The organism is Rhodococcus sp. IEGM 1306, assembly GCF_036541985.1.
In the GTDB taxonomy this organism is placed as follows: Bacteria; Actinomycetota; Actinomycetes; order Mycobacteriales; family Mycobacteriaceae; genus Rhodococcus_F; species Rhodococcus_F qingshengii.
Window position 1 is genome coordinate 172,049 of the sequence record NZ_JAZHFF010000008.1, and the last position, 57,671, is coordinate 229,719.

Genomic DNA, 57,671 nt, shown 5'->3' on the forward strand with positions numbered 1-57,671 from the left:
ATCGCCAGAACAACCGCGATGATCGCCGTCCAACGCCAAGCGCCGGCGATCTCGACCTGATCGAGTCCCGACCACAGGTTCGCCGGTTTGATCGCTTCGGCAAACGGCTGACCCGACGTGTCAGAGAGCGTCAGAGGCACCATCATGAACGAACAGATCGCCCACACGATCGCGGCGTGCGATGCAGTTCGGACTGCCCGATAGCCGTCGACGTCGAGGACACCCGACTTCTGCGGCGGCACGAAGAACGCGGCCAGCAGCAGTGACCCGATCGCAATAACCGCGGCGATCTCCCCCAGTGCCCGCATCGCGGGCAGGCCGTACGTGGTGATCGGGCCTGGATCCGGGATACCCAGAAGAGTCAGTGCCTGCGACGCGGAGAATCCCACCACGATGGCTGCGGTGAGCCCTGCGATGAGTCCACTGACCACGAATATCGCGGTCGAAGAAGCGGGTGCACCGCTGTGCTGTGTGGACTCCGGTGGGGAATCTGTCGGCGCGAGGTCGGGTGTAGCCATACCTCAAGGGTAGGACCTTCGCGAACCGACTACGACAACGCGTCGGAGTTGGGCGGCGCGCGTCACATCCCGAACCCTCGAGTATGATGTTCCACGCGCCTCCGTAGCTCAGGGGATAGAGCAAGAGCCTTCTAATCTCTTGGTCGCAGGTTCGAATCCTGCCGGGGGCACTTTTGTATCGTTTTCCCAGGAACGAATACCCTCTACACCTGCACGTACGAAGCCATGACCGACGCGGCATTCCTGCGTTATCCCACTCAATCCCGGCCAAAGTGTTGAGTAAGTGTTGTTGTGCGGTTCTCAGGTGAGTCCAGTGGATACACCATAAGTTGGGCGCCGAATCCCGGCTTGTCATCGACAATCTTGCTGTCCAGCGGCGGAGCGAATTGGTACGGAAGACGAGTTCTGGAAAGCCCTGCAATGCTTCTGTCACACCCGGAACTCCAAAGGGAACCAGGCTATTTGGGCCCACATCAGTAATGGGCCTCTCAGATTCAAGCTCGGGCGCCAGCACGTCTGGCGCAAGAGTGTCGTACTCGCGTGGGCGCCGAACAGGAACCCCCGTGGTGTCAAGCGCGGCACCCGACCCTCCCCTGAAGTTTGGGCGCAGCGTTCGTTCGAATGGTGGAACTCTGTACGATCCGCACGCTAATCGGTAGATCGCGAATTACTTTCGTTGAGTCGGACGCTGCGGTGGCCGATCAAACGCACGTCGCGATTCGTCATTTCGCCCTGCATTGATCCACCGGCCTCGACCTGGCCGGTCGCCCAGTGGGTCATCCTGGGTGCACGTGTTCCCGACAGCTCAGGTGCGCCGACCTGCCGGTGTGCACGCGGGGGCCACCCCGGCAGGCGACCCCACTACAAGGGGCAGCCACAAGGCAGCTCGTTCTCACTCGCTGAGAAATCACAAGTGCCGATTCACACAAACCTTGATCGTAATTCGCGCGGGAAACCGAAATACGTTACTTGCCAGCCTTTTTCCTTGGACAACCTTGGGCAATCGTTCCCCATCCTCAACATTCACAAACCGAACAGTCTGTGCTAATTTTTACAGACCTTCACCCCCGTTTTACCCTCCGAGAGGTTCATCACGCATGTCTAAAGCCACCCGCCGCGCCGGAATCGTTGCCGCACTTGTCGGCTCCGCTGCATTGATTGCACCGGCTTTCGCGGGCGCAGCACCCACTGGTTCACTCGGTTCCGCAGAGCCGGAAGCGGGCTTCACCTGCTCCACAACGTCTACCGAAACCACCGCGAACGGCTGGGGAATCCCGTTCACCGACGAGAAGGACCAGATCGCCTCCTACGCGGCCGATAATGTCTTCGACAAGGACGGCTCACTCAAACTCGAAGTCACCGACGTCAACGACCGCTCGGTGTCGTACCACGCGGCTGGAAGCATCAAGCTCGCCGACGCGGCTGCCAAGGAAATCGGGTTCTCCGAGCGCGCCGTAACCACCAGCGCCGCGTTCCAGCTGCGTTTGACCGGTACCACGAATCCGAAAGACAACGGTTTCACCACTCTGGTGTGGGTGCCGAGCCAGAACGACGCACCTGTCACGGACATTGCGGTCAAGCACGAGAACATCCAGGACGGACTCTGGTGGAGCACCCGTACCATCGGCGGTGCAGTAAAGGGCGAGCCCACCTCACTCGATGCCATCGTGGCAGCCAACCCCGGCGCGAAGGTCGAGCACTACGGTGTGAGCGTCGGCACCGGCTCGGCGGCCTCGAGCGTCTTCGTCGACGCGGTGAAGTTCAACGGCTGCACCACCAACTTCGCCAAGAAGGATCCGAAGCCCGAGACAGGCACCGGTTCACTCGGTTCACTCGGCGACATCTTCGGCAGCTAGCAGCAACAGTTCTACTGCGGATGACGAAAGCCCCCCACCCTCATTGCGAGGTTGGGGGGCTTCCCTATCGAGACATCGCAAGGAAAGACAGGACTTTCGTCGCACAATCCGCGCACCAAAATCCATAGGCCAACACACCGGTTTACCGGACAATGAAACGATGGCTCACCTTGCGCAGGACCGTGTCGATGCTTGAACCTGAAACAGTAGACACCGCGATCCTCGCCATCTTCATCGGAACGGCCATTTCGGCAGTCACTGCGAGCGTCATGCCATGGGCATTCGGAAGGGTGCCACGAACCAAGTCGACGACATATGACAATTACCGACGAGTTTTCGGATTGCTTGCCGCCGTGCCTATGCCGTGGTTTCGCTCCGCGTTCTGCGCAGCATCAGTACCTGGAATATTTCTGATTCCGATAAAGCCCCTGAATGGATGGCCCCGATGGAGTAAGGCGCTCATTGGGGCGGCCATCGGGGCTGCATCTATGATCGCCGTCAGCGCTTTCCTTCAAGGAGTGCCGCTTCCCGTGACAGCGGTCGTATCGCTTCTCGCTGCGGCACTGTTCGCATCATCGGCGGTTAAGTTGACGGCCGGCGAACGAGATGCAGGGCAATTGATCGCTTGGACCGCTGCTGGCCATGCCTTGTTTTTCATCTTGATCGGCACTAGCAATACATCAGACTCATTTGAACACTTGTGGAAGTATGGGATCGCCACACCCGTGACGATAATTCTGATTTACATGGCCGTGTCGACTGGTAAAACATGGGTGTCAGTTGTACTGCTCGCAACCCTGGGCGTCACCAGCATGTCTCTAGGGTTCCGGTCCCACGCACTCGTCTGCCTGATTTCTGTGGTCATGCTGATAGCGAAGGGTCCATCAAGCCGTCCCAGATGGGCTAAGATTGGGGTCGCACTAGTCGGCATCTATGCTTTGGCGGTGCTCCTGCCGAATGCTATTTCGTCTGGCACTTTCGGAGCTGACGTACAGGCTCGGACCATTGCTCAGGAACAAGTTTCCGACGCGCCATCCTTTCTCGCAGGCCGGGTCGAGCCCCCATTCTCAATCGCGGCCATCTCAGAGAAGCCGCTAATAGGGTGGGGCAATCTGAACAAGATTGACCGCGCCACCGAAGCGTCGGGCGTCCAAATCGCCAAAGACCTCGGAATGGCAAACCCCGACTCGTACCGAAAGATCTGGATTCGAGACGGGGGGCACGTCTCCCTGCATTCGGTATTCTTCGAATCGTGGGCCGCTGGTGGAATCTTGGCCGCCGGATTCCCTGCCTTGCTAATCTTCCTATTTTCCGCTGCAGCCATCCGAGCGCGAGGGCAATACGCCGCGTTGGTGATCCTCGTGTCGATACAAGGCCTTTGGGATGTAGTATTTTCACCCTGGGGCTACAACCGCCCAATCCTTTTCGCGACCTCGGCAGTGCTCGCGTGTTGGTCCATCGCGGAGCACCGCCGAGTGAAGAGTAAGCCTCAGCCATATCCTTCGTCGGACGCGGGCCCTAGCCATTTGGTTGGGGATTTCGCACAGAATCCCACGTAGGAGAATCTTGCGTCACCGCGACTCTCCGACATGTCGCCAGTCATGGCACACTGCACGGTCGAAATCGGTCTAGATTGCGGCGCCCGCTGCACCACAGCCCGCCAGTTCGCGAGAGGTGTCTTGTCGGTGCTGTGGTGCACTTAGTTGTGTGGCCGCAGGTTCGAATCCTGCCGGGGGCACCAGGTCAGAGTACGTTTCGAGGGGCAGCGTTCCCTTATCGTTCCCTAGACCACCAGCACAGACACCACCGCCCCGGCCTCACGTGAGGACCGGGGCGGTGGTTGTTTGACGGACTATGCGGCCAGGGCCAACTTGACGATGCCCTGCGGCTGGTACACGTCGAGACCGAAACGGCCCTCGTTACGTGCGCGCACCTGGTTGCGGGCGAAGTCGTCGGCAACGCTGTTTGACCACTGCATACGTACTGCGCCGTCGGTGGTGACCGCCAGTGCCCCGAGGTCGAACAGTAGGCCGGATTTCTCCGGTACCGCCGTACTCACCGCAATGCGCAGGCCCCACAGGAGTTGTGCCGCACGGGCCACCGGCAGCGAGGAACCGAGGTCCGGGGTGCCGTCCTGGCGGCGGGACAATTCGATTGCTTCCCAATCCAGCGGGTTCAGAATGATGCCCCCGCCCTCGTACCCGATCATTTCCAGCTTCGTCAGACCCTTACGCACGGTCGTGGTGGCGTCCGCAGAAAACGCCTGCAACTGCACGCCCGACGTGTTGAGCAATCCTGTGAGGTTCGGGCCAACGCCGTCGCCATTGAGCACCTGCGCCTCGACGGCGCGGTCGAGGCCGTACATCATCTCGTCTTGAACGAACGAACCGAGACTCTGCAAGTCTTCGAGCCAGTATTCGGGGGTCGGTTCGGCAACGTGCGCGATGACTTCGAGCTTGCCCTCGACACTGGTGATGCCGTACTCACTCGTCGGCTTGAGGTCACCGAGGGCAACCGGGGCCGCCTTGTTGTCCCGCTTGGTCTGGCGCAGGTACGTGTACGTCGGCGGGCGGTTCTTGACCGGCAGAATCGCCAGTGCCGAGGTCGACACCTTGCCCTGTTCGTAGACCGCCGAGTCGATCGGCGTGCCGGTGAGAACGTCACCACTCGATGCCAGGGCCTTGCTGCCACTCGGGTCTGCCATCTTGGTCACCAGACCGACGGTGGCGGCCTTGGCGCGGAAGTTCAGCCTGGAACCCTCGGGAATCTCACCGGTCGGGGTAGGGCCGCCATGGCCGCCCGTACCGCCGCCGAGGACCGACGCCTTGGCCGACGGAACCATGGTCGAGAACCGCGCCATGACCGCCGCCGATGCCTTGATCTGCACCGCCTTGGCGTCGAGCTTGTCGATAGCCCCCGCCGCCGCCTTGAGTGCCGCCTGTTCCTCGTCGTCGAGTTCGCGGCCCTCATCCTGCGCCACGGCCACAAGATCGCTACCGAGGGTCAACAGACGGGCCTTGGCCTCGTCGACGTGGCCCTGTGTGCCTGCCTCGGCCTTGGCCGCCAGGTCGAGTAGTTCCTTGATTTTCATATGGATCGGTCCCCTTTCGCGGGACTCACTGCGCCAACGAAACACGTTGGTGCACAACGGATACTGTGAGCCTCACGACGGGGTGTTCCCGGTCGGCGGGCGGTAATCCGCTGGCCTTTCCGGCGTCCACACTCGTTGGCGAGGATGACCCGGACGGCGGGGCGGTTGCCTGGCCGTTTCGACGTCATACAAAGGACAATACAGACCGAGAGCCGTTGCATGGCAACGGCTCTCGGGGTAACGCTACCCTAAAGGGGAGCAGGTACCGACCCGAACCGGGCGGCGGTGAAATAGGCGTCCCACGCCTTGACCGACGGCCCCGTGGGTGCCGCCTTGACCGCCAGTACCGAAGTCTCACGGTTGGCCCCCACCGGCACGAGAGACACCTCGTGTAGGTGCAGTTCTTCCAGGGACTTGTAATTGCCAAGGCGTGGGTCGCCCTTAACCGGGCGCGTGCGCACCTCGTCGTAGGCGAACGACAGTTGCGATAGCCGCCGCCCCTTGACGAGGCGGTACACCTGGTCACCGGTCGGCGTGTCGAGGTCCAACCTTCCGTGAATCTTGAGGCCCCGTTCGTCCTCGACCATCGACACCACCCCGCCGACGTTCATGTGTGGGTTCTTGGCGTCGTGGCCGTACAGGATCGGCAACGTGTTGCCCGACTTGGCCCACGCCGCAATCGACTTGGTGAACGCCCCCCGCTGCACTACGTCGCCGTAGCTGTCGAGTACGTCGAACACCGAGGCATAGGCGGTGAATTCACCCTCACCGAGGCCGTCGTCACCGCCTGCCTTGATCTTGCCGACCGTGATTCCCTTGTGTTTCATCGGTAGTTCCCCCACAACCTTTCGTCCCAATGCGCCGCCGCTATCGGGTCGCTCGTGTACGTCGTCGGCTCGTGTACCGCCGCGTAGTCCCCCGAGGCGTACACCGGCAGGATCGGGTACCTCGTCGGCCTTGCCTCGACCGTTGCGGCCTCGTCCCCTGCGGGCGTCTCGCTCACGTTCTCGGCGGGTTCGGGTGTCGGGCTTGGGTTCATCTGGTTCATCCTCGGTGTCGTCCTCGTCGGCGGGTTCCGGCGGTGTGGGTTCCTCGTTTGCCGGGGCCTCGTCGGATTCCTGCGGCATTGCGTCCTCGGGTGAGTCGGCGTCGAAATCCCACTCGGCGGGTAGGTCCGGTTTCGCGGCCACGACGGACTCACGAGGGGCCTCACCGAACAGGTCGATGTGATAGGCCGCGCATATCCGCTTGGCTCTGTCCTCCCCCACGTGTTTACCCAACGCGATGGTGCACCGTTCGTGGTCACCCTTGAATCCCCACGCCACTTTCGCGGCCCCTTTACCGAGGGTCCAATACAGCCGCAGGTCGAACGCATCGGGGTCGCGGGGGCCGGTGCGCGGGGCCTTGGTGAGGCCGAGGGGGTCGAACCGCGCCACCAGGGCGTCGAGTTCGGCGGCGTTCATCGCGCACCACCGCCCGCAAACGGGTTGTTCACGTCACCGGGTGGCACATCGGAGGCCGTGGCCCGCGCCGCTGCCGTCTCACTCGTGGGCGTGATACCGAAGGCCGTGGCCTGTAGACGATGCTCGACGAGGAACGCCTTGTAGAGCTTGACCTCGGGCCGCTCGACGTACTTGGTCGTGGTCGCCCCGGCGGCGTCACGCACCGTTGTGCGTTGCTTGAAACCGTTCTTACGCAGATACTTTCGGAGGCGCACCAGTTCCGACCACGTTTCGCACAGGTTGACCAGTGCGGCGCGGTCGGCGGGCTTGAGCCACGTTCTGATACCACTACCGTCCACGAGGCGGTCCCATTCCTGCGCCGCCTCGGCGGTGAGGTCGGTGGGCTTGTCGGGCACTCCACGTTCGACACCGGACTGAATCACCTTGCGCCCGCCGGAATCTCGGCCAGGGGAACGCCCGCTAATCAGTTTGAGGTTTGCGGGCTTCGGTGCGGGCATCGGTGACACCTCTCGTGGAATGGAACGCCGGGGCCGCGTCTCCACAAACACGGCCCCGGCGCAGGGCCGAACTCTCAAGGGAAAGCAACCACCACCCTACCCTCCCCCATACATGGCCGTGCATAGTCATGCACTCGTGGCACTCGGTGCCCCAGTTAGGGTGCCCTACTAATGAGGTCTCGACCACCATTGCCCTGATAAGGCCGCCGCCACCGGCCCGAGGGGGTGGGCACCCCGCCTCACGGGGCCATTCCCGGCTCTGAGAGCCACGCTCACAGCCGTTCGGCCAGGTTGAGCGCGTGAATGCGGTCGGAGGGAGGGGGGTCGTCATCCTTTGTACCAACCCCAAATTATGACCCCCCACCCCACCGGTTGCGGGAATGGCCCCGATAGCGGCAGCGACACCGCGTGTCACGCTCAAGTCTGGCACGCGGTGCCATGAAGAATCTGTGCATAAATGGTTGTTTTATGCACTGCCCTCGGTGGCCGATGCCTCGTCGGCCAGGGCCTCGGTTGCGCCGTCGGCACTGTACCGCTCAAGGATCGCCGCCCGCGCTACCTCCCGCCTTGCCTCCCGCCGTGCCACCGCAGTGTGCTTTGTCCGACAGTCCTCGTCGATGTAGGCCGATCCTCGCAACCGTGCGCGTCGGCGGCGGTCCTGTAGCGCCTCATCGACCAATTGAAACCAGGGATCGGCCATTGTGGCCTTCCGTGCTTCGGCAATGCGCCGTTGCCGCTCTGTCCTAGCCGCCATGCGCCACCGCCTTCGCCAGGTTGCGGCGCAACAGCGCATCTGTGCCCTCACCGTGTTGCATCTCAAAGTAGACGCTGGCCATGCTGGCCAAGGCCATGAGGGCGTTCACCATTGCCCTACCGTCGAGGTCGTCGACCACGGCCATGAGTTGTGCGGTGTCACCGTCCTGCATTGCCCTTAGGCCAAGCATCATGCGCAGTGCTGCCACATCGCCGTTCATCGGTTGCCGTCCTTATCGGCCAGGGCCTCGGCCTGCACCTGTTCGACGTACTCGACGAGCATGTCGAGGTTGCCCGTCGCGGTGAACATGTTGGCCAGCTCAAACGACAGTGCCAACGTGAGGTCTGAGAACCCGTACCGACCGGCGGCGCGCACCTGTTCCATGAGCAACGTCATGGCCGGTTGGTCGTTGCGGGCGGCGGCCAGGGCGGCACGTGCGGCCCATGCCCTGTGTTGTGCGGGTGGCGTTTTCATTGGCTGTGCCTTTCGGTTGGTTGGTATCGAGGTCGGTGCCGAACACGTCGACGGGCGGTGCCCTCACCGGTCGCCCAAGCCCGTTGGGCGTGAACCGTGGACCCGTGGACCCGTGGACCCCCGGTGCGCGTTGATTTCGGGTCACTCGGGAACCAAGGCCTGCCAAACGCATTTCCGCAGGTAAAACTATAAAAATATTGAGAATTGTCATTTCACAGGTGAGGCGTTTTGAGGTCCACAGACGCGCAGGGGTCCACGGGTCCACGGGTCCACGGTTCGTCACGACTCGACCCACCGGTCGGCGTTCCACTCGTAGGTGTCGTTGCCGCCGCGTGCGGGTGGGCCTTGGCGTACGGCCCCCTCATCGACGAGAACGGCCAACGCCTCGGCGCAGTAGATCCGGCGGGGTTGCCCCGGCTTGCCCGATCGCCCGATAGCGGCGGCGGTGAACGCCTGCCCCTTGCGCTTGGACAACCACGAGTGAATCGAGGCCGCACCCGTCTCGACGCCTTGGTCTCGGGTCTTGCGTGCACCTTCGTCGCGGTAGGCGTCCGACGCCCCACGTGACTCATGGGCGTCACGCATGGACTTGGCCAACACTCGTTGCACCTCGGCCCGTACGCGGTCACTGTGGGTCAACAGGAGGCCCGCCAGGTGCCAGTCCTCGGCGGTCACGTCGGCGCGACTGTGCAACACCGCTACCGCCCCCGCCAACTTGAGCCGAACCAGGTTGCGGTGCGCGTCGATACCGGTGAGTGCGTCCTTGCTGCGCACCAACACGTGTTCGCGGTCGGTGATGATCTGTTCGGCCACCGAGTCGGCCACACCCATGAACACGGTCTCGTCACCCGTACGGCCCCACGCCGGTGCCGCAATGGCCATGGTTGCGCGTTCCCCGCGGTGCCCGCCAATGGTGCGGCCATAGTCGGCGGTGTCGGCCCACACTAGGCGTTGCGGTAGTCCACCGCCCTCACCGGCCAGCATTTCACCGGCACGTTCGGGTTGGACACCGAGTGTGACCACGGCGCGGTACGTGAACGGGTCCAACTCGGAACGACGCTCGACGGACTTGGTGTGCACGCCAAGTTGTTTGCCGTCCCACAACCGGCGTAGTTCGGAACTCAACTGCAACGAGTCGCTTTTCATCATCGAACTAGCGGTGTCAATCTCGGCAAAATCAATCCACGCCGTGCGCCGAATCAGCTTGTGCACCAACTTTTCGCGTTGTTTCTTACCGTCCTTGTCGACGGGCGTTACCTTGCGCCAGTCCCGGAACAACGTCGCGAACGCCTGCCCCGAACCGACGGTGATTGCCGTGAGGGCACTCTCGACCGTCTGCCCCGCCTCGATAAGGCCGTGGTCCTCGGTAGGGTCACGGTCCCAAACCAGCATCCCGCCGTCGGAACCAGCACCCTTACCGGCACCGGAACCGCCCACGAGTGCGGTGATCGAGTTGAGGGACGCGCCGGAACTACCGACCACGGCGGGCAACCGCACCCACCACGGCGTCAACAGGGCGGCGTGGGCCAACGCCAGGAACAACGCCGCCCACGGCCCCACGAGCCGAATACGGGCCTGTTCGAGGACGTGCGCGGTGACTGCTGAGAACCCGAATACCTCGGCCATGAGTGCGGCGTCGTGCGGGTCGGTCGAGGCGGTAGCCACTTCCAGGGGTTCGCCGGTACCTAACACCTCGATCCCCTCGGGGATACCGAGGGCCGTGGCAGCTGCCCCGAGGTCACCGCCGTAGTGCCGGTTGGCGACGAATTGGATACGGGAATAGGTGCCCCCGCCCCGCAGGCCCTCAGGCGGGTTGTCCGTCCAAACATGTAGTGGTGCATGACCGTTCGATGCGTCGTAACTACCCTCGGTGCACGTGACCTCGTGGGCGGTGGCCGACTTGTGAGAGTCGTGCGGCCCCGGCGCGGTCCACTCGGGGCAACCACAGTTCGAGACCCGACCCGAGTCCGACCAACCGTCGGCGGTCAACACCTGCGCCCACGGCACCGACGCCGACCACACGTCGATGTTCGAGGAGTCCCCACCCGCCGAGGCCCGTGGTTCTGGCCGTTCGATGATCTTGGCGTACAACCACTCGGGTAGCTCACGAACACCGCCACGCCAGACGTACGGCCCCTCGGGACGCACACTCGGCGGTATCAGTATTTGCCGGTCAGCGTAGTAGGCGGTCCACCCGTCGACACTGTACGAACCACTCTCGGGAACGGTGACGCCCTCGGGAACGGTGAACCAGAAATGCCCACCATCCTTGTGCACCCACGGGTCGAACGGCACTGCCACGGTGGCATCGAACCGGCCCGGTGAGTCCACCGTCGGCGCAATCTCACCACCTCCGTTGTCGGCGTACGCCTTGCGGAATGCATCGACGGCGAACGCGGTATCGGCGTCGATGACAACCAACCTCGACCGGTCAACCTCGACGCCGAGGTTGACCGCCCCGGCCCCGTACCGTTTCTCGGCGGTCGCCACATACTTCGCCAGGCGTACGGCGTCGGTGGTGGCCAGGTGGACGCCTGCGGGTTGCTTGGCACGTGCCCACTCGGCGTTACCGGCGGCCTTGGCGGTTGCCTGTGCGGCCACGTTGTCAGTGCGTTTGTCGGCGGCAGACCGTAGGTCGAGGGGCGGCTTACCCATGGGTTCGACCATGACGACGGCCAGACCGGCGGCGGCCAGTCCTTGCACGTACTCGGTGAGGTCGGTCTTGTCGCCAATGCCACGGCCCCCGAGGACGGCCTCGACGGCGTTGGCCCTCACTTGGTGCCACCGTTCCGGCGTGCCGCACGGCGGGCCGCACGGTTGCACCCTGCGCCGTAGAACGGGCACGTAGGCGCATGGACGACGCGCACCACGGCCCGCTTGCCGGTCATTGACACAAGGTCGAACGACGCGTTGCAATCGGGGCACGCCGACGCCGGTATGTCACCGGGCTCGAACACGGTTACATACCCTGAACTGGTACTATTGGTCTCGTTCATGAAATGGTCCGATCTGTGCAGTGCGAAAACCTCGGCTTGGCGGGCCGGGGTTTTTCGCTGTCAGTAGGAATGGCCGGTGTGCGTGCTGCGGCGTGCCATGGCGGGGTTGGCGTCCTAGTGATTTCTGCGGGCATTGCGTGCAAGTTCGGTCAAGTAGCCGAACATGGTGCCGTACAAGGCGATAACGGCGGCGGTCATTTCGCCGTGCCAATTGGGGTGAGTAGTGCGTCGACTGCGGTCACGTCGATACGCACCTGACGACCGGCCAGACGGAACGCGGGCAACCTGCCGTCACGTATCCAACGACGGATAGTCGAATCCTCGACACCGAGGGCGTCGGCGGCTTGGGCGATGGTAATGAGTTTGCGGGCCATGGTCTCTACTTCCAACAGGTGACGGAATGGACTCGTGACCGGTTGGGGGCCTGGTTACCCGACTCGTCGATATGTGCACGGGGCGTCAACCGCGCTGCCTCAACAGTTCTACACGAACGTACCCACAGAACGCAACAACCCCACAACCAAAGTGGTTGCGGGGCAGTTGATTACGCATGATGAAAGTAACGGGTTAAGTAACGCGCCAGTATCACCGCAGTAACACCGATTACGGGGTCACCATTGCCGACAACTTGGCCGCAATATCGGCGTCACGGCCCGCCGCTACATGCTGGTATCGCATGGCCATGTTCGGCGTGGCGTGCCCGAGGCGTCCCATGAGTTCGGCGGTGGTTGCCCCCACCTGCGCCGCCAACACGGCACCGACGTGGCGTAGGTCGTGCACCGTGAGTTCTGGTTTGCCGATAGCCGAGGCCGCCGCCTTGAATGGGCGGCGGTAATCCCAATCCCCAATGTGGTCACCGTCTTTCGAGGGGAACAACAGGGCGGTCTTGGCACGGCCTACGTGGGTGGCCAGGTGGGCAACCACCGCCGCCTGTACGTGCGGTGGCACGCTCACGTCTCGACGGCCCGCCTTGGTCTTGGGTGTGTCGACCCGATACTCACGGTCCCGGTACGTCACGGCGCGGCGTACGCGGATGATCGACCCGTCGGCCTCCACATCACCCCGGCGTAGTTCCTTGAACTCACCCGAGCGCAACCCGCACCAACCGGCCAGCAATACCGACAACGAGAGCGGGGCGGGCATCGCGTCGGCCAGGGCCGCCAGCTCGGCGGGGGTCAACAGGTTGATAGCCCTCGACCGTTCGGCACCCATGGCCTTGCGGATCACGCACGGGTTGGCGTCCAACACCTCGTCGTGCACGGCGGTGGCGCAAATGGCGTGCAATAGGGCGTAGGCATGAGCCTTACGGGTGTCCCCCGTCGTCAATCCCGCGTGCCAGGTGCGGACGGTGGCGGGCCGCAAGGAACCCATTTCGAGGCCGCCGAGGCCGGGGCCGATATGCAGACGCAACAGGTCGTCGTACAACGACCGGGTGCGCGGCTTGAGGGTGCGTTCGGCCAACCATTTCTCGGCGTACTCGGTGAGGGTGAGACCCCGTTCGACCTCCGCCCCCGGTGGCCGCCACGTCCCGAGGTCGATTTTCTTGCGTTCGGCGGCAACCCACGCCTCGGCCTCCCACTTGAACGGGTACGTCACCGGTGCCGCATACCGCACACCGTCGGCGGGGGCAATGTACGACGCACGCCACCGCCCCGAGGGCAGTTCCTTGACCGTTCCGAATGACCTACGTTGCCGTGCCGTCATGGCGTGCCCCTGCGTTCCCTTATCGTTCCCTTGCAATACCTACAAAAGAGTATCGGTGCACACTTCTACCCGTTACGGCCACACCGAAAACGTGCACGTAGAACGGCATATGCGCAGGTATCGGGACCAAGGCCCCCGCCCTCATAAACAGGTTCGAATCCTGCCGGGGCACCACAAGATTTGCATCACGAATAGTCACGCTGCGTGGATAAAGCGATCTCTCTTCAGACCGATCCGATCCGGACCGAAACCTAGCCCACAAATTGCGTACCGTCCGCAGTAATCTGCCTCGCATGAAGAAGGCGCTTCCGAAGACCCTGAAGTCACTCGCCCGGACCGTTGGAATCCTGGCACTCGCGATCGTCGTTGTATCCGTCGTCGAGCGGTTCACCGGCGCACACCAACCGACTACCGGTCCCGCCTCGTTGACCGGACCCGACCAATCGTTGTAGCCCTTCCCTGCGACTCGTTGTAGCCCTTCCCTGCGACAAGGTCGTCTCACGAAGTTCTACGACGACGAGTCGGTAGGCAAGAGTCCACCAATGGCGGCTGAGTCGCATGCAACACACTGTGCGGAGCGGCCCGCGAGTGTCACAGAATCTCTGGGCTCCGGATCCCAGGGCGTAACAGCAACCGGGGCAGTCAAACCTTGCGGGCAGCCGTGGGTGTAGCGCCATTGACACAAGCTGCGTCAGAATGGTTGCGCGAGAACTTGATTCGAAGGTCCGATTTCGCGAAGTGTCCAGAGAGCTGCGAAAAGTACCGTCTGTGGGACCTCGCGGCCACTCGGTACGGTTGCTCGGATGTGGCGACTGCGCACCGATCGAACCGGCCGCATCCGCCGTCAGCGACTACGCAACGACCGTCACCATTTGACTCCGGGCATCGAAAGCGCTTGAAAAGTCAGCCATTTCATCGTGCCGAGATGCGCGAGAACGACCTGAACTTGCGAGGTCTCGAGATCTTCGAAGAAGCCTCCGACATGGCATTTTCCGAGATCCACTCACATTCCAGGCTGTGCCTCATCCGTGCGCACAAGAGCGTCGCCAAAAGTCGCTGCGGCGCGTGATCAGCTGGACTGACGTAACCGTACCGAAGGCTTTCTACGAAAAGCTGGGCGATTCTTCGTCTCGAAATGCCATGTCGGCCCCCGAAGCATTAGCGACGGTTAACTCAGGCCGAAATCTAATCTGCTAAGAAAAACGAATCTAATGTGACCCCTATCTCTGGATCCTTTCAGAACAGGGGTTTCGATGACGCGCGACTGAATTCACCCCCTAATTCACCCTCCTCCTATGCACAGAAAAATGATTTGCATTTATGTCGAGCGTGTGTGCACAGATAATTCGCTCCACGCCTTGTCGTTCCGACAGCAAATAAGGGGCGGTGAACTGCATAAAGGCCCATTCGGTACAGCAGCGCGGACTCGGCTCGGCCGCTCACCGATTGTCGACAGGAGCCAGGGCAGGTATACAACTGATGGTCGAGATCGAATTGTGATGAACCAGCCAGTTAACTTGGAAAAAATCAACGGAAGATAGATATGGCCAGTTAAGCGCAGTTTTTCTTGCATGGACGCACGTCCATGGCGTGTCCAGCTATGCGATTTGCTCGTGTTAGATTCCTGATTGCGCATCGCCCGGTTTGCGCCTTCTGCGTTGTTTGCGCGGAATTTGCATCTTCTCGCGAACGGCCCCGCGCACATTTCCTTACGTTGTGCCAAAGAAAGGAATTTCATGAAAACCGTCACGGCAGCGAAGCACGCAGCACGAAGACTCCCCCTCGGAGCCATCGCACTGTTGCTATTGCTATCCGGGATAGTACTCATGCCCGAACTGCAATGAATCGCGCAGGAAAGATCCTCGGCCGCAGCCTTTAGTACCTCGTAGGTCGTCGCGTTAGGTAACACCGGCGATCGATCTTTCTTGGAATTTCCTGGCCTACCCAGAGCCGGCCGTCGGTCTGCGCTGGCGCCAACCAGGTCCGATTACCAACTGTTCGGCTCCGCAATAGGACGCCTGAGAATCACCAACGCTCGCATCCAGGCTCCAGAGCTGCTCAAAGGTCCCGTTTCGCTATTCGACGGCCCCGGAAACGGGGCCCAAATCATGTGTTCTGAACGAAAGGTGTTCGTCATGCGTAACCGTGTCTTCCCACGCCGTGCCGGGGAGGGGGTGGTGTCTCGGTGGGCAGCTTTGGGGATGATCGTTGCGGTCCTGGCGCTGGTCGTATCGTCGTTCTCATTCGTCCAAGTTGCCTCAGCAGATGACATCGGGACCTCGACCACCACAGGTCCGACCACCACAGTTCCGACCACAACGAAGCCGCCCGCGACTACGACGGAGGCGCCACTGAAAACGACGGCGCCGCCTACTTCCACGTCGGAGTCACCCACTTCTGCGAAACCGCCGATCACAACCACAGCGCCCCCGTCTACGACTTCTGTGGCGGCGCAGCGACTGGCCGCACGCGGAGTCAATCCCGGCATCGATGTGAATATCACCAACGTCCAGGTCGAGGGAAAGAACGACCAGCAGATAACGGTCGGGGACTCCGTCACGGTGAAGGGCACCTGGGACGCGTCAAGCGCGAGCCCGCAACCGGGCGACCAGTTCACCATCGGATTCCCTGACGAGTTGAAGCTCCAGTCCAACCCGACGATCGCGCTCGCGGGCGACGACGGGACGGTTTGGGGCACATGCGATCTGGTTGCTTCCACCAATCTGATGACGTGTGTTCTCTCCGATGCCGTGGCGGATCGCCCAGACGAGGTGAAGGGCGATTTCTTCGTCTACACGAAGGCAGTCGAGTACACCACGTCAGAGACTGTGGATTTCACGATCAACAACAAGGTCACGCCGGTCGAACTGCCCGGCACGGGCGGCATCACCGACGGCCGCGTAATCGGCGAGTCGACGAAGTCCGGCAAACTCCAGGACAACAAGCAGTCAGTGCGGTGGACCATCGACATCCCCGGCGCCGATCTGGCCAAGTTGGACGCAGGCAACACCGGTTCGGTGACCCTGAGCGACGAGCTCTCCGACAACATGAAGGTGTGTGCGGGCAGCCTGCTCAACGCGAAGCTGTGGTCCGGTCGCCCGGGCGATCTCAAAGAGACCCCCGGCGGCGTCACCGTCACCCAACCCGACGCGGGTGATCAGGTCACCATCAAGATCAACAACGGCGCGCCCTTCGAGGGCAACAAGCTCTACCGCATCGAGTACACCTCATGCACGACCAGCGGCGTGGTGGATCTCAAGGGGACTCAGTACACCAACTCCGTGACGATCGGTGACAACACGGTCGCTTCGGATGGCGTGGGACAGGACTATGCGCCGCAGACCGAGCCTTGGAAGGGTGGCTACCTCGACGGCGGCAAGCGCAATATGGAAGCCGTCTGGACGATTGTGGTCCCGGGCACCGACATTGCCGCCAACAACCACAAGATCGACATCACCGACACCTTCGGCGGCCCCCATGCGGTCTGTGCCTCGGGCGTGCAGGTAGTCATCGAGAAGTCTGACTACCTCCCAGGGCGGGAGAACGAACCCAACTACCGCACTCCTGCCGCAGGATTCACCATTGCTCCCATCGGCGCAGTAGCCGGCGCGAGTACCTTCACCGCGGCGATCACTGTGGATAACCCGGCCACGTTTAACGAAGAGCAGTATTACTATCTCACGTACCGGACCTGCCTGACCACCACAGAGGTGCCGGACTCCGAGGACCATCTCACCAACTCGGCGGTCGTCAACAAGACGTCGATCACGGGAAAGACTGAGGGGCCTGGGTTCACGAGCGGCAAGAACGGCGCGATCAACACCACGTCGCAGCCTGTCGGCGGTGTGGAGCAGCCGGCAGGCACCACCCTCAATTGGACCGTGGAAATCTCAGGACACGATCTCGAGGGCCTTACGGAACCGGCGGTCATCAACGACAGGTTCTCACCGAACATGACGGTGTGTGAAATCGGCGGCGATCTCAAGAGCAACCTCAATCTCAAGGTCGTCGCGCAAGACTTCTTCGACGGCAACAAGAAACGCGATATAACCGACGCCACCTCGGTGGCGCGCGCCGACGGCGGTTTCGATCTCACCCTCCCTCGGGACGCGGACGGTTACAGCCGTCAGACGAAGTACCTCGTCAGCTACACCCTGTGCACCAGCAGCGGCGGACTGGACCAGCGCGACACGGAATACTCCAACACCCTCACCTATGCCGGCAAGCAGACGCTGTCGAAGAGCGTCAAGCAGGAATGGGGCGGCGGCGGCACAGGTCAAGGTGTGTCGCGGGGCTCGTTCTCGCTGCTGAAGGAGATCGCTCCCTTCTCCGAGAAATTCCCGGAGGACACCGAGTTCACTGTGAAAGTCGAGGAGTTCGCCCCCGGGCAAGATCCAGCGACCGACGCCCCGGTGAGCTCCTACGAGATCAAGGTGAAGGCTGACGGGACACCGGTCAGTGGGATCAACCCCCGCGGAACCGGCTGGCAGATCCGACTGTCCGAGATCAACCTCCCAACCGTTGACGGCGTGTACTTCGAGAGAGGGACGTTCCGCCCGTCGGAGGGTGTGACGCTCAACGGGGACCGCACCGAGGCACTGGTGACCATCACGCCTAAAAGCAATGTCGGTGTCACACTGCTCAACAAAGCGAGTCTGGGATCGGCGCGGATCACCAAGTCCGTCATCGGTGACGGAGCGCGCACGGGACTCGAGGCTTTCGTTGTCAACGCAGAGATCGCCTTCGGTGACGACGCCGCCGGCAACGAGTTGCGTCAATTCACTCTGAAGGACGGCCAGCACTACGACCTGGGCAAATTGCCCATCGGAGCGAAAGTCACCTTCACCGAGGTCCAACCGATGAACACCGACCTCGTGACGTGGTCGCTGCCGGTGATCAGCCCGAAAATGCTCACCATCGGCACCGATGCGTCGGCGAACACGGTCTCCGTCACCAACGAGGCCACGATCACGCAAGGCACCTTCGAAGTGAGCAAGAAGCTCACGGGCCCGAAGGCGTTCGACAAGGCCGTACCGGCCAGCTTCGACGTGATTGCCACCTGGCTCGACACGGACGACAACCCGCAGAGCAAGACGCTGTCTCTTCCGTCCGACGGCACGGCGGTTTCGTTCGGCGAGAACCTGCCGGGCGGCACCGAAGTCACACTGACAGAGCTGGTTCCGGCAAACGGTGACGGTCTCGCTTATGGCGTGCCCGCATACTCCGGGAATGTCAGGATCAGTCCGGACAACGCAGCCGTGGTGACCATCGGCAAGGATCTGCGCAAGATCGAGGTGTCGAACTTCGTCGACGTCAACGACGGCACTCTGCGCATCGCAAAGCAGGTCGGCGGTGAGGCCGCCGAGGCCGTCGGCGACGACGTGGAGTTCACGGTCGAAGCGCGTTGGCGCGACGGTGTGGAGTACCGCACCCAGGTGCTGAGCGTCAAGCAGGGACAGACCACACCGCTCGGCGTCGACCTCCCTGTCGGCACCGAGGTGACCTTCACCGAGACCGGCCGTCCCGATGTCGACGGAGTCGAGTGGGGCACGATCTCCTGGGGCACCAGCCCGGAAGGCGAATCGTGGCTGCACTCGAACCTCGACGGCACCGCGACGGGCATAGTCTCCGACGACCCGACCGACGGTCGACTGATCACGCTGTCGAACGAGGCGCTGTGGAAATTCGGATTGGTCGAATTCACGAAGTTCATCCTCGACGCTGACGGCAACCCCGTCCGCGCACCCGAGGCCGACCTGCCTGACAGCGCGACGTTCGAGGTCCGCATCGACGGAATCGATCCGGCACTCCCCGCTGGAACTGATTTCCCGGCAGTGGGCCAGACCATCACCCTCGATGCCGGAAACGACTGGAGCTGGACGTCCGACGAGGTTGTGCCGCGGAACACCGTGATCACCTTCTCCGAGGTCGACCCCAAGCCACTGGCCGGTATCGACTGGGCGCGGCCGTACTACTACGTCTCCGCGGATGCCGGTGACGCCGATTACCGCGACACCGTCAAGGCGGTGGCCGGTGAGAAGGCTGTGGTGGAGATCCACAACCGCCCGATCCCGACCACCGAGGTGGATATCGACAAGATCGTGACCGGCCCCAAGGGCAGCCAGGTGGCCAAGGACGGATCCACGATCTTCCAGGTCACGGCTACGTGGACGGACATCGACAATGAGGCGCGGTCTTGTGTTCTCGATGTCAAGCCGGGCGCTTCGGTCACTCCGACCGCCCAGTGCGACGCAGCCGTCATCGACGGCCGGGTCCAGTTCCCGCTGAACACCGACATCACTTTCACAGAAACCGGTGCTCACACCGACGTCACCAACGTCAAGTGGGGTGAAGTGATCTGGGGCGTCAAGGAAGGCAAGGCGGATGTCTCGAAGATCGACGGCGAACCGACCGCAACTTCCGTCAAGCTCACCGGCGAAGCAAACAAGTCGGTGGTCCTGGGACTCGAGAACAAAACCAGCAGCAATGGGCTGATCATCATCCCGATCCCGATCCCGCTGCCGCCGTGGGAAATCCCGACATGGCCGGGCTCTGAAGTACCCGGAGGACCAGGCACTGACGTGTCGACTCCCGGCAACAACGCTCCCGGCAACAACGGTGGTGGACACAACGGTGCTCCGGGCACACCTGCTCCGGGAAATCCTGCTCAGGCCAAACCGGACCAGTCATCGTCCCTGCCGGTAACCGGCGCGAACGTCATCTGGCTCGCCGGTCTGGCGCTGGCACTGATCGGCGGTGGAGCATGGCTCACCCTGCGTAACCGCAAGCGTGCACCCGGCCAGGAGTAACTCCCAACCAGGAATACCGAAACAGGGCGGGTGCGACATACGCCTGGTCGCACCCGCCCTGTTTCACCGTCACGACGTATTTATCTCGCGGCCGCCCCCGTGGCCCACCCCTCGAAGGAGAAACACCATGTCATTCCTCCCGTTCCCGATCGTCATCGAAGGCATCGAGACCACTGGTTCTGCCGCGATCGACGGCCTCGGTCGCCTGTCCGTACTCCTTTACGATCTCCTCGGCGGTACCGGAAGCGCCACGATCGACGCGGGCAGCTAGTTCGATGCGGCACCAATTCGACACATCAGCTAGCTCTGTAGATCTGTGAAGAGGAGACCCCGGTCCGTGAGCGATACCGAAGTTCCAGGGCGTCGGCGGCCGGGCGCAGGCCAGGTAATCGGCGAACTGCTCCTCACGGCCGGGGTCGTCATCCTGCTGTTCGTCATCTATGAGGCGTTCTGGACCAATATCGTCTCAGGGCGGCTGCAGGACGAGCTCAACAACAGTCTGGAGGAATCCTGGGCCGAAGTCCCCGAATCCTCAGGAGCGATCGATGGTCAGCCGGTGTCCCCGCTGATCCCTGTGCTCGGCGAGGGATTCGCGCGCGTGCATTTCCCCACACTCGGCGCCGCGTACGCAATCGTCGAGGGCACACGCAACGAGGACCTGCGGGCCGGCCCCGGCCACTACCCGGACTCGCAGATGCCCGGCGAAGCCGGAAACTTCGCGCTCGCCGGGCACCGCAATGGTTCCGGCGCAGTCTTCCAACACCTGGATCGACTCGATGCATGCGATGCCGTCGTCGTGGAGACCGAGTTCCAATGGATGACGTACCGGTTGCTCCCACTCGACCAGGCCTCGCCCGAACGTCGCGCTGCGGCGAAAGCCTGCTTGAATCCCGAGCAAGCCGATCGTGTTTCCGAAGGCGACTACGTCCATCTCCTCGGGCGGCGCATCACCGTGCCCGGGGATGTTGCGGTCGTCAACCCGCTGCCCGGAAGCCCTTGGGCCGAGCCCGACGCCACGCTGGAAAGTATGTTGACACTGACCACGTGCCATCCGCTCTACTCGAACAGCGAACGCTTGATCGTCCACGCGGTTCTCGTCGAAACAATCTCGAAGACTTCGGGCACCATTCCCGCGGCATTCCAGGAGCAATGAATGTACGGATACCTCTGGGGAGCGCTCCCCGGCCCCCGACCAGTGAAGGCCCTGCTGGCGATCGTTCTCGTGGTCGCGGTGGTGCTGCTACTCATGGAATTCGTATTTCCTTGGGTGTCAGAGCATATGCCCTACTCCGACGTCACCGTATAGAGCGCCCGTGCAGGTCGGCCGACACCGGCACGAGGCCCGGCTGGAGCCCGAAGGTGCTGTCCTACATCGGACTCGACGGATCTACGATGATTCTGGCGTGTCGATGCAAACCAGTTTCCGCGTGTGTCGGAGCGGGTCGCCTAGTTGACACTCGAGGCTCTCCGGAATGTTCGTTCGACGCCTGAGCGAGCACTGAGACCTGACTCCGCCGCTACAGAACCTTCGTGAAGATCTGCGCCGGCGCTGCCGTCTCGAGCTTGGCCAGCGCCTCAACCAACCTGACGAAGTGCTCGGTATGGGTGTGGGCGTCGAGGTGCTCCTGAGATTCCCATTCCTCCACCAACACGAGCTCGCAGGGATTGTCGGTGCGCTGCAGTAACTCGTAGTTGATGCAGCCGTCCTCTTTTCGGGTCTCGGTGACAAGTTCGTCGTACAACCGAAGCACTTCCGCGAGATCGCCCTGCTCCACTGTGGTTGGCACCAAAACCCTGATCACAAAGACTCTCCGATTCGTCTGACCCGTGTTGACCCCTCCGCTCGAAGTCTGCCGTAGACCTCCGACAGGTCGACATTTCCGTTGTGACTCGAAGTTTGCGGACAGGCGCAATATCTACGAAACACCCCCGATACCGGAGGTTCGTAGGGTTTGCCGAAGTCGGGCTCGCAATCAGCAGCGCAGCCCTGGGCCCGGGCGAGGGGTAAGCACATGAGTGGAAATGCAGTTCGCTTGCAAGCGATCAAGGACGTCGAGGCCTACACACCTCCGGTGGTCAGTTTCACGACCGACGAGACACCCGGAGAGGTGTTCGGAGCCAACGTCTTCAACAAGGTGGTCATGCAGAAGCGACTGCCCAAGCTTGTCTACAAATCGGTGATGGCGACGATCGAGCAAGGCAAACCGCTCGATCCCATGGTCGCCGACGCGGTCGCATCCGCGATGAAGGACTGGGCGTTGGAGAAAGGCGCAACCCACTACGCCCACGTCTTCTATCCGCTTACCGGGTTGACCGCCGAGAAGCACGACAGCTTCCTCGAGCCGGTCGGCGACGGCAGTGCACTGGCGGAGTTCGCCGGCAAGACCTTGATCCAAGGTGAACCCGACGCGTCGAGTTTCCCGAACGGCGGGCTGCGCAACACGTTCGAGGCTCGCGGATACACCGGCTGGGATGTCACGAGCCCGGCCTACGTTCTCGAAAACCCCAACGGCAACACACTGTGTATCCCGACCGTGTTCGTTTCGATGACCGGCGAAGCGCTCGACCACAAGACTCCCCTGCTGCGTTCACAACAGGCAATGGGTTTCCACGCCGAACGAATCCTTAAGTTGTTCGGCCATACCGATCCCGAGCACATCGTGTCGTTCTGCGGACCCGAGCAGGAGTACTTCCTGATCGATCGACACTTCTTCCTCGCCCGCCCCGACCTCCTCAACGCCGGCCGAACACTCTTCGGCGCAAAGCCGCCCAAGGGCCAGGAGTTCGACGACCACTACTTCGGGGCGATCCCGGAACGTGTGCTCGGATTCATGATGGACACCGAGCGGGAACTTTTCAAACTCGGTATCCCCGCCAAGACGCGGCACAACGAGGTTGCGCCCGGCCAGTTCGAAATCGCCCCGATGTTCGAGCGAGGCAACATCGCCGCGGACCACCAGCAGTTGCTGATGACCACTTTCAAGACAATCGCCAAGAAGCACGGCATGGAATGTCTGTTCCACGAGAAGCCGTTCGACGGTGTCAACGGCTCCGGCAAGCACGTCAACTTCTCGCTGGGCAACTCCGAACTCGGCAGTTTGCTTGTCCCCGGCGACAATCCGCATGACAATGCCCAGTTCCTCGTATTCTGCGCCGCAGTCATCCGGGCCGTCCACAAATACGCGGGCCTCCTGCGCGCGTCGGTCGCATCGGCAACCAACGATCACCGCCTCGGCGCCAACGAGGCTCCCCCGGCCATCATTTCGATCTTCCTCGGCGATCAACTGGCCGACGTCTTCGAGCAGATCGCCAAGGGCGCCGCGACATCGTCGAAGGACAAGGGCACCATGATGATCGGCGCCGATACCCTTCCCGTCCTACCGACCGACCCGGGCGATCGCAACCGTACGAGCCCATTTGCCTTCACCGGCAACCGTTTCGAGTTCCGCGCGCCAGGATCGCTGCAAACAGTCAACGGCCCGATGGTCACCATCAACACGATCATGGCCGAGGCCTTGGACTACATGGCCACCGAACTTGAGGCCGCGGTCGCCGACGGCGCCGATTTCGACACCGCCGTCCAGAATCTGCTCACCGAGATCATCACCAACCACGGTGCGGTTGTCTTCAACGGCGACGGTTACTCGGAGAACTGGCAGATCGAGGCCGAGTCTCGCGGCCTGCCGAACCTTCGCACGACGCTGGACGCCCTTCCTGAACTGATCACCGAATCCTCGATGGAACTCTTCGAGAAGTACAAGGTCTTCAACCACCGGGAGATGCACAGCCGCTACGAGGTCGGACTCGAACAGTACGCACTGAGCATCGGCGTCGAGGCACGCCTGGCCGCCGAAATCGGTACGACGCTGATTCTTCCGGCTGCAGTGCGCCACCAGACGGAAGTTGCGCAGAACTTCGTCGCACTGAAGTCTGCCGGCCTCGAACCGGATTCAGCACCGCTCGAAGAAGTGTCGGCGCCCGTTGCGGCTCTGCGCACAGCGCTCGCGGCCCTGCGCGCAGCAATCGACACCGACGCCGGCGAGTCGCCATTCGATCAGGCCAAGCACGCACAGGACGCACTCCTGCCCGCCATGGCAGAGGTACGTGCAGCGGCCGACTTCCTCGAAACCATCGTCGCCGACGATCACTGGCCACTCCCGACGTATCAGGAAATGCTCTTCATTCTCTGAGTATCACCCGAATATCACTACCCACAGAACTATGGCCTGCAACTCGATCGAGTTGCAGGCCATAGTTGTCGAATCTTGCTCGGCTAGCGGTCTTCCGGCATCGTGACTTCGAGTACGCGAGCCTCACCGGTGGTCGCGGGGTCAGGACGATCGCGCGAATCCGACGACGCCATCTGGAGTCCGTTCAAATCGGTCCGCATGTAGATGACGTTGTAACGGTCCCACGTGGTGGCGACGAATTCGAGGAACTGTCCGCTCGCCCACGGGTGCATGAATCCGCCGTACAACGCGGGCAACGTGATTCCACTCAACAGGGTCTGCGTACCACTCCACGGGCCTTGCGGTTGGCCGGCCTGACGGATCACCAGGTTGCCCTCGGCACTGGTGTACATGGCAACGTACTTGTTCAGGTAGTCGTTCCACTGCACTGCGAGTTCACTGACCGGTGCCTTGATGACCTGAACGGCATCGGTATCTCGCGGACTCCAACCGGAGCCGTCCCAGTATTCGTAGGCGCCGAGATTTCTGATGTCGGCGCCGGCCACTCGCGCCAGGATCGCCTTACCGAAACGACCTGAGGGAGTTCCGTATTCGTAAATGTAGCCGTCCCGACCGTCGAGGAAGGCGCTCTGCTGGAAGTTGGAATTGATCGGCGATACTGCCGGAATCCCCGGAATGCCAAGTCCTTCGGTATTGGCGCGAACTGTCGCCGGATCGAGTTCCCAGTTCTCACCGTTGTCCGTGGAGAAAGCCAGAGCCGAGTAGTTGGTGGTCCAGGCTCCAGGTTCGTCCCACGACCGAACGGACATGAATCTGATGTACTGCACACCACCGTAAGAGATTCCAGCGGTCGGGATGGTGGTGAACTCACCCGGAATGCCGAATCCCGGAATGATCTCCTTGGAATGATTGGGGCCGTCCAAAGGAGAACTGTCGATCTTCATCCCGTCGGCAATGGCGGTGTCGTTGCTGCGGAACAATACGTTGCTGCGCCAGTCGTCACCCGGGGTGTCGCAGTCGCCCACCGTGTCGCCGAATGCCATCAGCACGTCGTGATCCGGCCCCGAAAGACCGTTGTCCCACATGATTCCGAGGTCGGTACCCGACACGTTGAACCGCTCGATGGTGTTGTTGGGACTGCCTGGGCCAGTGACCATTTCGATCGCCTTGGTCCGGCCGGTCAGCACCGGCAGAGCACCGTTGGGGGCGCCGGTGATCCAAGGCAGCGCGTTGGCGAGGGAGCCGGTACCGGCGGATCCACTGCCGAGCGATCCGGTCAGCGAGCCGAGCGAACCCGTCATCGATCCGGCGGAACCACTTCCTCCCGAACCGCACGGTCCACCGATCGCCGACGCAGACGGTGCTGCGGCAATCGTCGCGGCAATCGTGACGACGCCTATCGACAACATCGCCGACATGGAGTGTTTATTACGCACGTGCAGCCCCTCTGATCATTTCGACTCGTTCGGACCACAGGCACAGTGATCCCCGACCGCAGAAGCAAACCATTTGGACTGTGTTAAGAGAGTGAAAGCTGAGCAAATTGTTATAAATCGCCCGTTCAACTGACACAAGTGACAGCTGTGTCCGATTTCACCTTCACAGGACAGTTGTCCGATACAGCAATAAAGGCGCCTAGTATGTAACGGAAATGTAAAAGAGTTCTCACAACGAGGTAGGTGAGCGGTGTCCGTACGTGACCGCGTAGCGCAGATTTACGATCAGGTTTTGGTTCGCAATGCAGGAGAGCCCGAGTTCCATCAGGCCGCCGCAGAGGTCTTCGAGTCTCTTCACGTAGTGCTCGAACGCCACCCCCGCTACGCCGACGCCGGACTCATCGAGCGGCTCTGCGAGCCGGAACGCCAGATCATCTTCCGCGTGCCGTGGACCGACGACCAGGGCAACGTTCACGTCAACCGCGGCTTCCGCGTGCAGTACAACAGTGCACTCGGCCCCTACAAGGGCGGCCTGCGCTTCCACCCCAGCGTCAACCTGGGCATCGTGAAGTTCCTCGGCTTCGAGCAGATCTTCAAGAACTCACTCACCGGCCTGCCCATCGGCGGCGGCAAGGGTGGCTCGGACTTCGATCCCAAGGGCCGCTCCGACGCAGAGGTCATGCGCTTCTGTCAGTCCTTCATGACCGAACTGCAGCGTCACATCGGTGAATACACCGACGTTCCGGCCGGCGACATCGGCGTCGGCGGTCGCGAGATCGGCTACCTGTTCGGTCAGTACAAGCGGCTGACCAACACGTACGAGTCGGGCGTCCTCACCGGCAAGGGCATCACCTGGGGCGGATCGCAGGTTCGCACCGAGGCCACCGGCTACGGCGTCGCGTACTTCGTCGCCGAAATGCTCAAGGCAAAGGGTGAAGGCCTCGAAGGCAAGAACGTCGTGATCTCCGGATCCGGCAATGTCGCCATCTACGCAATCCAGAAGATCCACCAGCTCGGCGGCGTCGCGATCGCCTGCTCGGATTCCTCGGGATACATCGTGGACAAGAAGGGCATCGATCTCGACCTCCTCAAGGAGATCAAGGAAGTTCGCCGCGGCCGCATCAGCGAGTACGCCGACGCAGTTCCGCATGCCGAGTTCATCGCCGACGGTTCCATCTGGGACGTGCCGTGCGACGTCGCACTCCCCTGCGCGACTCAGAACGAGCTCGACGAAGATGCCGCAAAGACCTTGATCACCAACGGCGTTCAGGCCGTTGCCGAAGGCGCGAACATGCCCACCACCCCCGGTGGCATCCAGCTCTTCCGTGACGCGAACGTAGCCTTCGCACCCGGCAAGGCGGCCAACGCCGGTGGCGTTGCAACCTCCGCTCTCGAAATGCAGCAGAATGCTTCGCGTGATTCCTGGAGCTTCGAGTACACCGACGAGCGTCTCGCCGGAATCATGCGCGGCATCCACAAGCGCACCATCAACACCGCTGCCGAGTACGGAAAGCCCGGCGACTACGTGCACGGCGCGAACATTGCCGGCTTCGTGAAGGTGGCCGACGCCATGATTTCACTGGGCGTCATCTAGAGATTTCCGCACCACAGACAGCAGTACAAAAAGGGTGATTTCACCCTGAACCGGTTCCCGTACATCGGACTGGTCGAATCAATACCTAGGCCTCGAGGGCCCTGGGTCCGCGAGGACCCAGGGCCCTCGAGCTTGCTCCGAGCAAATCGCCCGCGACGAGCACCGTAGGCGCGGCAATGATCCCAGACGGAACTCGTGGTGTCCTCCGAAACCGTTTTCCGCTCTGACGTCGAAAAACACCGTAAGTGGACGATTGTTTAGGTCCCCAGCGCGTGGGGCATATGGACTTATCTTCACATTTGTCCATTTCACAGTTGGACGATCGTTCATGTGGTAGAAATCACAACGCCTGGCGCAATTCGATCCGCAAATTTCAGCGGCGAGTATGCCCCCGAACAAGGCCTCAGCGTGTACCCCGCTTCGTAACGCGCCGAGCCTCCGGGTGCCTGTGCCAGGCGACGCACCTGTCTAGAGGAGGCCACCCATGTCCCCAGCGCTGCTGAACAACCCGGGACCGCTCATGTTGGGAGGCAAGCCCGCCTCCACAGCGGTCAACGACGTCATCCCACTGGCAAGCGATCTCGTAGATCACCTGTCCCGTGCCAACCCGACGTTGACTTCCCTCCAAACGGAGGCAGTACGTCGGGAACTGATTGCGGTGATCGTGCAGGGGCTCCAAGTGGGGATCCAGCTATTGGATCACCGCAAACTTCCCACCGACCAAGAGTTGGACGGCATTCACACGATGACCGTCCAACAAGCATTGAAAGGCGTGCCACTCAGCGCGATCCTCAACTTGACCAACGAGGGCATCAGCACTTTTCGCACCCTCATCCTCAGCCGGGCCGACGCCGAGGACTCCGCCAATCTCGGGGATCTCAACGAGTTCTTGTTCGCACTTGCGCAGCGGCTTCACTCGTTCATCTCGATCAGCTATCTCTCGGCTCTTCCAGCCGGTTCCCAACTCGGGGAGTACTCCGCCGGCGCCCTCGTGAAGGCCATGCTGGACGGCGACGATCCCACCCAGCTTGCGTTGCAGATGGGCGTTGAACTCGCACCCCGCTATCTCGTCCTGCGGCTCCTGGTGAACCTGCCGCCCATCCGCCCGGGAGCACGCAACGGCAACCACCAGCGCATACAGGCCTACCGTGACCTCTCCGTCGCTCAATCGAAAATCGCGGCCCACTTCGGGTCGGCACTGCTCGAAGCTCCTGCACCGCAACGTGGTCTGGTGCTGATCGAGGGCACGCCCGACTGGGGAACAGTGTGCGAGGTCATCCAACGCGCACGCGCGACGGTCGGGGTGGAGATCACAGCAATCGCCGAGAACGCAGCGGTACGAGATATCGCCGCCGCCCAAGCAACCACTCACGAATTGGCGCAACTCGTGCGGCGCCTGAGACTGCCGGCGCGGTCCTACCGAATGGAAGACCTCGCGCTCGAGTATCAACTCACTCGGGGTGGCGCAGGCCGCGACAGCTTGATCAATCTTCTCAAGCCACTCGACGGCAATCCGGAACTGCTGCAGACATTGTCCATACATCTCGCCAACGGCCAGCATCGTCAGCGCACCGCGTCGGCGCTCGGCCTGCACACCAACACCGTCGACAATCGAATCAAGCGCATCGCAACCCTGACCGGATTGGATCCGGCCCTGCCCTCTGAACTGCTCAAACTGCGCGCTGCCATGATCTCGCTGACCTTCGCAAGCACTGATGTGGACAATCGTCCAGCGAAAATGTGAACACTCACATCCTCGCTATTAGCTGTCCACGTGTGGCGCCTGGACCCCACTTTTCCGCTCCGAACCGGGCTATAAAAGTGTGGTGCGAATCACCGCGCAAACCAGTAACAATTAAGGGGAAACACATGATCAACGGCCAGGATAACGCTCTCCTCGGTGCCTTCTTCGACACCATCCTGCAGCTCTTCAACGCGGGCAGCACCGGCACGGGCTCGACGGATGGCGGCGGCGTCTCCTAGGACGAATCTCGGGCCCTGTGCGAGAGAATCTCTCGCACAGGGCCCGCTCCAAGCCGCCTGACACTGTGATGGCGGTGACCACGGTGACCACCACGTCGCCACCGCTGAAACCAGGAGCAAGCACATGATCGCCGCACCAACCACAGGCGCTTTGGCCGTCGTTTTGAACACCGTCCTACAGATGTTCAACGCCGGCAGCAGTTTCCTCTACACCGACAACTCTCCGATTGGCGGCGGCGGCGAAACTCCCACGACGCCTGCTCCCTGATCGACTTACCCGCTCGCATCACACAGTCGCGGCACAGACAGGAACCACCGTGATAAACCAGCACACCCTGGGCAGCCTGGTCATCGACTTCGGCTCACTCTCCCGAGCACTCGGCTTCGGCAACGGCTCCATCGTGTCGCTCGGCAGCACCGGAAGTGGCTGAAACAGCCCGCCTGACCACGTCGACGATCCCGTCGCCGCTCACCTTCTCACCACATCTCGAAACAGAAAGCAGGTCCCCCTGTGCCTACAATTCCGCTCACCGGCGACCCCATCGTCATCAACATCATCGTCCAGCTACTGAGCGCGGGCAGCAGCAATGCACTCGCACTGGGCGGAGTCGGTAGCAGCGGTCTCGGTAGCACCGGGCTCGGCAGCTTCGACTCGGCGAGCCTCGGCAGCGCTGCTTAGGACCTCACTTGTGATCGGCGTTCGATCCGCGTCTTCGGCCGCCGAGGCAGTCCACGAAACCCGCGTTGCCCTCCGTCATCTGTGACGGAGGGCAACGCGGTCGTTCAGGCGAGACGGCTCGCGGTTGCGCGATCAGGCCGTCCGCCGCGGTGGATCAACGCCAGTCTTCAGGTGGATCGCTGTCGTCGTGCTCGATGGTCACGGACTCCGAACGATCGTCAGCTGCAGCCTTTTTCGCTGCTTCACGCATCTCGATTCCGTCGGACACCCAGTCGCCGATCTCGCGCGTCACGTCTCGAACGGCCCCGGCGATGATCATCGCGATCGAGCCCACGTGGTTGGCTGCACTTTCGGTCAGTTCCTGGACCGTGTCCTTGCGGCGTTCGAATTTCCCGACCATCAGTGTGTGCCTCTCAGGCTGCAGTTCGCTGGCGCTCGACGATAACACCGGGAGGGGTCGTCGACTTGACCAAACCGGGCGGAAGAGCGAGCTTGAAGATCTTGCCCCATACCGAACCGATCTGCTTGAAGAACCCACCGGTGTTGTACGGCAAACCGTACTTCCCGCACAATTCTTTCACCTGGGGAGCGAGTTCCGGATAACGATGCGCAGGCAGGTCCGGGAACAGGTGGTGCTCGATCTGGTGCGAGAGGTTGCCGGACATGATGTGGAAGAGCGGGCTTCCCTCGATGTTGGCGCTGCCGAGCATCTGACGCACGTACCACTGCCCGCGAGTCTCGTCGGCCGTCTCGTCCTCGGTGAAACTCTGGACACCGGTGGGGAAATGGCCACAGAAGATGATCGAGTACGTCCACACGTTCCGGACCAGGTTGGCGGTGACATTCCCCGCGAGAGTGGTCACGAACAGCGGCCCCGTGAGAACCGGGAAGATGACGTAGTCCTTGAGGACCTGCTTGCCCGCCTTGTTCCACCAGCCCTTCAGGAGCGGCTTGACGTCGTGCCACTTGCGCTTGCCCTGAATGACGTTCTCGATCTCGAGATCGTGCATCATCACGCCCCACTCGAAGAGCACCATCAAGGCGAAGGCCCAGACCGGATTACCGAGGTAATAGGGGTTCCACTTCTGCGCGTCGTCGATACGCAGGATGCCGTATCCGATGTCGCGGTCTTTGCCGAGAATATTGGTGTACGTGTGATGCATGTAGTTGTGCGAGTGACGCCACTGGTCGGCCGGGCACACCGTATCCCATTCGAAGACTTCGGAATTGAGCCCTGGTTCACGCATCCAGTCGTACTGACCGTGCATGACGTTGTGGCCGATCTCCATGTTGTCGAGGATCTTGGACACGCTCAATGCACCGACTGCCGCGAGCCACACCGGAGGCAGGAAGCCCAGGTACATCAAGCCGCGACCTGCGACCTCGAACCCGCGCTGAGCCTTGATGATCTTGTAGATGTACTCCCGATCCTCCGCCCCGAGCGAGGCGACGGTGCGATCGCGCAATGCGTCCAACTCGCGGCCGATCTCCTCGACCTGCTCGTACGTCAGGACTACGGGAGCGTCGTCCTTCGCATCGGAACCGTTGCCGAGGAACGGGAGGGTGGGAAGTGAAAGTCCAAACATGTCGGTCTCCAGACAGTCGTGTGGAAAATGGGACTTCAGATGTCGACGGTGACGTCGCCGACGGGAGCACTGACGCACAGCTGGATCTTCTTGTCCGGCTCGTCGTCTGTCTCACCGGTGCGCACGTTTCGGGTACGGCCCGCCTTCTTGACGGAGGTGCAGGAGAAGCAGATTCCCATCCGGCATCCGTACTCGGGTTTGAGGCCCGCAGCTTCTGCTTGTTCGAGAAGTGTTTCGCCGGAGTTCTCGGCCGCCACCCCACTTTTGGTGAACGACACCTCGCCGCCGGCCTCCCCCGGCTCGGCCACCGCCGGCGCGAACTCCTCGGTGTTGAGCAAGTGCTCGACGTCGACCTCACGGAACACCTCACGCACTCCCCGCATCAGACCGGGAGGTCCGCAAAGATAAGCCTGGGCGTCGATCGTGTCCGGATCGGCGATCCACGGAGCCACGGCGTCGAGGTGCCCGCGATCGAAGAAACCTTCGAGGTCACCTCCACCGCTTTCGGTGTACACGAGTACCAGTTTCACGTTCGGGTTCTGCTCGGCGATGGTCTTCAGCGCGCGCGTGTATGCCACGTCGGAATCGGTGTTCGCGTAATGCACGAACACGATCTCGCCCGAGTGATCCTCCTCCACCAGCGTCCGAAGCATCGACATGACCGGGGTGATTCCACTGCCGCCACTGATCAACAACACCCGACGCGGGCGGTCGACGGGAAGGGAGAACACCCCGTCTGCCTGCGAGAGGCTGACAACGAGTCCGGGTGCCGCGTTGGCGTACAGATACTGCGACACCAGGCCACCCGGATGCGCTTTCACGGTGAGCTCGATCAGCCCACTGCGCGTAGACGCGCCCCCGGCCGGCGAGTAGCAGCGAGTGTGACGAACACCGTCGATCACCACGCCCAACTGCACGAACTGGCCCGCCTGAAAACCGCGCCACTGGCGAGTCGGGCGCAGCGTGAGAGTGACTGAGTCAGCCGTCGGATGGTCGACGGCGACAACCTGCGCGCGAATGTCACGAACGGTCGCCATCGGGTTGACCAACTCGAGGTATCGGTCGATCTGATGTGGAGCAGCCATGGCTTCGATCAGTCCCACCAAGGACAGTCCGCGTCGAGGTGTGGACTTCGGTGTCGTGTTCTCAGGAGCAGATGCGATTGTCATGACCCTCCTCGTACTTCGATTGCCGGGTATTTCGATTGCTGGGCTAGCTTCCCCCGACTGCGTGAATTCAGTGTACAAATGTTCACCGAAGATAGTGTGACAGGTGCACACAAGTACATGTCAACAAGAATGTGATCCGAGTTACACGAGTTGCCGAAAGGAGCCGGAATGCCTGTACCTACACTCGACGTCGTGACGAAGGCCGGACCGGTGAACCCAGAGCGCAGGGAACCCGACAACAGGGAGCCGGAAAGTCGTGCCGCAAAGAAGGAACGCACACGCCAAGCACTCCTGGACACTGCCATGGACCTCTCGGCCGATCGCGGCTTCGCCGGAATCAGCTTGCGAGAGGTAGCCAGGGAAGCCGGGATCGTTCCGACGGCGTTCTACCGCCACTTCGCTTCACTGGAGGACGTCGGTGTCGTCCTCGTCGAAGAGAGCATGCGCATGTTGCGCCAGATGCTGCGCGACGCAAGGCGTAATCCCAGCACCAAGGACGCCGCTACGTCACTGGACATCCTTGTGCGACAAGTGCATACACACGAGCGACAGTTTCGGTTCCTCTGCCGCGAACGCTACAGCGGCGTCAGTGAGGTACGACGTGCTATAGCCACTGAAATGCGGTTGTTCGTCAGCGAACTGACCATCGACCTCTCCAGAATTGCCGGACTGGAAAGCTGGTCGTCGGACGATCTGGAAATGGCTGCCGACCTGATCGTCTCGACGATGTTCAGCGCTGTCGTCGAACTGCTGGACGCCGGGACGGCCGGGTATCGCGACGAAGCCGCCGTCATCACACGAGCCGAGAAGCAACTGCGAGTCATCATGCTCGGAATGGCCACCTGGAATCCACCTCGAAACTGACCTCGGGTTCACCTTTTCGACGTACGGTGAGAGTCATGTCTTCCACGAGTACATACGAAATCCCCGTTGGCGACCTCACCTTCGACGTACTGATCTCGGGCCCGGACGACGGCATTCCGCTGGTAGCGCTGCATGGCTTCCCGGAGAGCGCCGCATCCTGGGGCAAGGTCACACCACTGCTCACCGCAGCGGGCTACCGCGTAATCGCACCGAATCAGCGCGGTTACTCCGCCGGCGCACGCCCCGAAGGGGTGGATGCCTACAAGATCGAGCACCTGGTAGCCGACGTCGTCGGATTGCTCGACGCGCTCGGCCTGTCCGACGCGCATCTTGTCGGTCACGACTGGGGTTCGGCGGTCGCCTGGCAGGTCGCCGGTCGCCATCCGAACCGGATCCGCAGCCTGACGGCGATCTCGGTCCCCCACCCCACCGCCTTCGGTTGGGCACTCCGCGAGGACGAGGACCAAAAACAACGCTCGTCGTACATCGGACTTCTCCGACAGGAGGGCAAAGCCGAGGAAGTGTTGTCGGAGGACAACTTTCGCCGGCTGCGCGCCATGTTCGACGGCCAGATCGATCCTGAATTCGCCGACGAGCACATTCGTGTCCTGAGCGGGGAGGGCGCGCTGACCGGCGCCTTGAACTGGTACCGCGCGATGACCCGCGACTTCGGCGACATCGATCGCACCACCGTGCCGACCACGTATGTCTGGAGCACCGGCGACACAGCGCTCGGCCGCGCAGGCGCAGAACGCTGTGGTGAATTCGTGGACGCCCCCTACGAGTTCGTCGTGCTCGACGGCGGAAGTCACTGGATTCCGGAAGAGCGAGCCGAAGAGTTGGCCGAGGCGATCCTCGCACGTGCAGGATCCTGATCGCCGCGACGAATTCGGCTCTATGTATGTTGTCATACATAGAGCCGAATTGATTCCATCACCAGGAGTTCTGCGATGACCGAGACCGTTGCACCACCCCATCCTTTCGACGCTGCTGTCGGATTGACGCCACTCACCGCCGGCTTGTCGACCGGCGAGACCAATCCGGCGTACAACAACATGGTCGGGCCGTTCGGCGGCGTCACCGCTGCCACGTTGCTCGAATCTGTACTGAAGCACCCCGAACGCCTCGGCGATCCGCTGTCGTTGACCGTCAACTTTGCCGGTCCGATCACCGAGGGCGCCTTCGAGATCTCCGCCCGGCCGGTGCGCACCAACCGCTCGACGCAACACTGGTCCATCGAACTTTCTCAGGACGGAACCGTCGCCACTACCGCGACGGCAGTGTTCGGTACCAGGCGTGAAACCTGGTCGTCTACCGAGATCACGATGCCGGAAGTTCCGTCGGCCGAAGACGTTACGCTGCTGCCGTTCCCCGAGTTCATCGCCTGGGCACAGAACTACGAGATGCGCTTTGTCGAGGGTGCGATCCCCGACCTGGAGTCGGGCGAGCATCCCGACTCGACAACGACGCTCTGGGTGCGCGATCAACCGGCACGCGCTCTCGACTTCACGTCGCTGACCGCACTGTGCGATGTCTTCTTCCCACGAGTTTTCTTGCGCCGAGGCAAGATGGCTCCGGCTGGGACGGTCTCGATGACCATCTACTTCCACGCCGACGCTCAGACGCTGACCGAACAGGCAGACAATTCCGTGCTGGGAACCGCGCGGACCCAACGGTTCGGCAACGGGTACTTCGATCAGTCGGCCGAAATTTGGGGCAGTGACGGCGCATTGCTCGCTACGACACACCAGTTGGTCTACTTCAAGGATTGACGGGAAGCGCACTGTCCCCTTCCGGCGCTTTCACCATCGACAATGCGGCAAGACCGACGCCGAGAACCACCAGCAGTCCGATGATGCCGGCACGGTCTGCACCGAAGAGCCAAGCAAACAGGCCGAACAGTGTCGGCGCCAAAAACGACACTGCTCGGCCTGTGGTCGCATACAGGCCGAACATCTGACCTTCACGCCCAGGCGGGGTGATGCGCGCCAAGAAGGTTCGTGCCGAAGACTGAGCGGGCCCGACGAAGAGGCAGAGCGCGAGACCGAAGATCCAGAACATCACCGGCCCTGACACCGCGATCAATATTGCGCCGACCACGATCATCGACGCCAGCGAGACGGTGATGACCTGTTTCGGTCCGATCCGATCGTCGAAACGTCCGGCCACCAATGCACCGATTGCGGAAATCACGTTGGCCGCAACACCGAACAACAGCACGTCGGCCGCACTGATCCCGTAGACGTTGACAGCCAGCACGGCTCCGAAGGTGAACACGCCCGCGAGACCGTCACGAAAGAGCGCGCTCGCGATCAGGTACCAGATCGTGCGCCTGTCGACGTTCCAGAGTTCGCGCAGATCGCGCCACAACACCCGATAGGAGTCGAGGAACCCGGCCTTGGACGCTCCCGGATCGACCGCGGGGCTGGGCAACTCTGGAACCTTGAAGAACACCGGAATTGCGAAGACCGCGAACCACACTGCAGCCAGCAGTGCCACCATCCGGATGTTCATGCCGCCGTCGGTGGTCAATCCCAGGAATCCCCGAGTGTCACCGTCGCCGACGATGAACCCTAAGTAGCACAGCAACAGCAGCACGATTCCGCCGAAATATCCCATGGCCCAGCCGAAGCCGGAGACTCTACCCAGATTCTCCGGTGTCGACACCTGCCGCATCATGGCGTTGTAGGGAACGCCGGCAAGCTCGAAGATCACCGAACCGATTGCGAGCAGAACCAATCCGAGCCACAGATAGCGGTAGTTGTCCTCGACGAAGTAGAGGCCCGCCATCGAGAGCACGGTGATGCCGGTCAGTATCGCGAGCGAGAGTTTACGTTTACCCGACGCATCGAAACGTTGTCCGGTGATCGGAGCGAGAATCGCGATGAAGAAGCCGGCGATTCCGAGTGCCCAGCTGAGCCACGTAGTTGCCGAAATCGTGCCGGGAAGGTCGTCACCGACCGCGTCGGTGAGATAGACCGAGAAGACGAACGTGAGGATCACTGCGTTGAATGCGGCCGATCCCCAATCCCACAGCCCCCATGCGAACACTTGACTCTTCGTGGCCGCACCGCCGATGCCTGCGGGTGGCTCTGCCTGCGTGCTCGTGGACTCGGCGCTCATACGGCGAAGCCTAACTGCGCGCGGGCGACTCGGCGCCTCTCTCCGAAGTCGACATACAAGACGCTCTATGCACCCGAGTTAGTACGCACTTAGTTGCATAGGCACCTGAGTGCATAGATACTTTTTCCATGGCACTCGAACATGCGTTGCTCGTCTCCCTTTCCGAACAGGATGCGTCGGGATACGACCTCACACGCCGGTTCGACAAGTCGATCGGCTTCTTCCACAGCGCGACGCACCAGCAGATCTACCGAGTCCTCAAGCGAATGGACGAGGCAGGCTGGGTGGAGGTGGAGGCCATCGCGCAGGACGGCCGACCGGACAAGAAGATGTACCGCGTCAGCGATGCCGGCCGCGCCGAACTGACCCGATGGATCGCAGAGCCGTCCGAACCGAACCACCTGCGCAACGAGTTGGCCATCAAGATCAGGGCCGCTGCGCACGCCGATCTCCCCGCTCTACGACGCGAAGTCGCTCGCCACCGCGACGGCCACGCCGCCCGCCTCGACGTCTACCGACTCATCGAAAAGCGTGACTTCCCCAATCCAGCAGCGCTTTCCGGCTCTTCGCTGCACCAGTACCTCGTACTTCGCGGCGGCATTCGCGTCGAGGAAGGATTCACCGACTGGTGCCAGGAAGTTCTGGACGCACTGCCCACTGGCGAGTACGCCACCGAAGACACTGGCGAGTACGCCACGGAAGGACATCTTCAGTCATGACGGATACACAGTTTCCCCGCCTGCTCGAACCGCTCGACCTCGGATTCACGACGCTGAAGAACCGCGTCGTCATGGGATCGATCCACACCGGCCTCGAAGATCGCGCGAAGGACACCGACCGCTTGGCCGAGTACTTCGCCGAACGTGCCCGTGGCGGAGTCGGCTTGATCATCACCGGCGGCTACGCGCCCAACCGCACCGGTTGGCTCTTACCCTTCGGCGCCAAGCTGACCAACCGCATCGAAGCGCGCCGTCACCGCCGGATCACCAAGGCGGTTCACGACGCGGGTGGAAAGATCGCCATGCAGATCCTGCACGCCGGCCGCTACAGCTACCAGCCGTTCAGTGTCTCCGCGTCGTCGATCAAGGCCCCCATCAATCCGTTCCGTCCGCGCAAGCTGACCGGCCGTGGGGTGCGTTGGCAGATCCGCAACTACGTTCGCTGCGCGCGTCTGGCCAAGTCCGCGGGTTACGACGGCGTCGAAATCATGGGCGGTGAGGGCTACTTCATCAACCAGTTCCTCTGCGAGCGCACGAACAAGCGCACCGACCAGTGGGGCGGCAGTTCCGAGAACCGTCGACGCATGGCAGTCGAAATCGTGCGACGCACACGCAAGACCGTCGGCCCGAACTTCATCATCGTGTTCCGGTTGTCGATGGCAGACCTGGTCGAGGGCGGTCAGACCTGGGATGAAATCGTCTCATTGGCAAAGGAAGTCGAAGCTGCCGGCGCCACGATCATCAACACCGACATCGGATGGCACGAGTCACGGGTGCCCACCATCGTCACCTCGGTTCCCCGAGCAGCCTTCGTCGACATCACCGGCAAACTCGAGAAGCACGTCGACATTCCGGTAGCCGCCTCGAATCGGATCAACATGCCCGAGACTGCCGAAGAGATCCTCAACCGCGGTGACGCGCAGTTGATTTCGATGGCCAGGCCGATGCTCGCCGATCCCGACTGGGTGAACAAGGCCGAGCGCGGAGCGTCCGACGAGATCAACACGTGCATCGCCTGCAACCAAGCCTGCCTCGACCACGCCTTCGTTCACAAGCAGGTCTCCTGCCTGCTCAATCCGCGCGCGGGCCGTGAGACCACGCTGATCCTCTCCCCCACTCGGCGGACCAAGAATCTCGCCGTCGTCGGCGCCGGTCCTGCCGGACTTTCCGCAGCACTCAATCTTGCTCAGCGTGGTCATTCGGTCACGTTGTTCGAGGCCTCGGACAAGATCGGCGGACAGTTCGGGATCGCACAGCTCATTCCGGGTAAGGAAGAGTTCGCCGAAACCATTCGCTACTACACCCGCATGCTGGACGTGGCCGGAGTGACAGTCAAGCTCGAAACCCGCGTCGCACCAGCAGATCTCATCGGATCCTTCGACGAAGTCGTGGTTGCCACCGGCGTGACGCCGCGCGTTCCCAAGATCCCCGGCATCGAGAACCCGAAGGTGCTGACCTACGCCGAGGTCGTCCGAGAGGGCAAGCCCGTCGGCAAGTCCGTCGCCGTCATCGGTGCCGGCGGCATCGGCGTCGACGTGAGCGAATTCCTCACGCACCCCACTTCCCCCACTCTTCATCTCAAGGAGTGGAAGCAGGAATGGGGCGTCACCGAACCCGAAATGGCCCCGGGCGCTCTCACCACTCCGGTACCAGAGCTCTCCGAGCGGGAGGTCTATCTCCTCCAACGCAAGCCAGGACGCATCGGCGCCGGCCTCGCGAAGACCACCGGCTGGGTCCACCGGGCGGCCCTCAAGAACAAGGGCGTCCACGAGCTCTCGGGCGTCAACTACGAGCGCATCGACGACGCCGGCCTGCATATCACCTTCGGTGAGAAGCACGAGAAGCCCCGACTTCTCGAGGTCGACACCATCGTCATCTGCGCCGGGCAGGAGTCGGTTCGCGATCTGGTGGACGAACTGACCGTCGCGGGTGTGGTGACCCACATCATCGGCGGCGCGGATGTCGCTGGCGAACTCGACGCCAAGCGTGCCATCGAACAGGGCACACGACTGGCCGCGAAGATCTGACCGGCTACGCTGACTGATCGTGAGCCTGCCGACACCCACAACCACAGCCCGCGCCGTAGTGACCGGCGCCTCCTCCGGCATCGGAGAGGCACTGGCCGCTGATCTGGCATCACGCGGACACTCCCTGATCCTCGTTGCCCGTCGTGGCGAGGTCATGGAGGCCCTCGCCGAGAAGCTTCGCGCCGCGCACGGCGTCGAGGTGGAGGTCCGTGCATCGGACCTCTCCGACAGCGCGGCGCGTGCCGTTCTGGTCGAGGAACTCGGTGGCCGCGACATCAGCATCCTGTGCAACAACGCCGGTATCGCCACCTTCGGGCCGATCGCCGAGCTGGACCCGGCCTACGAGCGCGACCAGGTCGAGCTCAACGCCGTTGCAGTGCACGATCTCACGCTGGCCGTGCTGCCCGGCATGCTCGCGCGCAAGTCCGGAGCCATCCTGATGGTCGGGTCCGCGGCCGGCAACATGCCGATCCCCAACAACGCGACGTACGCAGCCACCAAGGCGTTCGTGAACACCTTTGCGGAATCGTTGCGAGGTGAACTCAAGGGCACCGGAGTGAACGTCACCCTGCTCGCCCCAGGCCCCGTACGCACCGAAACCCCGGACCCGGCCGAAGCGTCGATCGTCGACAAGCTCGTCCCGGACTTCTTCTGGATCTCGAGCGAGTACACCGCCAAGGTCTCGCTCGACGGCCTGGCCGAGAACAAAATGCGCGTCGTACCGGGCATCTTGAGCAAGGCGATGTCCGTCGCGGGCGGTTACAGCCCGCGTGCGGTCGTTGCGCCGATCGTGGGCACGTTCTACAAGAAGCTCGGCGGCTGATTCACGCAAACTTCTCAGAGCAGGCCATAGCAGACCGTATAGTCGGTTAATGGCGATGCGAAGAACACTGGCAGTCGGGGCAATCCTTCTTTTGACCGGAGGGTTGCCCTTACTGCTGCCCACGGCAGCGAAGGCATGTTCGTGCGCATCATCGGCTACCCCGGAAGAAGCCGTGAGCGTCTCCAGCACCGTTTTCCTCGGGACTCCGACGGAGAAAACTTCGGACGGATTCGAGGACACCTACCTGTTCGACGTCAGCCGGGTCTACAAAGGCGATCTGGCATCGGTGACGTCGGTGGGGACACTCGCGAACGGGAACGGTTGTGGCACAAGCTACGTGCTCGGCACCGAGCAGCTGATGTTCGTTTCTGCGCCGTACGACGTCGACGCCGAGCACGAGGGGCACAGCTGCGGGCCGGCTACCGAAACCGGGTTCGACATCCAAGCGGCGGTCGAGTCCGTGTACGGCGCCGGTTACGCCCCGAGCCCCGGCGGAACTCCGTCCGTTGGTGTGTCCGCCGACCGATCGACGGTCATCGGCGGAGGCGCCGCGGTGGCATTGCTCGCGGTGCTCGGTTGGTTCGGATGGAAGCGGCGGCGAGCACAGTGAGTCGACAGGCACAGTGAGTCGAGCCCGTCAGGGCCGCGTCAACCTCGTTCGGCGGCGCGTCAAGTAAGCGTCAAGAACCACCCCACCGGTGATCTTCGGGAGTAGATCTGAAGGTAGCCCGCAACACGGCGGGTCACCTTCAGGAGATCGACGTGACGCTACTCGAAATCTTCCCCTCCCTACGCGGCGCAATGACACCGCGTATGGATCCTGCGTTGTGGCCCATCAGTACTCGCCACGACCACAGCGGGCGTGTCTGCATCGGCGACGTCTCCCTCGAAGAGATCGCGGACCAGTACGGCACACCGACGTACGTCGTCGACGAGGCGGACGTGCGGCACCGCTGCCGCACGTATCGAGAGATCTTCCCCGACTCGGAGATCGTGTACGCCGGCAAGGCACTGATGATTCGAGCGATGGCTACCTGGGTCTCCGACGAGGGACTCGGGGTGGATGTCTGTTCCGCCGGTGAACTCGCCGTCGCGCTTGCCGCGGGCGTGGACCCCCACCGAATCATCCTGCACGGCAATGCCAAATCGGTTTCCGAACTGAGGGCGGCGGTCAACGCGGGTGTCGGCCGGATCGTCCTCGACTCCCCCAGCGAAGCGGTACGGCTCGCGTCGGTGTGCACCCACCGACAGAAGGTGTTGGTCAGAGTCACACCCGGCATCGACATACACGGACACAGGGCAGTGTCCACGGGCATCGTGGACCAAAAGTTCGGCCTACCAGCGTTTTCCGAAGAACTGGAACATACGGTATCCGTCGTCGCCAACGCGACGCACCTGCAGCTCATCGGCCTGCATTGCCATCTCGGCTCCCAGATCACCGATCCCGAACTCTTCCGCCCCGCGATCGAGACGATGATCGCACAGATGGACGACATACGACGCACGCATCGAATCATCCTCACCGAACTCGATCTCGGCGGTGGCCATGGGATCGCCTACGTGCCGGGAGATGCCCAATTGGATCTGACCCGCCTCGCTCACGTCATCGACGAAACTCTCGACGACGCGTGCACCCGAAACCGCTTCCCTCGCCCCGAAATCGTGCTCGAGCCTGGCCGAGCGATCGCTGCGCGGGCCGGAGTCACGCTCTATCGCGTACAGAACATCAAGTCGATCAGCGGGGGACGAACCTTCGTCTCCGTCGACGGCGGGATGAGCGATAACCCTCGGGTGTCGTTGTACGACAGCCACTACGACGTCGAACTGGTGAACCGACATTCGCGCGCACCGCTCCAGGAAGTCACCGTCGCCGGGCGCCACTGCGAATCGGGCGACGAAATTGCCGTCGGAGCAAGGCTTCCCGCCGACCTACATGAAGGTGACCTGTTGGCAGTGCCGTGTACGGGCGCATACCACCACAGCATGGCCTCCACCTACAACAGCGTCGGCCGGCCGCCGGTCGTCGCCGTGCTGGGCGGGATTGCGCGGCCGTTGATCAGGCGCGAATCGATCAACGACCTGCTGGCCCGCGAGGTCGGCATCTGACCTCGCGGGCGCCTGAGCCTCAGCGCCTGCGGCGACTACCGGTGCCGAAGATGTTTCGCGAAATCTCGCGTCCCGCAGCCGAAGCCGCCGAGCGCAGGAAACTCTTGACAGCCGAGTTGCCCAAGATCTGCTCGGCGATGTTGGGGCCCTCCGGCTCGGCCGGCGGCGGTGGCGGCAGATCGGGCAGCGACGGAAGATCCAGAGACTGATCCGCCGTCGGAGCACCGGCCACCTTGGCCGTCAGCTTCTCGTACGCCGACTCGCGGTCGATGGTCTGGCCGTACTTCTGATTCAGCGGACTCGACGACGCGGCCGCCTTGATCGCGTCGTTGCCGATGGTGTCCATCAGCGACCTCGGAGGACGAATCTTGGTCCAGGCCACCGGCGTCGGCGCACCCTTTTCCGAGAGTACGGTCACGATGGCTTCACCGATGCCGAGTGAAGTCAGTGCCTTTTCCAGGTCGTAGTGCTCGGTTTTCGGGTACGTGCGGACGGTCTTGTTGAGGGCTTTCTGATCGTCGGGCGTGAAGGCACGCAGGGCGTGCTGAACCCGCGCACCCAACTGTGACAGCACCGAATTCGGAATGTCGGTCGGAAGTTGCGTGCAGAAGAACACACCGACGCCCTTGGAACGAATGAGCTTGACCGTCTGTTCCACCTGCTGAAGGAAGGCCTTCGACGCGTCCGCGAACAGAAGGTGCGCCTCGTCGAAGATGAACACGAGCTTCGGCTTGTCCAGATCTCCCTCTTCGGGCAGCGTCTGGAACAGGTCCGCGAGCACCCACATCAGGAAGGTGGAGAACATTGCCGGGCGCGCCGCCTGGGCACCGAGTTCGAACAGCGTGATCACACCGGCACCGCCGACGACACGCAGCAGATCCTCGGTTTCGAGTTCCGGTTCACCGAAGAAGGTGTCACCACCATCTGCTTCGAGGTTGACCAACGCGCGCAGAATCACTCCCGCCGTCGCCGAGGAAACTCCGCCGATACCCTTCAGATCGGCCTTGCCCTCAGCGCTCGTCAGGTGCGCGATGACCGAACGCAGATCCTTGAGGTCCAGCAGGGCCAGGCCCTGAGTGTCGGCCCAGTGGAAGATCAGCCCTAGAGTCGACTCCTGGGTCTCGTTGAGGCCCAACACTTTACTGAGCAGGATCGGCCCGAAACTGGTGATGGTCGCGCGCACCGGGATACCGGTTCCGTCCGTTCCCAACGACAAGAACTCGACTGGCATCCCAGCGGGAGTCCACGAATCGTCGCCCGTCTCGACTGCGCGAGCCTTCATCTTCTCGCTCGGATCCCCCGCCTTCGACAGACCCGAGAGATCGCCCTTGACGTCGGCCATCACAACCGGCACACCCGCGGCGGACAGCTGCTCGGCGATGCCCTGCAACGTCTTGGTCTTGCCGGTACCCGTCGCACCGGCGATCAGACCGTGACGGTTGATCGTCGCCAACGGAATCCGCACCCGTGCGGTGGGATCTGCCACACCGTCGATCACCACCGAGCCGAGCTCGAGTGCCCGCCCCTCGGATGAATAGCCCGCCGCGATTTCAGCGGCAGCACCCGAGGGCACCTGAGCAGCGGGGGTGGCTCCGGCCGATGCTTCGGCCTCGGCGGCAGCCGCTTCCTTCTCTGCTTCCTCAGCTGCTGCAGCGGCTTCAGCTGCAATCCGAGCGGCTTCGGCAGCGGCAGCCTTGGCAGCTTTCGCCTTCTCCGCCGGCGTCGGCGGCGCGGCTCCGTCCTTCGGATCCACGGTCATCGAAAAGCCCTCCTCGTTGCAATGCGGCGAAGTTCTTGTCATCACCCGAACGCCGTCTTACACACGTCGAGTTTCCACCGCAGACCTTATCCCGCTCCCGCGCGCACTACTGTGTTCCTGGTGCAGGACAAATTGGTATGGATCGATTGTGAAATGACCGGGCTGCGACTCGAGTCGGACAAACTCATCGAGATTGCGGCTCTGGTGACCGACAGCGACTTGAACATCTTGGGCGAAGGTGTGGACATCGTCATCCACGCCGACGACGACGCGTTGGCTGCAATGCCCGACGTCGTGAAGAAGATGCACGCAAAGTCGGGACTGACCGAAGAGGTTCGTAAGTCGACGGTCACCCTCGCCGAGGCGGAGAAAGAGGTGCTCGCGTACATCCGCAAGCACGTTCCCGTCGCCGGTACGGCTCCCTTGGCAGGCAATTCAATCGCCACCGACCGCGGATTCATCTCACGGGACATGACGGCACTGGACACATACCTGCACTACCGGATGATCGACGTCAGCTCCATCAAAGAACTCTCCCGCCGCTGGTACCCGCGAATCTACTTCGGCCAGCCCGAAAAAGGTCTCGCCCACCGGGCACTCGCCGACATCAAGGAATCCATCCGCGAACTCAAGTACTACCGCGGCACTGCATTCGTCGCGGCGCCCGGACCGTCGAGCGCGGAGATTGCAGCCGTCGTAGAGGGCTTGGGTCCCGCCTGACCTGCCGATTGGCTTCCTGACCGACTTTCGCGCTAGTATCTCTTTCGTCAAAGCAGCCGGGTCGAACCGGTGGCCGAGGCAATGGTGGGCGTAGTTCAGTTGGTAGAGCACCAGGTTGTGATCCTGGCTGTCGCGGGTTCGAGTCCCGTCGCTCACCCAAGCGGAACCCCCGAGAATGTCGGAAGACATTTTCGGGGGTTCTTTTGGTTTGTGCGCCAGCCCCAATCTCCCCTTCCACAGCCGGGTGGGGTGGCGACCGCGACAAATCGCGCGCTCCCGAGCAACCCGTGCCCGGGCCGAGCGAACGTACCTCTCGTCGCCTCAGACAGACCGAAAGCCACTTTCGCTCACGTCGGGGTAGCTGGAATTCGCCGCAAATAGCCCCAGCCGTCGATCACTCGGGCGACGGTTGCGGCTCCCAGACACCTGCGACGGTCCCCTCGCGAACATGTCGCTCGTACGCCGAAACCTTGTCGTGGATGACGGTCAGGTTGTCCTGCAGCGCAGAGATCCTGGATCGAATCAACTCCTCATGCGACTGCAAAAGTGAAAGCCGCTCCTTCTCGTTTCCTGGACCTGACCTGACGAGCGCGGCGAATTCGCGGATCGTGGCGATCGGCATACCCGAGTCTCGGAAGCGATTGCACAGCTTCAACCAAGAGACATCGCTTTCGGAGTAGACCCGACGCCCACCTGCCGAGCGCGCCACCTCGTGAACGAGCAATTCCTCACGTTCGAAGTATCGAAGGGAATCGATACTGATTCCGGTCTGGACAGCGACGTCACCGATTGACAGTTCGCGCATTGCCTGGCGACCTTTCCTTGACCTGGAGTGCACTCCAGATTTTACGGTCGCAGCCATGAATTCCATCCAGCGCAAAATCAACACCGGATACTCCCGAGTCTCCACTGCCGACGACGTACTTGCCGGACAAGATTTAGCCGGCACAACTGCTTTGGTCAGTGGCGGGTACTCCGGACTCGGATATGAGGTTTCGCAGTCACTTTCTTCGGTCGGCGCGCGAGTTGTAGTTCTTGCCCGCCGACCAGAACAGGCACGGAGGGCGGTGGCCGACCTTCCGGGTATCGAAGTGCGAGCGTGCGACCTGTCGGACCCGAGCAGTGTCAGATCGTGTGCGCGAGAAATTCTCGAATCCCGGATCACTCCAGACATCATCATCTGCAATGCGGGGGTCATGGCCTGCCCGGAACTCCGTGTCGGCTCCGGATGGGAATCACAATTCGCGATCAATCACCTCGGGCACTTTGTACTGGTGAACCTGCTTGTGCCAGCCATGCCCGCAAACGGTTCTCGCGTAGTCGCTGTCTCGTCGGCGGGACATTTTCTGTCGGGAGTGCGTTGGAATGACATACATTTCCGCAACGGTTACGACCGCTGGCTTGCGTACGGTCAAGCCAAGACTGCAAATGCTCTATTCGCTGTACAGCTGGCGAGCTCCGGTGCTTCAGGCGGTATCAGTGCGTTCTCCGTCCATCCCGGGAGCATCCTCACTCCGCTTCAACGTCACTTCTCCACATTGGAGAAACACGATCTCGGATGGACGACGTCGAATGGCGACGCCGTGCCGGGGTTCAAGACTCCCTCCCAGGGCGCCGCTACAACGGTGTGGGCAGCGACGGCACCGATACTCGCCGATCACTCCGGCGCGTATCTCCAGGACTGCAACATCGCGGACGTCGCGCAGACCGATGACATGAGCGTCGGCGGAGTGAAACCTTGGGCTACCGATCCCGCCGACGCACGCAGATTGTGGGCACTGTCCGATGAGATGACCGGAGTGGACGCGTTCGGTCGACGCTGACACCGAGCGAACGTACCTCCCGTCGCCTCAGATAGACCGAGAGGCACTTTCGCTCACAACAGGTGTACAGATGCAGAATGCCCCCAACCGGACGGTCGGGGGCATTCTGCCGTTCAAGGCTTCAGGGACGCACTCAGACGTCCGCGTTGCCGGTCTTCCAGACGCTCCAGGGAATGTTCCAGTCACCGAGGCCGTCGGTGCCGGAGAGAGTGCCGCCGACGGTGTTCTTGACGACGACGATGTCCCCACGCTTGGTGTTGTCGTAGACCCACTTGGCGTTGGACGGGCTCAGGTTGAGGCAGCCGTGACTGGTGTTGGAGTAGCCCTGCTGCCCGACCGACCACGGCGCCGAGTGGAAGAAGATGCCGCTGTAGGACATTCGGGTCGCCCAGTCGACGGGGGTCTTGTAACCCTGCGCCGAGGTGACCGGGACGCCGTACGTGGACGAGTCCATGATCATGTTCGCGAAGCGGTCACCGATGATGTAGACGCCGTTGTCGGTGGGAGTGCTGTCCTTGCCCATGGAGGTGGGCATGGTCATGACGGTCTCACCGTTGACCTGGAAAGTGACCTGCTTGGTGTTGTCGTCCGCCGTGGCGATGACGGCATCACCGATGGTGAAGGAACTCTTCGCGTCTTCCTGCCCGAAGACTCCCTTGCCGAGATTGCGCCCGTACACGTTGACGCTCACGTCGACCTTGGTGCCCGGTGCCCAGTAGTTCTCCGGACGCCAACGGACCTCACGATTGTTGACCCAGTAGAACGCACCTTCGACGGCCGGAGTCGTGGTGACGGTGATCGCGGCTTCGGCAGCCTTGCGATCGGGGATGTTCTCGTCGAACTGCACCGCGATGGGCTGACCGATGCCGACCACGTCGCCCTCGTTGGGCAAGACGTACGGCTTGGTGACGTTGCCGGGTGCGCTGGTGGTGAAGGACGTGACCGTCGTACTGGCGCCACCCAATCCGAATGCGCGGGCCTCGATTTTGTACTTGCGGTTGTAGCCGAGTGGCTCGGTGGTGGTCCACGACGCACCGTCGGCAGCAATCGCGCCGGCAACTGCCTTGCCGTCCTGATTGACCATCGTCACGTCGGACAGAGCGCCGTCAGCGACGTTGATCTTGACCGGGTCGCCCGGCGAGAAGCCGACAGCGCCGTCGGCAGCGGTCGAGGTGAGCTTCGGCTTGATGAGTTCGGTGAGCGGATTGGAATCGATCGGCGCCGACCCTTCGGTACTGACGTCCTTGCCGCCCGACGTGCACGCGGTCATCAGAACGAGAGCACCGAGAGACGCCGCGATCATCGCCGCGCCCTTCGACGCTCGACCGTTCCCCCCGCGCACGGACAGACCCCACCTTTGACGACTCATCGTTCGACTCCGCTTCACAATTTCTCCGACTAACTTCCGCGTCACATGCGAATCCCACTTACCGGAAGGCAAGTGGGACTTGCGGTATGACTGCGCTGCACCAATGATGCCAGGCGCGCTCGTTACCAACGGTCATGAAAGGCCACGCCGTCAGTAACGTTCAAGTATCAATCGCTCCGAACCGTCCGTTTTGTTACCGCTTTCAGCGGATTTCCTCCGATCGGACTACAGCGGTGACGCCTCCACCTGGCGATTTGCTCCCGAACCGGCGATTCGGCTAATGTTCTGTCTCGCAAGAGCGAGCGCCTATAGCTCAGTTGGTAGAGCAAGTGACTCTTAATCACTGGGTCCGGGGTTCGAGTCCCTGTGGGCGCACTTGCAAAGGTCCCCACCTTCTTCGGAAGGTGGGGATTTTTCTTTGTGTCGTGGTGGACAGGTTGTGGTGAATAGACTTCACAGTTATCGGAACCACGGCCTGGAGGATTGATGACCGAGCGCGAAACCACACCGGGCAGCGAGCTGGCATTTGCCGGGGTTGCGGGTCAGGCCGCTCTGATCCGGTCCGGAGAATTATCGGCCCGCGAGCTCACCGAGAACACACTTCGCCGTATCGAACGCCTCGATTCGACGCTCAATGCTTTTGTGCGGGTTCTCGCAGACGAAGCGCTCGACGAAGCGACACGTCTCGATCAGCGCCAGGCCGACGGCCACAGCCTGGGCCCACTGCACGGAGTCCCGATCGCGATCAAAGACGAGAACGACGTCGCCGGAACGCCGACGACGTACGGCGGTGCGGCAGCAACTCGCATCGCATCGGCCGATTCAGAGGTCGTCCGGCGGTTGCGCGAGGCCGGCGCGGTGATCGTCGGCAAGACGACGATGCCCGAGTTCGGCATCTGGCCCTTCACGGAGACTGCCGCAAACGGATACACGAGAAACCCTTGGGACACCGGCGTATCCACGGGCGGATCGAGCGGAGGATCTGCGTCGGCCGTCGCGTCGGGCATGGTCGCAGCGGCAATCGGCGGCGACGGCGGCGGTTCCATCCGACTGCCTTCGGCGTTCTGCGGGTTGTTCGGACTCAAACCGCAGCGCGGTCGGGTGAGCACCGCGCCGAACCGCAACCTCTGGCGCGGACTCGGCACGCTAGGCCCTCTCACTCGTTCCGTCGAGGACAGCGCGCTCGTGTACGACGCGATCACCGGTACCACCGGGACCGACGACTACACAGCCGAAACGCTCCGCACCAGCTTTGCCGAGTCAGCCGCGTCGGCGCCCGGGCCGCTTCGCATTGCAGTGTCCACCCGGAGTCCGGTCCGGGGCGTCCGCCCGTCCCCGGAGGTCGTTGCCGCGGTGCATTCGATCGCAGAGATGTTGAGCGCGTTGGGACATCACGTCGAAGAGCACGATCCCGAGTACCCGGACGCAACTGCAGCATTTCTCCCCCAGGTGCTCGGCGGCGTCCGCGACGAAGCACTGCGCGTCGATCATCCAGCGTTACTCGAGAAGCGCACACGAGCACTCGCGTCGATCGGCCGGATAGCCGCTCCCGCGCGCGTCGGGAAATTCGCTTACCGCAAAGGTGAGCGAATCGCAGCGACGGTCAACCAGGTCTTCGACACCTTCGACCTGGTCCTGATGCCGACCACGCCCGCGCTGCCACGCCCGATCGGACAACTCGAAGGAACCGGCCTTCTGTCAGCAGTCCGCAAGGCGTTGCCGATCGCCGCCTACTGTTCGATCTGGAATGTCTGCGGCAACCCGGCGGCCGCTGTGCCCGCCGGGTTCTCCGAACGCGGACTCCCCCTGAGCGTCCAACTGGTCGGGCGCAGCGGTGGTGAACCGACCATTCTCGCCGTCGCACAGCAGTTGGAAAGCACCGTCCGCTGGCCGGATTCGCACCCTCCACACTCGTGAATTCCGGAAGCGATGTAACCATCGTCACCACGATGAACACGCGTTTTGCAAACTCCTGAGCCTGTCGGCTAATGTTCTGTCTCGCAAGAGCGAGCGCCTATAGCTCAGTTGGTAGAGCAAGTGACTCTTAATCACTGGGTCCGGGGTTCGAGTCCCTGTGGGCGCACTTGCAAGAAGGCCCCCACCTCACCAGGTGGGGGCCTTCTTCATGTTCTGTCTTCGACAACTCGGGTCAGCGAATGATCTTCCGGACCACGAGTAGTCCCACCACTGAACCGACTGCGATCAGCGCGTACTTCACTGCCGGCTCGTTGAGCTTGGCGAGCACCGTCTTCTTGGTGTTCTCGACCAGCCGCTTCGGGTTGGTGCGGACCGTCAGTTCGTCGAGTGTGCTCGCGAGCTGGTTACGCGCCTTCTCGATCTCGCGTTCGATGCTCTCGGTGTCCCTGGGCACGTGTCCTCCAACTTGTCTGTGTTCTGCTGCTCTGTGTGCGGGTCTGCTGTGCGGACGCAGCGCGCCGACACTTCGCTCTACCGTAGAGGAGCAGAATGCCCTCGCGCCCACCTGCCGCGCAATTTCTCGACTAACCTCGATTCCCGTGACCGAGAACAGTAGATTGTCCGCCGGCGACGTCGCGCCGGATTTCACGCTCCCAGACGCCGATGGCAACGAGGTTTCCCTTCACGATTACCGCGGCCGCAAGGTCATCGTGTACTTCTACCCGGCGGCCAGCACCCCGGGGTGCACCAAGCAGGCCTGCGACTTCCGTGACAGCCTCGCCGAGCTGAACGGCGCCGGCCTCGAAGTCATCGGAATCTCGCCGGACAAGCCCGCAAAACTCGCGAAGTTCCGCGATACCGAAGAGTTGACCTTCCCGCTGCTCTCCGATCCCGAGAAGGCGACGCTCGAAGCCTGGGGCGCGTTCGGTGAGAAGAAGATGTATGGCAAGACCGTCCAGGGCGTCATCCGCTCGACGTTCCTCGTCGACGAGGAAGGCAAGATCGAGGTGGCCCAGTACAACGTCCGGGCCACCGGCCACGTCGCCAAGCTACGACGCGATCTGTCGGTCTAACTCCCGTACCGGCTCAAGAACAGAGCCTCCGCGAAAGCGAGATTCTCGATCTCCGACGGGTCGACGCTTTCGTCGGGCGCATGAATGCGGCATTGCGGTTCCTCGACGCCGATCAACGCGATCTCCGCGTCGGGGAACTGCTCGGCCAGTGCACTGCACAGCGGTATCGATCCCCCTTGGCCGGCAAATCCGACTTCGCGGCCGTAGGCATCGGTGAGCGCGGACTTCAGCTGCGCGAAACCTGCACCCTCCGTCGAGGACGAGAACGGCGATCCCGTCGATTCCGGAACGACCTCGATGTGGACGCCCCACGGCGCCGCCGCGCGGAGGTGGTCCGTCAACAACTTCTGTGCCTGCGCCGGATCCGTGCCAGGCGGGACACGAAGATTCAGGCGTGCCGACGCGCGGGGCGTGATCGCCGCCGCCGAACCCACGACCGGCGGGCAGTCGATACCCAGGATGGTCAGCGCCGGACGAGCCCACACCTGCTCGGCGACCGAACCGGAACCAGTCAGCTGCACCCCTTCGAGCACCCCGGCGTCGGAGCGGAACTGATCGCCGTCATAACTGACACCCGCCCATTCCTGGTCGTTCGTCAAGCCTTCGACAGTGGTGTTTCCGGCGCTGTCGTGCAGCGTCGAGAGTATGTGCACCAGCGCGGTGATCGCATCGGGCGCCGGTCCACCGAAGACACCGGAGTGAATCTCACCCTCGAGCGTCGACACGTGGACCACAACGTTCGCGATCCCGCGCAATGACGTCGTGATCGTCGGCTCCCCGACTTCGGTGTTGCCGGTATCGGCGATCAGGATCATGTCGGCTGCAAAAAGTTCGGGCCGCTCTCGCACCAGATCCTCGAGACCGCCAGTGCCCATCTCCTCGGATCCTTCGGCGACGAGCGTCAGGTGGACGCTCGGATCCACACCGGCTGCGGCGAGCGCTCGCAGAGCTGTCAGATGCATGACGACGTTGCCCTTGCAGTCGGAAGCGCCCCGTCCGTACCACCGTCCGTCGCGCTCGGTGAGCGTGAAAGGCGGGGAGCCCCAGAGCTCTTCGTTTCCGGGCGGCTGAACGTCGTAGTGGCAGTACAGCAGAACGGTCGGAGCACCGCCCGGGCCTGGTCGACGCCCGACAACCGCGGCCGAACCGTCGGAGGTCTCGATCGCCTCGATATCGGCGAAACCCTGAGCCCGGAATGCCTCCAGGACCCAATGCGCAGCGGCCGCGCATTCTTCCGGCGGGTACTGCCGTGCATCGGCGACGGACTTCATCGCCACAAGTGCACTCAGATCCTCACGGGCACGCGGCATGAGTTCACCTACCGCGGTTCGCAGTTCTTCCGTCATCGTCTCCCTCTCCTCGGCATCGAATCTCGGTGTGCCCGAAGAATCTCAGTCTGCCCGAATCGGACGTAGGCAGGCGCCAGGATCGCCGTTGCGCCACACCGCGCAGCAACCTCTTCGGCTACTGGACAGTTGGTCACCTAGTATCGAGGTGTGGCAACAGCATCGGGACTCGTGTGCGCGCACCTGCGCGGTGCGTTTCGACCGATCACGACCGCCGAAGTAGGTGGCCGATGACACCGGATAATGCACAAGTCCCAAATTCGACAGAAAACACCGATAGCCTGGAAGACGTGCAGCCCACGACTCGTCACCGCGCGCGGCGACGAGTCGACCCAGCACTGGAGAATCCCCAGAGCCTCGAAGAACCGCAGGAACTGCTGCCGCGCAAGCGTCCGACGCAAGAGCGCAGCCAGCGTAAATTCGACGCACTCCTGGCTGCGTCACGGGAACTCCTCACCGATGTCGGTTTCGAATCGTTCACCTGTGAAGAAGTCGCGGCACGTGCTGACGTCCCGATTGGGACGCTTTACCAGTTCTTCGCGAACAAGTACGTCATCGTGTGCGAATTGAACCGCCAGGACCTCGTCGGGGTCCAGCACGAGCTTGCTCAGTTCGGCGGCGAAGTACCCTCGCTCGACTGGTTGCGGTTCCTGAACAGTTTCGTCGATCACATGGCCGGGCTGTGGACGTCTGATCCGTCGCGCCGCGAGGTCTGGCTGGCGATGCAGTCGACGCCGTCCACGCGGGCAACCGGAGTCATTCACGAAAAGCAGTTCGCCGAGACCGTAGCGAAAATGCTCGGCCCGTTGACGCCTCGTACGCGGCGAGATCGTCGCCTGATGATGGCGGAAGTTCTTGTCCACGTGGTGTATTCGATGCTCAATTTCTCGGTTCAGGACGGTCAGTCGCATGCCGACGCCGTCGCCGAACTGAAAAGGTTGATGATCGCGTATCTCCTCGTCGCCGAGAAGGAATCCCGCACGAAGGACTAGTCGAACGACAAAGAGCCGGTCTCCCCTTGGGAGACCGGCTCTTTCGTGTGCGGCAGTGCTACTCCGGGTCGGATTCGATGACCGCGAAAGCGCCCGCCATGTCCCCGTCGTGGGTGAGCGAGATATGAATCTTCACTCCGGTCAGGTGTTTGGCCACGTCACCGCGAAGCCGGATGCCGGGGCGCCCCCAGGCGTCCGAGACGACCTCGATCTGATTGTGGATCATTTCCCCCAGCACCGGTGGGCCGGCGAAGAGAGCAGTTGACCATGCCTTGATCACTGCTTCCTTCGCAGCCCACCGGGCGGCGAAATGTCGTGCCGGTTCGGAGCTCCGGGTAGCGGCGTCTCGACGCTCGCCCGGTGTGAAGTTGTCGAGCATTGCCGTTCCCGACCTGTTCAATTGCTCGGCGAACTCCGACACCGTCACGAGGTCGAAGCCGATACCCAGAACTCCCATACCGTGACTACTACTTGCAGCCGGGCAGATTCGAGCGGTACACCTGGTCTGCGCCGAGTCGTGCGTCCTCGCTCAGCAGCATGTCCGCTTCGAGCTGACGCGACGCCTTGGCCGGCGTTCCGTCGGCACCGAGGCGACGATCCGCCGGGCGCTCGTAGAGGCTGTCGCCACCGCACATCGCCTTCGCGAGGCGACGCTGACCGTCGATCGTCCGCTGCTGGGCCGCAGCAACACAGGCGTCACGCTTGTCGGCCGGAACCGACTCGACGAATGCCTGCGGGTGCACGACTGCGATCAGTCCGGAGACGTGACCGAAGCCGAGGCTGGTCAGCAGGCCCGCGCGCAGCGGAAGATGCTCACCGAACTTGAGCGGCTGACGTGCCCACACGAGGTGCTCGAATTCGGCCATCTTGTCGTCGACGCAGTCGAGGCTGCGGTTCGGCGGGACGATGCCCTGGCTCAGTACCTGGCAGAGCCCGATCAGCTGGAAGGCTGCGGCACCACCCTTGGCGTGACCGGTCAGGCTCTTCTGCGAGACCACGAACATCGGCGCGCCTTCACTGCGTCCCAATGCCCCGGCGAGGCGCTCGTGCAGCTCTGCCTCGTTGGGATCATTGGCGGCAGTGGAGGTGTCGTGCTTGGAGATCACGGCGATATCGTCGGCGCTCACGCCGAGTGCGTTGAGCGAGAGTGCGAGCTGCGAATCCGCTCCCCCACGTCCGGCGCCCAGTGCTCCGAGTCCCGGTGCCGGGATCGAGGTGTGGACACCGTCGGCGAACGATCCGGCCCAGGCGACCACACCGAGGACGGGAAGACCCATCTCGAGTGCCAGGTCACCGCGAGCGAGGAGAATCGTTCCGCCACCGGCCGACTCGACGAATCCGCCGCGGCGACGATCGTTGGCCCGCGAGAAGCGGCGATCCTCGATGCCCTTGGCATGCATGTCCTCGGTCTTGGCAGTGGCCGACATGTCGCCGAAGCCGATGATGCCTTCCGTGCTCAGATCGTCGAACCCGCCGGCAACAACCAACTGCGCCTTGCCGAGTCGGATCTTGTCGACGCCTTCTTCGACGGATACCGCTGCCGTGGCGCAGGCGGCGACGGGGTGAACCATCGCACCGTAACCGCCGACGTACGACTGAACGACGTGCGCTGCAATGACGTTCGGCAGCGCTTCCTGCAGGATGTCGTTCGGACGGTTCTCGCCGAGCAGCGTGTCGATGTACAGGCTCCTCATGGAGGTCATGCCGCCCATGCCGGTGCCCTGCGTGTTGGCGACCAGGCTCGGGTGTACCCAGCGGAGCAGTTCGCTCGGAGTGAAGCCGCCGGTGAGGAAGGCGTCCACCGTTGCGACGATGTTCCAGAGGCCGACGCGGTCGACCGAATCTGCCATGTCGGCGGGGATGCCCCACTTGGTGACGTCGAAGTTGGTCGGGATCTGGCCGCCGACACTGCGAGTCAGCTTCATCTTGCGCGGGACGCGGATCTCGGTGCCTGCGCGGCGGGTGACCGTCCAGTCTCCGGACTCGGCGGAAACCGTCGCCGTCGTGTTCTCCGGATCGGATTCGACGAAGGCCTGAGCCTCTGCCTCACTGCCGACCACGAAGCTCAGATCCTTGTCCAGGAACACGGAGGTGAGCAGCGGAGCGGTGTTGTCGATCATCGCGCCCTCGTCGACGTAGCGACGGATGCCGCAACGCTCGACGACTGCGTCGTGGTACTTGTCGGCGATTTCCGCCTCGGGTACCAGGTCACCGGATTCGACGTCGTACCAGCCCGGCTTGGGGTCGTTCTCCCAGACGATGAGTCCGGTGTTCCACGCCAATTCGAGAACGCCTGCGGCAGAGAGCTGCTCGTCGACCTCCATCTCGAAGCGGGTACGCGAGGAACCGTAGGGTCCGAGCTCTCCGGCACCCACGATGACCACGAGGTCCGCGGGGGTGACGTCCAGTTCGGGCCAGCTCGGAGCCTTGACCGAGTCGTCGATGCGAGCCGGCGCGGGCAGCGCCAGGATGCTGGACTCGTCCACTGCTTCGTCGACAGCTTCGGCGATCTCGGCAACCTCGGCAGCTTCCTTGGCCAAAGCACCCAGATCCAGGTTGGCCTCGGACAGTCCGCCGGTCAGGTCGACCTCGAGCGGGGCCTCTGCTGCAGCGCGCCGCGACTCGCGGGTTGCCGTCTTCAGCAGTTCGGTCGCCATCTCCTGGGTGGACCAGGTGCGGACGCCCGCAGCTTCGACCGCGTCGACGATCGGATCGTTGTGACCCATGAGTCCGGTTCCGCGAACCCAACCGATGACCGCGTGTGCCAACGTGACCCGCTCGGCCCAGTTGCGCTCGGCCTTCCAGCGGTTGACCACGGCGATCAGCGAAGCCTTGGCCTCGCCGTAAGCACCGTCGCCGCCGAACGTTCCGCGGTTCGGCGAACCGGGCAGCACCACGTGCAGGTGCGTGTCGACGTCGCTGTCGTAACCGATCTTCGACAGACCGCCGATGAGGCGCTCCACCGACCAGAGCAGCACGCGCATTTCCATTTCGGCGCGAGCGCCGGCGTCGGAGAGTTCGCCGCCGACACGGGGAGCTGCGAACGGGAAGAGCATCGTCGGCGTCATGGCCGGCTTGATGAGCTTCTTTGCGCCGCCTGCGTTCTCGGTGGCTTCGTTGCCGATCCAGTCGATCAGTGCGTCGACGTCGGTGTACGACGCCATGTTCGCGGGAACCACCCAGAGGGCGGCACCGGCGCGAGCGTTCTCGCGGTACAGGTCGCGGTAGAAGCCGAGACGCTGACCGTCGAGTCGCGAGGTGGTCACGAATACCGTTGCGCCACCGGCAAGGAGCTTGCCCGTGACCGCTGCCGCGATGGAACCCTTGCTGGCGCCCGTCACTACTGCGACCTCGCCTGCCCACTCGGGTGCGTCGGATTCTGCCGCAGCAGCCGCATCAGCGATGCGGGTGTAGACCTCGGCGAGTGCGGTGCGGCCTTCGTCGGTTGCACGGGTGGCCCACCACTTCGCCTGTGCGGCGACGGTGGAGCCGGCACCGATGAAGTTCTCGACCGACAACGCGGTGTCACCGAGCCAAATGCGAGCGAGATCCTCACGCGCACTTGCCCAGCGGTCGTCGAGCAGAACGGCCTTCTGCGCGTCGAATGCCGGAGCAACCAGACGCGGCCAGTCGGAGCCGAGTTCAGCCGAGACCAGGTCGACCAGTTCGGTGTCCTCGACCGTCGCGACTGCCGTTTCTTCGTTCAGTCCGAGCTGCTCGAGTACCAGGCGTGCGGCCGAGGCCAGAACGCCGTTGCGACCGGTGATGTTCTCGGTGAACTCACCCAGCGCGGCTGCGTCGACGGTTCCGCCGCTTCCGCCGCCGGTAGCGGGCAACGAGACGCTGACTCCGCGAGCAGACCCGACCGAGGCAACTGCGCTGTCGATGACTGCGTCCACTGCTGCAGCGTCGGCCAGTGCGCCGGAGCTCAGGCCACCGAGGTCGCCGCCGCGGATGCTGGCGCCGTCACGGGTACCGAGAGCCACTGCTGCGGTGACGTGATGTGCCCAGCCGTCGCCCAGCTCCCAGACCTTCTTGACGCGGTCGGCGATGTAGCCGGGACGCTTGCCCGAGGGGCCGAAGACCTTGCGTAGGTGATCGTTGATCGAATCGGAGAGCACCGGTCCGAACGGCTTGTACGTACGGGCGAGCTTGTCGACGGTTGCCCCCAGGGAGCCCATGTCGGCGTCTGCGGCCCCGTCGATGGCACC

At 62.6% G+C, this 57,671-nt stretch carries 49 protein-coding genes and 4 tRNA genes (2 of these 53 running past the window's edge); 29 read left to right on the forward strand and 24 right to left on the reverse strand.

What is annotated here, in order from left to right; all coding sequences use genetic code 11:
* A protein-coding gene (locus V3587_RS22855) for a cytochrome c oxidase assembly protein (protein ID WP_283377257.1) crosses the window boundary here: on the reverse strand, positions 1 to 518 show its 5' portion. 1,618 nt of this gene lie to the left of the window's left edge; 518 of the gene's 2,136 nt are visible here — the first part of the coding sequence; the start codon lies at positions 516 to 518; its stop codon lies beyond the left edge, outside the window.
* A 97-nt stretch (positions 519 to 615) separates the two neighbouring features.
* On the opposite strand from V3587_RS22855, the gene V3587_RS22860 reads away from it, so the two are divergent.
* Positions 616 to 688: transfer RNA gene (locus V3587_RS22860), tRNA-Arg, on the forward strand.
* 927 nt (positions 689 to 1,615) lie between these two features.
* Complete coding sequence (locus tag V3587_RS22865; protein WP_161120685.1) at positions 1,616 to 2,374, forward strand: hypothetical protein; 759 nt, start codon at positions 1,616 to 1,618, stop codon at positions 2,372 to 2,374.
* A gap of 1,852 nt (positions 2,375 to 4,226) precedes the next feature.
* Here the strand turns inward: V3587_RS22865 and V3587_RS22870 are convergent.
* The 10 genes from V3587_RS22870 to V3587_RS22915 all read right to left on the reverse strand — a co-directional run bounded on the left by V3587_RS22870 (position 4,227) and on the right by V3587_RS22915 (position 13,353).
* Positions 4,227 to 5,465 (reverse strand): phage major capsid protein, encoded by a 1,239-nt coding sequence (locus V3587_RS22870; RefSeq protein ID WP_283377258.1) that lies wholly within the window; start codon positions 5,463 to 5,465, stop codon positions 4,227 to 4,229.
* A gap of 248 nt (positions 5,466 to 5,713) precedes the next feature.
* Positions 5,714 to 6,928: an HK97 family phage prohead protease gene (locus V3587_RS22875; RefSeq protein ID WP_283377259.1), complete on the reverse strand. Its 1,215-nt coding sequence runs from the start codon at positions 6,926 to 6,928 to the stop codon at positions 5,714 to 5,716.
* Complete coding sequence (locus V3587_RS22880) at positions 6,925 to 7,425, reverse strand: P27 family phage terminase small subunit (RefSeq protein WP_257899208.1); 501 nt, start codon at positions 7,423 to 7,425, stop codon at positions 6,925 to 6,927. Before V3587_RS22880 ends, V3587_RS22875 begins: the two co-directional genes overlap by 4 nt.
* A 466-nt stretch (positions 7,426 to 7,891) precedes the next feature.
* Positions 7,892 to 8,125 carry a hypothetical protein gene (locus V3587_RS22885; RefSeq protein ID WP_283383822.1) on the reverse strand — a complete coding sequence of 78 codons (234 nt, stop codon included), beginning with the start codon at positions 8,123 to 8,125 and terminating at the stop codon, positions 7,892 to 7,894.
* Between the two features lie 43 nt (positions 8,126 to 8,168).
* Entirely contained in the window at positions 8,169 to 8,399 is a 231-nt protein-coding gene (locus V3587_RS22890) for a hypothetical protein (protein ID WP_283377261.1), read from the reverse strand.
* Positions 8,396 to 8,653, reverse strand: coding sequence for a hypothetical protein (locus V3587_RS22895; protein ID WP_283377262.1), 258 nt, complete (start codon positions 8,651 to 8,653; stop codon positions 8,396 to 8,398). Before V3587_RS22895 ends, V3587_RS22890 begins: the two co-directional genes overlap by 4 nt.
* A 279-nt stretch (positions 8,654 to 8,932) precedes the next feature.
* Entirely contained in the window at positions 8,933 to 11,428 is a 2,496-nt protein-coding gene (locus V3587_RS22900; protein WP_283377263.1) for a bifunctional DNA primase/polymerase, read from the reverse strand.
* A complete protein-coding gene (locus V3587_RS22905) occupies positions 11,425 to 11,649 on the reverse strand; it encodes a hypothetical protein (protein ID WP_283377264.1) in 225 nt (74 codons plus the stop codon). Before V3587_RS22905 ends, V3587_RS22900 begins: the two co-directional genes overlap by 4 nt.
* A gap of 194 nt (positions 11,650 to 11,843) precedes the next feature.
* Positions 11,844 to 12,023 (reverse strand): excisionase family DNA-binding protein, encoded by a 180-nt coding sequence (locus tag V3587_RS22910; protein ID WP_283377265.1) that lies wholly within the window; start codon positions 12,021 to 12,023, stop codon positions 11,844 to 11,846.
* Positions 12,024 to 12,252: 229 nt separating this feature from the next.
* Complete coding sequence (locus tag V3587_RS22915; RefSeq protein ID WP_283377266.1) at positions 12,253 to 13,353, reverse strand: tyrosine-type recombinase/integrase; 1,101 nt, start codon at positions 13,351 to 13,353, stop codon at positions 12,253 to 12,255.
* Between the two features lie 293 nt (positions 13,354 to 13,646).
* On the opposite strand from V3587_RS22915, the gene V3587_RS22920 reads away from it, so the two are divergent.
* The 6 genes from V3587_RS22920 (at position 13,647) to V3587_RS22945 (ending at position 21,468) form a co-directional block, all read left to right on the forward strand.
* Positions 13,647 to 13,805 (forward strand): hypothetical protein, encoded by a 159-nt coding sequence (locus V3587_RS22920; protein WP_003945304.1) that lies wholly within the window; start codon positions 13,647 to 13,649, stop codon positions 13,803 to 13,805.
* A gap of 473 nt (positions 13,806 to 14,278) precedes the next feature.
* Positions 14,279 to 14,422, forward strand: a complete 144-nt coding sequence (locus V3587_RS22925; RefSeq protein ID WP_283377267.1) for a hypothetical protein — start codon at positions 14,279 to 14,281, stop codon at positions 14,420 to 14,422.
* 1,132 nt (positions 14,423 to 15,554) lie between these two features.
* The gene (locus V3587_RS22930; RefSeq protein ID WP_411742244.1) at positions 15,555 to 20,162 is read left to right on the forward strand and encodes a DUF5979 domain-containing protein; all 4,608 of its coding nucleotides are present in this window, start codon (positions 15,555 to 15,557) and stop codon (positions 20,160 to 20,162) included.
* A gap of 127 nt (positions 20,163 to 20,289) precedes the next feature.
* Positions 20,290 to 20,433 carry a hypothetical protein gene (locus V3587_RS22935; protein ID WP_007733341.1) on the forward strand — a complete coding sequence of 48 codons (144 nt, stop codon included), beginning with the start codon at positions 20,290 to 20,292 and terminating at the stop codon, positions 20,431 to 20,433.
* A gap of 66 nt (positions 20,434 to 20,499) precedes the next feature.
* Positions 20,500 to 21,315 carry a class E sortase gene (locus V3587_RS22940; RefSeq protein ID WP_283377269.1) on the forward strand — a complete coding sequence of 272 codons (816 nt, stop codon included), beginning with the start codon at positions 20,500 to 20,502 and terminating at the stop codon, positions 21,313 to 21,315.
* Complete coding sequence (locus V3587_RS22945; protein WP_003945315.1) at positions 21,316 to 21,468, forward strand: hypothetical protein; 153 nt, start codon at positions 21,316 to 21,318, stop codon at positions 21,466 to 21,468.
* Positions 21,469 to 21,679: 211 nt separating this feature from the next.
* Here the strand turns inward: V3587_RS22945 and V3587_RS22950 are convergent, their stop codons facing one another.
* Positions 21,680 to 21,949 (reverse strand): putative quinol monooxygenase, encoded by a 270-nt coding sequence (locus tag V3587_RS22950; RefSeq protein ID WP_231915233.1) that lies wholly within the window; start codon positions 21,947 to 21,949, stop codon positions 21,680 to 21,682.
* A 225-nt stretch (positions 21,950 to 22,174) separates the two neighbouring features.
* On the opposite strand from V3587_RS22950, the gene V3587_RS22955 reads away from it, so the two are divergent.
* Positions 22,175 to 24,352 (forward strand): glutamine synthetase III family protein, encoded by a 2,178-nt coding sequence (locus V3587_RS22955; RefSeq protein ID WP_003945365.1) that lies wholly within the window; start codon positions 22,175 to 22,177, stop codon positions 24,350 to 24,352.
* An 83-nt stretch (positions 24,353 to 24,435) separates the two neighbouring features.
* On the opposite strand, the gene V3587_RS22960 is transcribed toward V3587_RS22955, so the two are convergent.
* A complete protein-coding gene (locus V3587_RS22960) occupies positions 24,436 to 25,770 on the reverse strand; it encodes a DUF4185 domain-containing protein (RefSeq protein ID WP_283377282.1) in 1,335 nt (444 codons plus the stop codon).
* A gap of 268 nt (positions 25,771 to 26,038) precedes the next feature.
* Here V3587_RS22960 and gdhA point away from each other — a divergent pair, with 268 nt between their 5' ends.
* The 4 genes from gdhA to V3587_RS22980 all read left to right on the forward strand — a co-directional run bounded on the left by gdhA (position 26,039) and on the right by V3587_RS22980 (position 30,044).
* The gene (gdhA, locus tag V3587_RS22965; RefSeq protein ID WP_283377270.1) at positions 26,039 to 27,382 is read left to right on the forward strand and encodes an NADP-specific glutamate dehydrogenase; all 1,344 of its coding nucleotides are present in this window, start codon (positions 26,039 to 26,041) and stop codon (positions 27,380 to 27,382) included.
* Positions 27,383 to 27,866: 484 nt separating this feature from the next.
* Positions 27,867 to 29,126 carry a PucR family transcriptional regulator gene (locus V3587_RS22970; protein ID WP_003945374.1) on the forward strand — a complete coding sequence of 420 codons (1,260 nt, stop codon included), beginning with the start codon at positions 27,867 to 27,869 and terminating at the stop codon, positions 29,124 to 29,126.
* Between the two features lie 363 nt (positions 29,127 to 29,489).
* A complete protein-coding gene (locus tag V3587_RS22975; protein WP_003945326.1) occupies positions 29,490 to 29,633 on the forward strand; it encodes a hypothetical protein in 144 nt (47 codons plus the stop codon).
* A 243-nt stretch (positions 29,634 to 29,876) separates the two neighbouring features.
* Positions 29,877 to 30,044 carry a hypothetical protein gene (locus V3587_RS22980; protein ID WP_003945367.1) on the forward strand — a complete coding sequence of 56 codons (168 nt, stop codon included), beginning with the start codon at positions 29,877 to 29,879 and terminating at the stop codon, positions 30,042 to 30,044.
* A gap of 154 nt (positions 30,045 to 30,198) precedes the next feature.
* On the opposite strand, the gene V3587_RS22985 is transcribed toward V3587_RS22980, so the two are convergent.
* Genes V3587_RS22985 through V3587_RS22995 form a run of 3 tightly spaced genes read right to left on the reverse strand, consistent with a single transcriptional unit; the run spans position 30,199 to position 32,799 of the window.
* Positions 30,199 to 30,444, reverse strand: coding sequence for a hypothetical protein (locus tag V3587_RS22985; RefSeq protein ID WP_003945295.1), 246 nt, complete (start codon positions 30,442 to 30,444; stop codon positions 30,199 to 30,201).
* Between the two features lie 13 nt (positions 30,445 to 30,457).
* Positions 30,458 to 31,630, reverse strand: a complete 1,173-nt coding sequence (locus V3587_RS22990; protein WP_003945297.1) for a fatty acid desaturase family protein — start codon at positions 31,628 to 31,630, stop codon at positions 30,458 to 30,460.
* A 35-nt stretch (positions 31,631 to 31,665) separates the two neighbouring features.
* Complete coding sequence (locus tag V3587_RS22995; RefSeq protein WP_054187159.1) at positions 31,666 to 32,799, reverse strand: ferredoxin reductase; 1,134 nt, start codon at positions 32,797 to 32,799, stop codon at positions 31,666 to 31,668.
* 168 nt (positions 32,800 to 32,967) lie between these two features.
* Between V3587_RS22995 and V3587_RS23000 the strand changes: the two genes are divergently transcribed.
* The 3 genes from V3587_RS23000 to V3587_RS23010 all read left to right on the forward strand — a co-directional run bounded on the left by V3587_RS23000 (position 32,968) and on the right by V3587_RS23010 (position 35,435).
* The gene (locus V3587_RS23000; protein ID WP_283377271.1) at positions 32,968 to 33,663 is read left to right on the forward strand and encodes a TetR family transcriptional regulator; all 696 of its coding nucleotides are present in this window, start codon (positions 32,968 to 32,970) and stop codon (positions 33,661 to 33,663) included.
* A gap of 35 nt (positions 33,664 to 33,698) precedes the next feature.
* Positions 33,699 to 34,538 (forward strand): alpha/beta fold hydrolase, encoded by an 840-nt coding sequence (locus V3587_RS23005; RefSeq protein ID WP_003945355.1) that lies wholly within the window; start codon positions 33,699 to 33,701, stop codon positions 34,536 to 34,538.
* Positions 34,539 to 34,613: 75 nt separating this feature from the next.
* Positions 34,614 to 35,435, forward strand: coding sequence for an acyl-CoA thioesterase (locus V3587_RS23010; protein WP_007733332.1), 822 nt, complete (start codon positions 34,614 to 34,616; stop codon positions 35,433 to 35,435).
* On the opposite strand, the gene V3587_RS23015 is transcribed toward V3587_RS23010, so the two are convergent.
* Positions 35,425 to 36,786, reverse strand: a complete 1,362-nt coding sequence (locus V3587_RS23015; protein WP_283377272.1) for an MFS transporter — start codon at positions 36,784 to 36,786, stop codon at positions 35,425 to 35,427. The genes V3587_RS23010 and V3587_RS23015 overlap by 11 nt on opposite strands.
* A 128-nt stretch (positions 36,787 to 36,914) precedes the next feature.
* On the opposite strand from V3587_RS23015, the gene V3587_RS23020 reads away from it, so the two are divergent.
* From V3587_RS23020 to lysA, 5 genes are all read left to right on the forward strand, one after another.
* The gene (locus V3587_RS23020) at positions 36,915 to 37,505 is read left to right on the forward strand and encodes a PadR family transcriptional regulator (RefSeq protein ID WP_054826999.1); all 591 of its coding nucleotides are present in this window, start codon (positions 36,915 to 36,917) and stop codon (positions 37,503 to 37,505) included.
* The gene (locus tag V3587_RS23025; RefSeq protein WP_283377273.1) at positions 37,502 to 39,532 is read left to right on the forward strand and encodes an NADPH-dependent 2,4-dienoyl-CoA reductase; all 2,031 of its coding nucleotides are present in this window, start codon (positions 37,502 to 37,504) and stop codon (positions 39,530 to 39,532) included. The genes V3587_RS23020 and V3587_RS23025 overlap by 4 nt, the downstream gene beginning before the upstream one ends.
* A 19-nt stretch (positions 39,533 to 39,551) precedes the next feature.
* Complete coding sequence (gene cmrA, locus V3587_RS23030) at positions 39,552 to 40,355, forward strand: mycolate reductase (protein ID WP_007733327.1); 804 nt, start codon at positions 39,552 to 39,554, stop codon at positions 40,353 to 40,355.
* Between the two features lie 172 nt (positions 40,356 to 40,527).
* Positions 40,528 to 40,965: a hypothetical protein gene (locus V3587_RS23035; protein WP_070160904.1), complete on the forward strand. Its 438-nt coding sequence runs from the start codon at positions 40,528 to 40,530 to the stop codon at positions 40,963 to 40,965.
* Between the two features lie 152 nt (positions 40,966 to 41,117).
* Positions 41,118 to 42,461 carry a diaminopimelate decarboxylase gene (gene lysA / locus V3587_RS23040; protein WP_007733322.1) on the forward strand — a complete coding sequence of 448 codons (1,344 nt, stop codon included), beginning with the start codon at positions 41,118 to 41,120 and terminating at the stop codon, positions 42,459 to 42,461.
* Positions 42,462 to 42,480: 19 nt separating this feature from the next.
* Here the strand turns inward: lysA and V3587_RS23045 are convergent, their stop codons facing one another.
* Positions 42,481 to 44,220 carry a helicase HerA-like domain-containing protein gene (locus tag V3587_RS23045; RefSeq protein ID WP_161120691.1) on the reverse strand — a complete coding sequence of 580 codons (1,740 nt, stop codon included), beginning with the start codon at positions 44,218 to 44,220 and terminating at the stop codon, positions 42,481 to 42,483.
* A gap of 120 nt (positions 44,221 to 44,340) precedes the next feature.
* Between V3587_RS23045 and orn the strand changes: the two genes are divergently transcribed.
* Positions 44,341 to 44,940, forward strand: a complete 600-nt coding sequence (gene orn / locus V3587_RS23050) for an oligoribonuclease (protein ID WP_024487359.1) — start codon at positions 44,341 to 44,343, stop codon at positions 44,938 to 44,940.
* Between the two features lie 84 nt (positions 44,941 to 45,024).
* Positions 45,025 to 45,097, forward strand: a tRNA-His gene (locus tag V3587_RS23055).
* Between the two features lie 237 nt (positions 45,098 to 45,334).
* Here the strand turns inward: V3587_RS23055 and V3587_RS23060 are convergent.
* On the reverse strand, positions 45,335 to 45,745 hold the full coding sequence (locus V3587_RS23060; RefSeq protein ID WP_161120692.1) for a MerR family transcriptional regulator: 411 nt from the start codon (positions 45,743 to 45,745) through the stop codon (positions 45,335 to 45,337).
* Between the two features lie 55 nt (positions 45,746 to 45,800).
* On the opposite strand from V3587_RS23060, the gene V3587_RS23065 reads away from it, so the two are divergent.
* Positions 45,801 to 46,763, forward strand: coding sequence for an oxidoreductase (locus V3587_RS23065; protein ID WP_283377274.1), 963 nt, complete (start codon positions 45,801 to 45,803; stop codon positions 46,761 to 46,763).
* A gap of 133 nt (positions 46,764 to 46,896) precedes the next feature.
* Here V3587_RS23065 and V3587_RS23070 read toward each other — a convergent pair whose 3' ends face one another.
* Positions 46,897 to 48,066 (reverse strand): L,D-transpeptidase, encoded by a 1,170-nt coding sequence (locus V3587_RS23070; protein WP_125052658.1) that lies wholly within the window; start codon positions 48,064 to 48,066, stop codon positions 46,897 to 46,899.
* Between the two features lie 368 nt (positions 48,067 to 48,434).
* On the opposite strand from V3587_RS23070, the gene V3587_RS23075 reads away from it, so the two are divergent.
* The 3 genes from V3587_RS23075 (at position 48,435) to V3587_RS23085 (ending at position 50,215) form a co-directional block, all read left to right on the forward strand.
* Positions 48,435 to 48,507 (forward strand) — tRNA-Lys (locus tag V3587_RS23075).
* A 111-nt stretch (positions 48,508 to 48,618) separates the two neighbouring features.
* Positions 48,619 to 50,049, forward strand: a complete 1,431-nt coding sequence (locus V3587_RS23080; protein WP_042925780.1) for an amidase — start codon at positions 48,619 to 48,621, stop codon at positions 50,047 to 50,049.
* 93 nt (positions 50,050 to 50,142) lie between these two features.
* Positions 50,143 to 50,215, forward strand: a tRNA-Lys gene (locus V3587_RS23085).
* 66 nt (positions 50,216 to 50,281) lie between these two features.
* Here the strand turns inward: V3587_RS23085 and V3587_RS23090 are convergent.
* Complete coding sequence (locus tag V3587_RS23090; RefSeq protein ID WP_003945299.1) at positions 50,282 to 50,503, reverse strand: DUF3618 domain-containing protein; 222 nt, start codon at positions 50,501 to 50,503, stop codon at positions 50,282 to 50,284.
* 145 nt (positions 50,504 to 50,648) lie between these two features.
* Here V3587_RS23090 and bcp point away from each other — a divergent pair, with 145 nt between their 5' ends.
* A complete protein-coding gene (gene bcp / locus V3587_RS23095) occupies positions 50,649 to 51,122 on the forward strand; it encodes a thioredoxin-dependent thiol peroxidase (RefSeq protein WP_007733290.1) in 474 nt (157 codons plus the stop codon).
* On the opposite strand, the gene V3587_RS23100 is transcribed toward bcp, so the two are convergent.
* Positions 51,119 to 52,468, reverse strand: coding sequence for a dipeptidase (locus V3587_RS23100; protein WP_007733289.1), 1,350 nt, complete (start codon positions 52,466 to 52,468; stop codon positions 51,119 to 51,121). The two genes, bcp and V3587_RS23100, sit on opposite strands and share 4 nt — an antisense overlap.
* A gap of 290 nt (positions 52,469 to 52,758) precedes the next feature.
* Here V3587_RS23100 and V3587_RS23105 point away from each other — a divergent pair, with 290 nt between their 5' ends.
* The gene (locus V3587_RS23105) at positions 52,759 to 53,460 is read left to right on the forward strand and encodes a TetR family transcriptional regulator (protein WP_003945379.1); all 702 of its coding nucleotides are present in this window, start codon (positions 52,759 to 52,761) and stop codon (positions 53,458 to 53,460) included.
* 58 nt (positions 53,461 to 53,518) lie between these two features.
* On the opposite strand, the gene acpS is transcribed toward V3587_RS23105, so the two are convergent.
* Positions 53,519 to 53,917, reverse strand: coding sequence for a holo-ACP synthase AcpS (acpS, locus tag V3587_RS23110; RefSeq protein ID WP_054187168.1), 399 nt, complete (start codon positions 53,915 to 53,917; stop codon positions 53,519 to 53,521).
* A 10-nt stretch (positions 53,918 to 53,927) separates the two neighbouring features.
* Positions 53,928 to 57,671, reverse strand: the final stretch of a protein-coding gene (locus V3587_RS23115; RefSeq protein ID WP_283377275.1) for a type I polyketide synthase. It continues 5,568 nt past the right edge of the window; 3,744 of the gene's 9,312 nt are visible here — the last part of the coding sequence; its start codon lies off the right edge, out of view — the gene reads right to left on this strand; the stop codon is at positions 53,928 to 53,930.

Coding starts and splice junctions, on each gene's coding strand:
- V3587_RS22995 (WP_054187159.1), bottom strand. CDS start 32,799: ATGACAATCGCATCTGCTCCTGAGAACACGACACCGAAGTCCACACCT.
- V3587_RS22905 (WP_283377264.1), bottom strand. CDS start 11,649: ATGAACGAGACCAATAGTACCAGTTCAGGGTATGTAACCGTGTTCGAG.
- V3587_RS23065 (WP_283377274.1), top strand. CDS start 45,801: ATGAATTCCATCCAGCGCAAAATCAACACCGGATACTCCCGAGTCTCC.
- V3587_RS22895 (WP_283377262.1), bottom strand. CDS start 8,653: ATGAAAACGCCACCCGCACAACACAGGGCATGGGCCGCACGTGCCGCC.
- V3587_RS22955 (WP_003945365.1), top strand. CDS start 22,175: ATGAGTGGAAATGCAGTTCGCTTGCAAGCGATCAAGGACGTCGAGGCC.
- V3587_RS22930 (WP_411742244.1), top strand. CDS start 15,555: ATGATCGTTGCGGTCCTGGCGCTGGTCGTATCGTCGTTCTCATTCGTC.
- V3587_RS23000 (WP_283377271.1), top strand. CDS start 32,968: ATGCCTGTACCTACACTCGACGTCGTGACGAAGGCCGGACCGGTGAAC.
- V3587_RS22960 (WP_283377282.1), bottom strand. CDS start 25,770: ATGTCGGCGATGTTGTCGATAGGCGTCGTCACGATTGCCGCGACGATT.
- V3587_RS22865 (WP_161120685.1), top strand. CDS start 1,616: ATGTCTAAAGCCACCCGCCGCGCCGGAATCGTTGCCGCACTTGTCGGC.
- V3587_RS22885 (WP_283383822.1), bottom strand. CDS start 8,125: ATGGCCGATCCCTGGTTTCAATTGGTCGATGAGGCGCTACAGGACCGC.
- V3587_RS22915 (WP_283377266.1), bottom strand. CDS start 13,353: ATGACGGCACGGCAACGTAGGTCATTCGGAACGGTCAAGGAACTGCCC.
- V3587_RS23015 (WP_283377272.1), bottom strand. CDS start 36,786: ATGAGCGCCGAGTCCACGAGCACGCAGGCAGAGCCACCCGCAGGCATC.
- V3587_RS23020 (WP_054826999.1), top strand. CDS start 36,915: ATGGCACTCGAACATGCGTTGCTCGTCTCCCTTTCCGAACAGGATGCG.
- V3587_RS22985 (WP_003945295.1), bottom strand. CDS start 30,444: ATGGTCGGGAAATTCGAACGCCGCAAGGACACGGTCCAGGAACTGACC.
- V3587_RS23025 (WP_283377273.1), top strand. CDS start 37,502: ATGACGGATACACAGTTTCCCCGCCTGCTCGAACCGCTCGACCTCGGA.
- V3587_RS22945 (WP_003945315.1), top strand. CDS start 21,316: ATGTACGGATACCTCTGGGGAGCGCTCCCCGGCCCCCGACCAGTGAAG.
- V3587_RS22970 (WP_003945374.1), top strand. CDS start 27,867: ATGTCCCCAGCGCTGCTGAACAACCCGGGACCGCTCATGTTGGGAGGC.
- V3587_RS22910 (WP_283377265.1), bottom strand. CDS start 12,023: ATGGCCCGCAAACTCATTACCATCGCCCAAGCCGCCGACGCCCTCGGT.
- V3587_RS23010 (WP_007733332.1), top strand. CDS start 34,614: ATGACCGAGACCGTTGCACCACCCCATCCTTTCGACGCTGCTGTCGGA.
- V3587_RS23005 (WP_003945355.1), top strand. CDS start 33,699: ATGTCTTCCACGAGTACATACGAAATCCCCGTTGGCGACCTCACCTTC.
- V3587_RS22990 (WP_003945297.1), bottom strand. CDS start 31,630: ATGTTTGGACTTTCACTTCCCACCCTCCCGTTCCTCGGCAACGGTTCC.
- V3587_RS22920 (WP_003945304.1), top strand. CDS start 13,647: ATGAAGAAGGCGCTTCCGAAGACCCTGAAGTCACTCGCCCGGACCGTT.
- V3587_RS22880 (WP_257899208.1), bottom strand. CDS start 7,425: ATGCCCGCACCGAAGCCCGCAAACCTCAAACTGATTAGCGGGCGTTCC.
- V3587_RS23100 (WP_007733289.1), bottom strand. CDS start 52,468: ATGACGGAAGAACTGCGAACCGCGGTAGGTGAACTCATGCCGCGTGCC.
- V3587_RS23080 (WP_042925780.1), top strand. CDS start 48,619: ATGACCGAGCGCGAAACCACACCGGGCAGCGAGCTGGCATTTGCCGGG.
- V3587_RS22935 (WP_007733341.1), top strand. CDS start 20,290: ATGTCATTCCTCCCGTTCCCGATCGTCATCGAAGGCATCGAGACCACT.
- V3587_RS23045 (WP_161120691.1), bottom strand. CDS start 44,220: ATGACCGTGGATCCGAAGGACGGAGCCGCGCCGCCGACGCCGGCGGAG.
- V3587_RS22925 (WP_283377267.1), top strand. CDS start 14,279: ATGCGCGAGAACGACCTGAACTTGCGAGGTCTCGAGATCTTCGAAGAA.
- V3587_RS22870 (WP_283377258.1), bottom strand. CDS start 5,465: ATGAAAATCAAGGAACTACTCGACCTGGCGGCCAAGGCCGAGGCAGGC.
- V3587_RS23070 (WP_125052658.1), bottom strand. CDS start 48,066: ATGATCGCGGCGTCTCTCGGTGCTCTCGTTCTGATGACCGCGTGCACG.
- acpS (WP_054187168.1), bottom strand. CDS start 53,917: ATGGGAGTTCTGGGTATCGGCTTCGACCTCGTGACGGTGTCGGAGTTC.
- V3587_RS22890 (WP_283377261.1), bottom strand. CDS start 8,399: ATGAACGGCGATGTGGCAGCACTGCGCATGATGCTTGGCCTAAGGGCA.
- V3587_RS22975 (WP_003945326.1), top strand. CDS start 29,490: ATGATCGCCGCACCAACCACAGGCGCTTTGGCCGTCGTTTTGAACACC.
- V3587_RS23060 (WP_161120692.1), bottom strand. CDS start 45,745: ATGCGCGAACTGTCAATCGGTGACGTCGCTGTCCAGACCGGAATCAGT.
- V3587_RS22875 (WP_283377259.1), bottom strand. CDS start 6,928: ATGAACGCCGCCGAACTCGACGCCCTGGTGGCGCGGTTCGACCCCCTC.